Here is a 50,226-nt window from a genome sequence, read left to right as displayed (position 1 = left end):
GAGCGCAGCGAAGCAATCCAGGGCGTCCTGGTCCGGCTCTGGATTGCTTCGCTGCGCTCGCAATGACGAAAGGGGCGGCATCCAAGCCCCCTTCCCCGCCGCGTGCATCGCGGTATAGCGACCCCATGCCCGTCCTGACCAAAATCTGCGGCCTGACGACCCCCGACACGATGGGCGCAGCCATCGTCAGCGGCGCGAGCCATGTCGGCTTCGTCTTCTTCGCGCCCTCGCCCCGGAACCTCGCCTTCGACCGTGCCGCTGGCCTCGCCGCGCAGGTCCCCTCCGCCGTGTCCCGCGTCGGCGTGTTCGTCGACCCCGATGACGCGCTACTCGACGCCGCGATCAACGCCGGCCGGCTCGACGCCCTGCAACTCCACAAGACCACCCCCGCCCGCGTCGCCGCGATCCGCGCGTGCTTCGGTCGCGAAACCTGGGCAGCGGTCGCGGTAAAGACCCGCGCGGACCTCGACGCCGCGCGCGACTTCGCCGGCGCCGCCGACCGCATCCTCTACGACGCCAAGACCCCGGACGGCGCTGCGCTACCCGGCGGCATGGGGCTGCGCTTCGACTGGAGCCTGCTCGACGGCGTCCGCCATCCCTTGCCCTGGGCGCTCTCCGGCGGCCTCGATCCGGCCAATGTGGCCGAGGCAATTCGCCGCACCGGCGCGCCGCTGGTCGACGTATCCTCGGGCGTCGAAAGCGCACCCGGGGTCAAGGATGTGGACAAGATCGCTGCCTTCCTTAAAGCGGCGCAGCTATGAACGCCCCCAACTCCTTCCGCGCGCAGCCTGACGATCGTGGTCACTTCGGGCAGTTCGGCGGCCGCTACGTCGCCGAAACGCTGATGCCGCTGATCCTCGACCTGGAGCGCGAATATCGCGCCGCCAAGGCGGATCCGGCCTTCGCTGCGCAGTTCGACGATCTGATGACGCATTACGTCGGTCGTCCCAGCCCGATGTATCACGCCGAACGACTGAGCGAAGCGCTGCGCGACGGCGCCGAGCCCGGCATGGGCGCGCAGGTCTGGTTCAAGCGCGACGAGCTCAACCACACCGGGGCGCACAAGATCAACAATTGCATTGGCCAGATCCTGCTCGCGATCCGCATGGGCAAGACGCGGATCATCGCCGAGACCGGCGCCGGCCAGCATGGCGTCGCCACCGCTGCGGTATGCGCGCGCTTCGGCCTGCCCTGCGTCATCTACATGGGCGCCAAGGACGTCGAGCGGCAGCAGCCCAACGTCTTCCGCATGAAACTGCTGGGCGCGGAAGTCCGCCCCGTCACCAGCGGCGCCCAGACGCTGTCCGACGCGATGAACGAGGGCCTGCGCGACTGGGTCGCCAACGTCCACGACACCTTCTACATCATCGGCACCGCCGCCGGCCCGCACCCCTACCCGGAGCTGGTCCGCGACTTCCAGAGCATCATCGGTCGCGAAGCGCGCGCGCAGCTGCTCGAGCGCACGGGCAAGCTTCCCGACCTGCTCGTCGCGGCGATCGGCGGCGGGTCGAACGCGATCGGCCTGTTCCACCCGTTCCTCGACGACAAGGACGTTGCGATGCTCGGCGTCGAAGCGGCAGGCCATGGCCTTGAGGGCAGCGAGCATGCCGCCAGCCTGGCGGGCGGCTTCCCCGGCGTACTCCACGGCAACAAGACCTATCTGTTGCAGGACGAGGACGGCCAGATCGCCGAGGGCCATTCGATTTCGGCAGGCCTCGACTATCCGGGCATCGGCCCCGAACACGCATGGCTGCGCGACATCGGCCGCGTCGAATATACCAATGCTACCGACGTGGATGCGCTCGACGCCTTCCAGCTGCTGTGCCGGACCGAGGGCATCATCCCCGCGCTCGAACCCGCCCACGCCATCGCCGCCGTCGCGAAGCGCGCGAAGACGATGCGCAGCGACCAGATCATCCTCGCCAATTTGTGCGGCCGCGGCGACAAGGACATCTTCACCGTCGCCAGCGCGCTGGGGGTGGCGATATGACCGCCGCCCGTCGTCGCCCCAGCGCGGGCTGGGGCCTTGCTGTTGTCGGACGCGACGCCCGCCCAACGGGTATCCCCGCCTGCACCGGGATGACGTTTGGGGGACGCGCGGCATGACCCGTCTTTCCGCTGCCTTTGCCAAAGACCATCCGGCGCTCGTAACCTTCGTCACCGCCGGCGATCCCACGCCGGACGCCACCGGCGCGATCCTCGACGCGCTCGTCGCAGGCGGCGCCGACGTGATCGAGCTCGGCATGCCCTTCACCGATCCGATGGCCGACGGCCCCGCGATCCAGGCGGCGAACATCCGCAGCCTCGCCGCTGGCACGCGCACGGCGGATATCCTGTCGATCGCCGCCGCCTTCCGCGCGCGCCACCCCGACGTGCCGCTGGTGCTGATGGGCTATGCCAACCCAATGCTCCGTCGCGGCGCCGACTGGTTCGCTGACGCCGCGGCAAACGCCGGTGTCGACGGCATCATCTGCGTCGATATTCCACCCGAAGAAGACGATGCACTCGGGCCGGCACTCCGCGCCAAGGGCATCGACCCGATCCGCCTCGCCACACCCACCACCGACGCCGCGCGACTGCCGCAGGTACTCGATGGCGCGAGCGGCTTCCTCTATTACGTCTCGGTCGCCGGCATCACCGGCCTGCAACAGGCAGCGCAAGGCTCGATCGACCAGGCCGTCGCGCGCCTGAAGGCCGCGACCGACCTGCCGATCGCAGTCGGCTTCGGCGTCCGCACGCCTGCGCAGGCCGCGGCGATCGGCGCCGTCGCCGATGGCGTCGTCGTCGGCTCCGCGATCGTGGAGATCGTCGCGCAGCACGGCGCCGGTGCGCCCGACGCCGTCCGCACCTATGTTCAATCGCTGAGCGAGGCACTGGCCTCTGCGCGAAAGGTAAATCGATGAGCTGGATCACCAGCGTCCGCAACGCCCTCCCCTTCGGCACCAAGCGCGAAACGTCGGAGGAAAACCTCTGGCACAAGTGCAAGGGCTGCGGGCAGATGATCTTCACCCGCGAGCTGGAGGAAAACCTCTACGTCTGCCCGAAGTGTGATCACCATGAGCGCATCGGGCCGAAGGAGCGGTTCAAGCAAATCCTCGACGAAGGCAGCTGCAGCGAACTGCCGGCACCGCGCGTGCCGGAAGACCCGCTCAAGTTCCGCGATTCCAAGCGCTATACCGATCGCCTGAAGGCGGCCCGCACGTCCGCGCAGGAGCAGGACGCGCTTATCAACGCCCGCGGCTCGATCCTCGGCAACCGCGTCGTCATGGGCGTTCAGGACTTCGGCTTCATGGGCGGATCGATGGGCCTCGCGGTCGGCGAAGCCTTCGTCCGCGGCGTCGAGGCCGCGATCGCCGACAAGGCACCGTACGTCATCTTCACCGCCGCCGGCGGCGCGCGCATGCAGGAAGGCATCCTCAGCCTGATGCAGATGCCGCGCAGCACTGTGGCGATCCAGATGCTGCACGATGCCGGTCTGCCCTATATCGTCGTGCTGACCGATCCCACGACCGGCGGCGTCACCGCCAGCTATGCGATGCTGGGCGACGTGCAGATTTCGGAGCCCAACGCGCTCATCGGTTTCGCCGGCCAGCGCGTGATCGAGAATACGATCCGCGAAAAACTGCCTGAAGGATTCCAGCGCGCCGAATATCTGCTGGATCACGGCATGCTCGACATGGTCGTTCACCGGAAGGATCTGCGCGACCAGCTCGCAACGGTGATCGGCTATCTGACGGCCGCCCGCGCCGCCTGACGCCAACCAGCCGTAGCGGGGCGCCACCGTGCCGGATCACGCCATCTCGACCGATCCCGCCGTGCAGGCACAGCTCGACCGGCTCTGGGCATTGTCGCCCGGGGCCGACGTGCTGGGTCTGGAACGGATCACGCGATTGCTCGACCGGCTGGGCAACCCGCAGGACGCGCTACCGCCGGTGTTTCACGTTGCTGGCACCAACGGCAAAGGCTCCACCTGCGCCTTCCTGCGCGCCGCCATCGAGGCGGCGGGGCATGACGTCCACGTCTTCTCCAGTCCACATCTGGTGCGGTTCAACGAACGCATCCGGATCGCGGGTGAGCTGATCGACGACGCATCGCTCGCCGCGTTGCTGGCCGAAGTGCTCGATCATGCGGACGGCATCGGCGCCAGCTTCTTCGAGATCACGACCGCCGCCGCCTTCCTCGCCTTCGCGCGCACCCCCGCGGCCGCGACGATCGTCGAGGTCGGCCTGGGTGGTCGGCTCGATGCCACGAACGTCATCCGCCGCCCCGCCGTCACCGGCATCGCAGCGCTGGGCATGGATCACGAGGCCTTCCTCGGTAACCGCTTGGTCGACATCGCTGGCGAGAAGGCCGGTATCGCCAAGGCCGGCGTGCCGCTTGTCACGATGAACTATTCCGCCGCCTGCACCGCCCGCATCGCCGCGGTCGCCGACGCGGCGGGAGTACCCGTCCTCGCCCGCAACGCGGCGTGGTGGAGCGACACCAGTCGCAATGCCGTCCGCTATCGCGACACCGGATTCACTCTGGTCAGTACGCGCCCGCGCCTCGTCGGCCCACACCAGACGCGCAACCTCGCGCTCGCCTTCGCCATGCTGCGCCATCAGGGTGCGATCCATGTTCCAGAAGCCGCGATGCGCGCGGCAGCGGAATGGGCGCGCTGGCCGGCACGTATGCAGCGGCTTGGCCAGGGCCCGCTCCACGCGCGCCTTCCCGACGGCAGCGAATTGTGGCTCGACGGCGCGCATAATCCCTCCGCAGCGCGCCCGGTCGCCCAGAGCCTGGGCCGCATCGCCGATGGCCGCTCCGTCACGCTCGTCCTCGGCATGCTGTCGAACAAGGATGCAGAGGGCGTGCTGCGCTTACTCGCACCGATGGTGTCGCGCGTCGTGGCGGTCCCCGTCGCGAATCACGCCTGCCATGCGCCCTCGGAGCTTGCCGCGGTGGCCCAGCGGCTCGGCCTTACCGCCACGTCCGCCGACAGCCTGGAAACGGCGCTGGATGGCCTTGAGCCGGAGCCGCCGCACGTCGTGTTGATCGCGGGTTCGCTCTACCTCGCCGGTGAAGCGCTCACCCGCAACGACGAGGCACCGGACTGACCAATTAATTGCGATTGACTTGCAATAGCTGATTTAAGACTGTCGGTGGCGAACGAAGGAGTCGCCGCATGTCAGAAATCACCACGACCATCGCAGCACTGCCGCATGCGCTACCGGCCTGCCCCAATGCGCGAATCGCGCTGTTCACGCTGCGCCGCATGGGCGCGCACGGGTTGCATGACGCGCGCGCCACGCATGCGCTGTTCACGATGTTCGGCGAGGGCTTTCGCCGCCCGCTGGTGCTGATGCGCGCGCTGATGACGGATCTGGCCACGACCGCCGCGGATACGATCGCGATCGCGCCATGCTGCTGCGCGCGTATGACCGCCGCCGAACGCGCCTTGCTGACCGTGATCGCGCGCATCGAAACCGCGCCCGACACCGCCCGGCTGTTGATGAGCGACTTGCTCGGCGTGCGCCGCGTCGATCCGGTACTGGCAAGCCTTGCCGCGGTCAGCGCGGCATGGGCCGACGACGGTCGCCCGATCTGCGTCTAGCGCCAGTTCGCCCGTCGCGCCGAGTCCTCCTGCGCACGGTCGAGCGGCTCACCGGCGATCATGCCCATGATCGCCGTCGCCCGGGCGCCGTCGGTCCCGGCCATGCGATAGTCGGTCGCCGGCGCCGATCCGGGCGCGGTGTAGCGCATCTGCCAGTCCGTGCCCGCTCGGCAGGCGATCCCGGACAGCGTGTCCCCCGTGAAGCTGCGGCAATATTGCCCCTTCCGATCGCGGAACGACAAGGCGACGCGCACCGGACCGGCGTCGCCGGACAATTGATCGTTCAGCGCGACCGCTACCGGCGCCGGCACGCCGCCACCAGGCGAGCCGCCCCGATCCTGCAGGACGAACAGACCGACCACCAGACTCGCCGCAATCGCGCCGCCCGCCGCCCAGCGCCGCCAGCCGTAGCTGGGCGCCGGCACCGCGTTCGCCGCCCGCCGCGCCCGCACGTCGGCCAGCGAAATCACCTCAGCCGGCGGCCGCGCCAGAGGGGCGAAGGCTGCAGCAAAGCGCGCCTTCATCCGACGGTGGCGGTCGGCCAGCGCGCGCCAGTCGGCATCGTTGGCCACCGCGGCCTCGACCCGCGCGGCCTCCGCCCCGGTCAGTTCGCCATCGACCCAGGCGATGATCGCCGCTTCGTCCACCGGATCAGCACCCATCGCTCAACCCTCCACCGCCGCCATCAATGCCTGCCGCCCGCGCACCAGCCGGCTGGTCAGCGTGCCCATTGGCACCTCGAGCACCTCCGCCGCTTCGGCGTAGCTCTTGCCCTCGATCATCACCAGGACCACCGCCTCGCGCTGCTCGTCGGGCAGGCGATCCAAGGCCCGCATCAGATAGGACAGCTCGACCCGCGCCTCGGCATCGCCAGCCACGCCGACCAGCATCCCCTGTTCCTCGGGCGCATGCACCGCCTCGCGGCGCTGGCGGGATCGCGCCGTATCGATCCACAAATTGCGGACCACGCGATAGGCCCAGGCCTCGAAATGCGTGCCCGGCTGCCACTGGTCGCGGGCCTTCAGCATGCGCTCCGCAGCCGCCTGCACGAGATCGTCGGCATCGGGGCCGCTGCGCGCCAGGCCATGGGCAAAACGCCTCAGCCGCGGCAACAGACTTGCCAAACGTCGCTCGACTTCGTCCAAAGTGGCCCTGTCCTTCGTCCATGCGGATGAAACGTCACCCGGCGGTCGTTTCATCCATGGAGCGAGCCAAAAAAGGAAGACAAAGATGAAGCGATGGGCGCTGATGCTGACGATCGGTCTGACCAGTCCGGCTGCGGCGCAGCTATTGGGCGGTGGCCTGCCGGCAGGCGGATTGGGGGCACCGCTGGGCGGCGTGACCGACACCGTGCAGCGTGCCGCGGGTAGCATGCTCGGATCACGGCAGCGCGCGTCCGACGCACTATCGCAGGGCGTGGCGTCCGGTCTCGGGGGGCCGCTGCTGATGGCCGACGGCGCGTTACGCGCGCTCAGCCCCCGCGACTTGCTGGCGCTCCGCAAGGAACGGCTAAGCGCGCTGGTCCGGGATAACCGCGCGACGCTGGACGTGGATGACGACGGCAATCCGGTGCGGCGTGACGTGATCTTGGCGCTGGCCCTCGCCCCCGAAACGCTCGAAAAGGCGAAGGCCGCAGGCTTTACGCTGACCAGCACCGAAACGATCGACGGCCTCGATCTCACCACCTCCATACTCGCGCCGCCGCGCGGCAAGCCGGTGCGCAAGGCGATCGAGACGCTGCGCGCGCTCGATCCGGGTGGCATCTTCACGCTCGACGCGATCTACGAACCCGCCCACGCACCGCTGGCGGCTATAGCCGGCGCGCTGGCGGGTGGCGGCGCGGCGACCGGCAGCGCCCCGTTGCGCATGGGCCTGATCGATGGTGGCGTCGGCCGCCATCCCGCCTTCGCCGGCGTCGCCATCGAGCAGCGCGGCTTCGCGGGCGAGGCCAAGCCGAGCGGCCACGGCACCGCCGTCGCGTCGTTGATGGTGGGCCGCAGCGGTGCCTTCCATGGCGCGATGCCCGGTGCCGGATTGCTCGTTGCCGACGTCTATGGCGGATCGGCCAGCAACGGATCGGCCGTCGCCATCGTCCGCGCCATGGCCTGGCTTGCCCAGAATGGCGCGAAGGTCGTCAACATCAGCCTGGTCGGCCCGCCCAACCCGCTGCTCGCTGCCGGCATTCGCGCATTGACCGCGAAGGGCATCCGCGTCGTCGCCGCAGTCGGCAACGACGGCCCTGCCGCCCCGCCGCAATATCCCGCGTCTTACCCCGATGTGATCGCGGTCACCGGCGTCGACGCCAAGGGCAAAGCGTTGATGGAGGCCGGCAAGCCGCTCCATCTCGATTACGCGGCACCCGGCGCGGACATGGTTGGCGCGGTGCCCGGCGGCGGGTGGGAGGTGCTGCGCGGCACCAGCTTCGCCGCCCCCCTCGTCGCCGCGACGCTCGCCCGCGTAGGAACGCCCGCCGCCCTTGCCGCAGAGGCCAAGCCCGGCGGCGGCCGCATCGGTCGCGGCATCGTCTGCAACACGTGCCGCACGCCCCCGAAAGCGGTCGGCCTAAAATAATTTTCGCGCTGCCGGGATTAAACCGAAAAGGTCCATCGTTGTCCTTTTCGGAAGCCGGGCAGTCCCCCACCCCGGCTCGGACGAAAGGAGATTTCTCATGACCCCCACGATCCGTTTCGCCCTGATCGCGACGACCATGCTGATGACGGCCCCCGCCTCGGCGCAGCTGCTCGGCGGCGGCGGCGTCGGTGGCGCGCTGGGCGGTGCCGGCAACCTCGGCGGCGCCGTGTCGGGCACGCTGAACGGCGCAGGCCAGCTCGGCTCGACCGTCGGGCAGACCAGCGGCCGCGTGTCGAACACCGTCAACGGTGCGGCACGGGCGCATGGCAGCCGCTCGATCGACACCCGCTCGGGCCGCGCCAGCGCCGATGGCGGCCTGGCCGGTAGCGTCAGCCGCAGCACCGACGGTGCCCTTGGCGCGACCGGCCCGCGGGGCGGCGCGCTCAACGGGGCGCTGAGCCAGAGCGGCTCGGCCAGCGGCAGCGCGAACGGCGGCGTCGACGCGCAGCTGGTCGGCACCGATCAGGTCGCCAACACCGTGCGCGGCGCCCGCGACGGCGCGGCGGCAACGGCCGGTGCCGCGCGTGATCGCGCCACGACCACCGCGACGGCAGCGCGCAACCGGGCGACCTCGACCGCCGGCGCGGTGCGCGATCGCGCCGCTACCACCGCGGCGACCGCCCGCGACCGCACCACGACGGCCGCCAATGCCACCCGCAATCGGGTGAACGAAGGGGCGCTCGCAGCCGGAGGCGCCGCGACCGGCGCGGCCAACGGCACGCGTGGGTCGCTTGCCGGTTCGGGCTCCGCAAATGGCAGTGGCTCCGCGAGCGCGGGCAACCGCTCGGCCTCGGCCAGCGGCAGCGCCTCGGGCAGCGGTAGCCTGAGCGTCAACTGACCCGCGATCCGTCGCATCGACACCAAGGGGGCATCGCCGGCAACGGCGGTGCCCCTTTTTGCATGCCGACGTTTTCGCCGTGTGTTTCGAGGCGGATGAGGTTAGGTGCTCCGCAGACGGTCGTTCCATGAACGACCCGGCACGGCTCTCTTCGAGCACAAATGCCGGACGGAACACCGCCATCGAACCGGGTGAGGATCACGATCGAAGCGGGTCGGCGCATGCCCCCGCGCCGGGCGAAGGAGCATGAACGAACGACATGCGGTGGAGACGACGTAACCTCGCTTCGATGAGCGCCGATGTCGGCGACGGACTGGCGCCCGCGGTCGAAGCCGTCACCAGCGGCGCGGCGCGACCGCCCGCCACCACCCGCAGCTATCGCGTCATCGCGCTGGTCGTCGCCTCCGCGCTGTTCATGCAGCAGCTCGACGGTACCGTCCTGACCGTCGCCTTGCCCACCATGGCCCGCGATCTCGGCACGCCCGCCACCAGCCTCAGCCTCGCGCTCACCAGCTACCTGCTGGCGCTCGCCCTGTTCATCCCGGCGAGCGGCACGCTGGCCGACCGCTTCGGCTCCCGCAGCATCTTCTGCTGGGCGATCGTCGTCTTCCTGCTTGGCTCGATCGCCTGCGCGCAGGCCGGGTCGCTACCGATGCTGGTCGCCGCCCGCTTCGTCCAGGGGATCGGTGGTGCGATGATGGTGCCGGTCGGCCGCCTCGTCCTACTGCGCAGCGTTGCCAAGGAAGACATGGTCCAGGCCTTGTCCTGGCTGGTCATGCCCGCGCTCGCCGGGCCGATCCTGGGGCCACCGATCGGCGGTTTCATCGTCACCTGGCTCGACTGGCGCTGGATCTTCTACCTCAACATCCCCTTCGGCGTGATGGGGATCATCGGCGCGCTGCTGCTGGTGCCGGAGGTGCGCGGCGATGCCCGCGCCCGCTTCGATCTGGTCGGCTTCATCCTGTCAGGCGTGTCGCTCGGCTGCCTCTTGTTCGGCTTCGAACTCGCGAGCCGCCCCGGCACCGGGTTGGTCGCCCTGATCCTGCTGGTCGCGGGGCTCGGCATGGGTATCGCCTATTTCCGGCATGCCCGCCACGTCGCCGATCCGATCCTCGACCCCGCGCTGATGCGTGTGCCCACCTTCCGCCTGTCGGTAATCGCCGGATCGCTAACGCGGATCACGCAAGGCGCGCAGCCGTTCCTGCTGCCCCTCATGCTGCAACTCGGCTTCGGCCTCACCGCGGCGAAGACCGGCACGATCACCATGGCCGGCGCGATCGGCGCGCTGGCGATGAAGGCGCTCGCGCCGCGGGTGCTGCGCCGCTGGGGCTTCCGCCGCAGCCTGATCGTGTCCGGCATCGCGAGCAGCCTCGGCTATGCGACCTGCGCGCTGTTTCGCCCCGACTGGCCGACCGCCGCGATCGTGCTGGTCCTGGGCATTTCGGGCTTCTTCACCTCGTTCCAGTTCACCGGCTATAACGCCATCGCCTATGCCGACACCGAGAAGGCGCAGATGAGCGCGGCGACCAGCTTCTACGCGACCTTCCAGCAGTTGACGCTCTCGCTCGGCATCTGCACCGCCGCGACGGTCCTGGAGATCGGGACGGTCATCGAGGGCACCCGTCAGCCGACACTCTTCACCTTCTCGCTCGCCTTCATCGTCGTCGCCACCATCTCCGCTTCGGCGGTCATCTGGAACCGCCGGTTCGCGGCCGACGCCGGTGCCGAGATGAGCGGCCACGCTACCCGCTAGGCGCGCCCGATCGCCGCAGCAGCAAGCCCGCGCACGTCCACCCGCGCCTTCAGCCGCGCGGCGAGCAAGGCCGTGCCGCTGACCTTGCGCTGCACGAACAGCGTTTCGACATGCGGGACGTGCCAGGTGTCGCGATCGGCGATCATCGCCTTTGCCTCCTCGCGCACCACGGGCACGAACGCGCGGTCGCCGAAGTCGAACGCACCGGGCCGGTTGAGCGCCGCGTCGATCGCCGCGATAATCCGGTCGACCGCCCCGCGGTGCGCGCGCGCAGCATCGACCCCGATGAAGCCGGTTTCCACCGCTACCTCGCGGATCATGTCGCGGTCGCGCGCCAGCCCCGCCTCGATCAACCGGCGATAGGCATCCGCCGTTTCCGCCGGCACCGCGCGCGTCGCCCCGAAATCGAGCAGAACCAGTGCGCCCGTATCCGGCTGCCAGCGGTAATTGGCGAAATTGGGGTCCGTCTGCATCACGCCGAATTCGAACAATTCGCGTAGCACCAACGTCACCAGCGCGGTCATCGCAGCATCGCGCGCCTCCTGCGACGCGCCCTCCAGCGTCTCGATCGCCTGCCCCTCGACGAAGCTCATCGCCAGCACGTTGCGCGTCGTCAGCTCCGGCTCCAGCGTCGGCACGACATAGCGCACGTCCCCGTCCAGCCGCGCGGCATAGGCGCGCATCTCCTCGCCCTCGCGCGTATAATCGGCCTCCTCGGCCAGCTGTCGCTTCGCCTCGTCGAGCAGCGGCGCGATATTCAGCCCGCGCGGTAGCAGCCCCGATACGCGCAGCAACGTCGCGACATTGTCGACGTCCGAATCGATGCTCTCCGCAACACCGGGATATTGCACCTTGATCGCCAGCCGTCGCCCATCGGGCAGCGTCGCGCGATGCACCTGCCCGATCGAGGCTGCCGCGACCGGCGCCGCTTCGAAATGCCGGAACCGCCGCCGCCAGTCCCGCCCCCATTCGCGCGCCAGCACCTGATCCAGCTGCTGCGGCGGCATGCGATAGCCCTGGTTGCGCAGCCGGGCGAGGATCGCCGACAGTTCAGGCGGTAGTACGTCGCCCGCATCCATCGAGATCATCTGGCCCAGCTTCATCGCCGCGCCGCGCAGGTGCGACAGCCGGTCGGCGACCCGTGCCGCATTCGCCGGGGTCAGCACCAGATCACCCATCCGGGGCCGTTCGCCCTGCGCCAGCCGCCGCGCGCCCTCGGCCAGCATGCCCCCCGCCACACCGCCGGCAAGCCGCCCAAATCCGCCCAGTCGCGCAAGCCTGCCGGTCGGCACCGCGCGATGCCGTGCCTCGAATCGATCGTCATCCATGCCCGCTCAACGTCGCGGACGGCCACGAAGGTCCGCCCTATCGTTCGGTCAGGCGCGGCATCAGCTCGACGAAGTTGCAGGGCCGGTGTCGGCTGTCGAGCTGGTCGGCGAGGATGCCGTCCCACCCATCCTTCACCGCGCCGGTCGATCCCGGCAGCGCGAAGATATAGGTCCCCCGCGCAACGCAGGCACAGGCACGCGACTGGACGGTCGACGTACCGATCTTGGCGAAACTCAGATACCGGAACAGCTCGCCGAAGCCGGGGATCATCTTGGTCGCGACTTGCTCGACCGCCTCCGGCGTCACGTCCCGGCCCGTCACGCCGGTCCCGCCCGTCGTGATGACGCAATCGATCGCCGGATCGTCGATCCACCGCTCCAACTGCGCGACGATGGCCTCGACATCATCCCGCAGGATGATGCGATCGGCCAAGCGATGCCCCGCCCCCTCCAGTCGCGCGACGAGCGTGTCGCCCGATCGATCCTCGGCAAGCCCCCGCGTGTCAGAGACGGTCAGCACCGCGATATTGATCGCGCGGAACGGCAGATCGGGATCGATCGGCATCAGCCCACCGCCCGCAGCTGCGAGGCGACCCGGTCGAGCGCCACGTTGCTGATCCCCGGAATCGCCTGGATCGCCTCGACCAGTTCGAGGTCGAGCAGGAAATCGCGACCCAGCAGCACAACCGCCTCGCCGTCGCCTGCCGGAATGCGCGCACGCACTTCGCCACGCGCACCCCGGGTTTCGCCCAGCAGGGCCGCCAGCGCCGCAAATGCCTCCGCCGTCGCCACCCGCGCCTCGATCGTGAAGCGTGCCATCGACGCAAGCCCCTCAAACGGCTGAATGCGCTTGACCGACACCCGCGGCGTCTCCTCGCCCGGCCGCCGATCGAGTTCGACGGTGATCAGACCGCAGCCGCCGCAGCGGGCCGCCTCTTCCAGCTCCGCCGCCACGCCATCGTCGAAACAGGTCGCGACGAACTGGCCGCTCGCATCCGACAGCGTCGCCATCATATAGCGCTTGCCGCGTGCCGAGGTCCGCCAGCGTGCATCCTCGACCAGCACCGCCATCGTCGCCCCCGCGCGCGTCCCGTCCTCCGGGATGCGCAACTCGGTCAGCGCAACATATTGCCGCGCGCCATGCATCTTGGCGAGGTGCGCATGCCGGTCGACGGGATGCGCGGAGAAATAGAAGCCGAAGGCGTCCTTTTCCTGCTCCATCGCCTGCGCCATCGTCCAGCGCAGCCCCTGCGGCAGCCGGATCGTATCGCCGGCAACTTCGTCGCCGCCGAACAGGCCGCCCTGCCCGCTCGTCCGCCCGGCATGCGTGGACGCAGCAAGGCCCAGGATCGTCTCGGCGACGGCATGGACCGCGGCACGGTTCGGCTCGATCGCGTCGAACGCCCCCGCCGCGGCCAGCGTTTCGAGCTGCCGCTTGTTGATCAGCCGCGGGTCGACGCGATTGGCGAGGTCGTCCAAGCTCTTGAACGGTCCCGTCGCGACGCGCTCGACGATCAACTTCTCCATCGCACCTTCGCCGACGGACTTCAGCGCGCCCAGCGCATAGCGGACGGCCAAGCGACGCTCATCCCCCTCGCCGATCTCCTGCACGTCGAACTCGGCGTCGCTCTGGTTGATGTCAGGCCCGACGATATCGACGCCCAGCCGCCGCATGTCGTCGACGAAGATGCAGAGCTTGTCCGTCTGCGCCATGTCGTAACACATGGAGGCGGCGAAGAATTCGTGCGGGTGGTGCGCCTTCAGCCACGCGGTCTGATAGGCGAGCAGCGCATAGGCCGCCGCGTGGCTCTTGTTGAAACCATAGCCTGCGAACTTGTCGATCAAGTCGAACAGCTGGTTCGCGTAATCCGCCTTGATGCCGTTATGCTCGGCACAGCCAGCGACAAAGGTCGCGCGCTGCGCATCCATCTCCGCCTTGATCTTCTTGCCCATCGCGCGGCGCAGCAGGTCTGCACCGCCCAGGCTGTAGCCTGCCAGGATCTGCGCCGCCTGCATCACCTGTTCTTGGTAGACGAAGATCCCGTAGGTCTCCTTCAGGATCGGTTCCAGCAGCGGGTGGGGGTATAGGATGTCCTCCGTCCCCTGCTTACGCCGCCCGAAGCTCGGGATGTTGTCCATCGGGCCGGGCCGATAGAGCGAAACGAGCGCGATGATGTCGCCGAAATTGGTGGGGCGAACGGCCGACAGCGTGCGACGCATGCCCTCCGATTCCAGCTGGAAGACGCCAACTGTGTCGCCCTTCTGGAGCAGTTTGTACGTCGCCTCGTCGTCCCAGGGCAGTGCATCCAGGTCTATCGAAATGCCCCGCTTGTTCAGCAGTTGCACGGCCTTCTTCAGAACCGACAGCGTCTTAAGCCCGAGGAAGTCGAACTTCACCAAGCCGGCGCCCTCGACATATTTCATGTCGAACTGCGTCACCGGCATGTCGGACCGCGGATCGCGGTACAGCGGCACCAGCTGGCTCAGAGGCCGGTCGCCGATAACCACGCCCGCGGCGTGCGTCGACGAGTGGCGCGGCAGGCCTTCCAGCTTGGTCGCAAGGTCGAGCAGGCGGCGGACCTGATTGTCGTTGGCATATTCCTTCGCCAACTCGGGCACACCGTTCAGCGCGCGCTTCAGGTCCCAGGGATCGGTCGGGTGGTTGGGCACCAGCTTGGCGAGGCGGTCGACCTGGCCATAGCTCATCTGGAGCACGCGGCCGGTATCCTTCAGCACCGCGCGCGCCTTCAGCTTACCAAAGGTGATGATCTGCGCCACCTGATCGCGGCCGTACTTCTCCTGCACGTAGCGAATGACCTCGCCACGCCGGGTTTCGCAAAAGTCGATGTCGAAGTCGGGCATCGACACGCGTTCCGGGTTCAGGAAGCGTTCGAACAGCAGACCAAGCTTCATCGGATCGAGATCGGTGATCGTCAGCGCCCAGGCCACCACCGAGCCAGCACCCGAACCACGCCCCGGTCCCACCGGAATGTCGTGATCCTTCGCCCATTTGATGAAGTCGCCGACGATCAGGAAGTATCCGGGGAAACCCATTTGAACGATGACGTTCACCTCGAACGCCAGCCGCTCGCGATACACGTCGCGCCAATTGGGATCGTCGGGCTGCGCGCCCAGTTCCTCGATCCGGTCGAGCCGTGCTTCCAGGCCCGCCGCCGCCTGATCGCGCAGCATCGCCGCCTCGCCGTCGCGATCGCCCGCCAGGCTGGGCAGGATCGGCTTGCGATAGGGCGCCATCACCGCACAGCGTTGCGCGACCACCAGCGTATTGTCGATCGCCTCGGGCAGATCGGCGAACAGCTGCTTCATCACCTCGGCAGGCTTCAACCACGCATCGGGGCACGAGCGGACGCGATCCTCGCTTTCGACATAGGTCGAATGGGCGATGCACAGCATGGCGTCGTGCGCGTCGAGGAAGCCGCTGTCGGAAAAGCAGCACGGATTGGTCGCGACCAGCGGCAGGTCGCGATCATAGGCAAGGTCGATCAGCGCCTGTTCGGCCGCTTCCTCCACCGCATCGCCGCGGCGGACGAGTTCGATGTACAGCCGGTCGGGGAACAGCGCCTGCAACCGGTCGCAATAGGCGAGTGCGCGGGTTGGCTGGTCCTCGTGGAACAGGCGCGCCAAGCCGCCTTCGGCCCCCGCGGTCAGCGCGATCAGGCCATCGGTCCGCCCCTCCAGCGCGGCGAAATCGACATGCGCCGGCAATTCAATCGGCCGGTCGAGATGCGCCATGCTGACCAGCGCGCACAAATTGTCGTAGCCGGTCGTATCCTGCGCATAGAGCGCGATCCAGTCGAGCGGCGCGGCGACGCCGTCGGGCATATCCGGCCGCGCGACGGACAGCATCGTGCCGATCACCGGCTGCACGCCGTCCTTCTTCGCCGCATCCGAAAATGCCATCGCCGCGTACAGCCCGTTGCGATCGGTCAGGCCGGCAGCGGGAAACTTCTGCGCCTTGGCCTGCTTGGCGATTGCCTTCGGATCGATCGCCCCGTCGAGCATCGTGTAGGACGAAAAAATGCGGAGCGGCACGAAACCCGAATGAGCCATGCGAGCCACTTAGCGACTCCGACCTGATTCGAACAGGCGACCAGCCCAGAATGGACGGAACCAGCGGTGGATAACCTCGTTTCGCGCCCATAACGAGGAGACATCGCCATGACCGAGACGCGTACCTTCACCGATCCACTTGCCCCCGCCGCCGCCGGTGCCGGCTGGGCCTGGATCCTCGCCTATGGCGTGCTGTCGCTGGCGCTCGGCGTCCTCGCCTTCCTCAATCCCTTCGCCGCCACCTATGCCGCGACCTTGGTGATCGGCGCCTTCTTTATCGCCGCCGGCATCGTCTCGCTTGCGGCGGGTTTCATGGGCAAGCACGAAGGGCGCGGCTATGCGATCGGCTTCGGCCTGCTGTCGCTGATCATCGGCGTGCTGATGGCCTTCGATCCGGTGTCGGGCGCGCTGTCGCTGACGCTGCTGGTCGGCGTCTGGCTCGGCATCCGCGGCGCACTGGAAATCGGCCTCGGCGCGCGCTTTTCGCGCGGACGCGGGCTGATGATCGCGCTCGGGGTCGTCAACATCCTGCTCGCGATCTACGTGCTCGCGACGCTGCCCTGGTCGGCCCTGACGCTGCCCGGCTTTATCCTCGGCATCAGCTTCGTGTTCGGCGGCGTGACCTCGATCCTGTCGGCGCTGCACCATAAGAAGGGTGCCAAGCCCTTCGCCGCCCCGGCTCTGTAACGGCGCGAGCCTCACTCACCCCGTCACCCCGGACTGGTTCCGGGGTCCACTCTGAGGCGAGGGGGACGGCCGGAGCCTCTTGCCGTTCCCTCGCGGCTCGGTGGGCTCCGGAACAAGCCCGGGGTGACGGCAGCAGGGTAAACGGGCCCCGCCCTACAGCAACGCCTCGATATCCGCGGCGAGATCCTCAGGCTTCGTCGTCGGCGCATAGCGCCGCACGACCCGCCCCGACCGATCCACCAGGAACTTGGTGAAGTTCCACTTGATCGCCTTCGACCCCAGCACGCCGGGCGCCGCCGTCTTCAGCCGCTCGAACAGTGGATCGGCCGCTGCACCGTTGACGTCGATCTTGGCGAACACCGGAAACGTCACGTCATAGGTCAGCGAACAGAAATTCGCGATCTCCGCCGCATCGCCCGGCTCCTGCGCCCCGAACTGGTTGCAGGGAAAGGCCAGCACCTCGAACCCCTGGTCGGCGAACCGCCGATGCAGCCCCTCCAGCCCTTCGTACTGCGGCGTGAACCCGCACTTCGACGCGGTGTTGACGATCAGCAGCACCTGCCCCGCCCAGCGGTCCAGCGACAGTGGGTTTCCGTCCGCGCCCCGCACGGTCAGATCGGTGATGCTGCTCATTCGTACCTCGCAAGCAGATAGTCGAGATTCTGGCGCACGCCCGGCCATTCGCGGTCCAGGATCGAATAGACGACGCTGTCGCGCAACCGCCCGCCGACGATCTGATGCCCGCGCAGCATGCCGTCCCGCTTCGCACCCAACCGTTCGATCGCGCGCTGGCTGCGGATGTTGAGCGCATCGGTGCGGATCTGCACGCACTGTACGCCCATCACGTCGAAGGCATGCGTCAACAGCAGCCGCTTCGCCTCGGTATTCACGCCGGTGCGCTGGACCCGCGTCGCATAGAAGGTGCCGCCGACCTCCAGACGCCGATGGCCTTCGTTCATCCGCATGTATCGCGTGGTGCCGACCACAACGCCCGCCGGATCGCAGACTGCGAACACCAGCCCCCGCCCCTGCTCGACCTGCGCGAATGTTGCGGCGAACCAGCGATCCGCGTCCTTCAGCTGGGATACGCTCGCGTAGAACACATCCCACAGGTCATCCGTCGCAGCGACGGCGACCAACGCCTCCTTGTCCTCGGGCACAAGCGGCCGCAGCGTGACGTGACGGCCGACCAGTATCGGGGTGGTCCGCCACGCATCGCTCACGATAGCACGCCCTCGTGCAGGCGGACGACGCGGTCCATCTTTTGCGCCAGCCGCTCGTTATGCGTCGCGATCAGCGCCGCCGATCCTTCTCCGCGCACCAGCCGCAGGAACTCGGCAAGAACGATGTCCGCGGTATGTTCGTCGAGATTGCCGGTCGGCTCGTCCGCCAGCACCAGCGCTGGCCGATTGGCGAGCGCGCGCGCTACGGCGACGCGTTGCTGCTCGCCCCCCGACAGCTGGCTCGGCCGGTGCGTCAGGCGATGCCCCAGACCCAGCGCGGTGAGCAACGCGACCGCACGATCGTCCGCCGCCTTGCGCGCGGCACCATGCACCAGCTGCGGCAGCACGACATTTTCCGTCGCGTTAAAGTCGGGCAGCAGATGGTGGAACTGGTACACGAAGCCCAGATGATCGCGGCGCATGACGGTGCGGCCATGCGCGTCGAGCTTCGCCGCCTCGGTGCCGGCGATACGGATCGAACCCTCGAACCCGCCCTCCAGCAAGCCCACCGCCTGCAGCAGTGTCGACTTGCCCGATCCCGACGGCCCGACCAGCGCGACGATCTCGCCCGGCGCCACGGTCAGGTCGACCCCGCGCAGGACGTGGATCGTCTCGCCGCCCTGCGTGAAGCTGCGCGTCAGCCGCCCGGTTTCGAGGACGTTATTCATAGCGAAGGACCTGTACCGGATCGGTGCTTGCCGCCTTCCACGCCGGATACAGCGTCGCGAGGAAGCTGAACACCAGCGCCATGATCGCGATCACGACGATTTCGATCGGATCGGGCTTCGACGGCAGTTCTGTGAGATAGCGGATCGAGGGGTCCCACAGGTTCTGCCCCGTTACCATCTGGACCAGGTTCACCACCGCTTGGCGATAGAACAGGAAGACAAAGCCCAAGAGCAGCCCCGCGACGGTGCCGAGCGCACCGATCGTCGTGCCGACCACCATGAAGATGCGCATCAACCCGCCCCGCGTCGCGCCCATCGTCCGCAGGATCGCGATGTCACGCGTCTTCGCGCGCACCAGCATGATCAGGCTCGACAGGATGTTGAACACCGCCACCAGGATGATGATCGACAGCACGGTGAACATCGCCACCCGCTCGACCTCCAGCGCCTGGAACAGCTGTGCGTTCATGCTCCGCCAGTCGCTGATCACCGCGCCGGGGGGCAATTTGTCGCCCAGCGGCGCCAGGATCTGCCCCACCTTGTCGGCATTCGTCGTCTCGATCTCGACCATGCCGACATTGTCGCCAAGCAGCAGCAGCGTCTGCGCGTCCTCGATCGGCATGAAGACATATTGCTTGTCGTAATCGTACAGCCCGATCTCGAAGATCGCGGCGACCTTGTAGCTGACGATGCGCGGCACGGTGCCGAACGGCGTCGTCTGCCCCTGCGGGCTGAACAGCGATATGTCGCTACCGACGGTCGCGCCCAGCGCTTCGGCAAGCCGGCTGCCGATCGCGATCCGGCCGCTGCCCGGCGTCACGCCGGCAAGCGATCCCATCACCACCTTGTTGCCGATCACCGGCGCGATGTCCTGCATCCGCACGCCGCGGACCAGCACCGCCTCGGCCCGGCCGTTATAGGTCGCCGCCAGCGGCTGTTCGATCATCGGCACTGCGGACGTGATGTTGGGCGTCCGCTTCGCCTCCGCCACCACCTGCCGCCAGTCGACGGGCCGCGTGGGGTCGAACTGGATCACCGCATGGCCGTTCAGGCCGACGATCTTGTCGAACAGCTCGGCGCGAAAGCCGTTCATCACGCTCATCACGATGACGAGCGCCGCGACGCCGAGCATCACCGCAACGAGGCTGATCGAGGCGACGAGGAAGATGAACGCCTCCCCCTTGCCCGGCAGCAGATATCGCCGCGCGATCATCCGTTCATAGGTAGAGAGGATCATGGCGGCGGCTCTAGGCGGTGAGACGGCGACAAGCAACAAATGTTGCGGATTCGACACAGGGGAGCCGCAATCGAAATGGCGGGTGACAATATCCGGTGACAAAGCCCCTGCCCCTGCCTAGCACAGACTCATCTGAGACACAGGCAACGGCCGTGGTTCGGGGAAACAGTGTTCCGGCGACGCAGCGAAAACGCGCGATCGTCCACGACACGACCTAAGGGGGCTGACGGGTTTCTCGTCACGCAGGCGCCCGGATCGGAAACGGTCCGGGCGTTTGCTTGTCCGGACCGCCTCGACGGCGCCGGGCGAAGGGCGGGAGCTTCCAATTCACGCCCCCCGTCCGGCACCCTCCCTTATCGCAGATCAAAGCTGAACGCTTTCCGAACGCGGGGCCGCTCGCACGACGGACGCCAGGTTTAGGCGATACTCCCAAGCACACCCCACTCACCGCTACCCTCACCGTCATTCCCGCGAAGGCGGGAATCCGGATTGGCGAACGTCCGCGAATGAAGCCGCAAGCCTCGCGCGTCTTGATTCCCGCCTCCGCGGGAATGACGAAGAGCGTATACCGCCCCCCACCCTCGTCCTGCCGGCGCACGCCGGGATCCATGGACAGCGCGCCATCGGCGGTCTTACGCTCAGCTAATTGCACCGCCTCCATGGATCCCGGCGCACTCCGGCAGGACGAAGGGTCGCTCAAAACCGCGTCGACAGCGTCACACCATAGGTCCGCGGATCACCCGGCTGCCCCACGATCAACCCCGTGCTGCCCGACTGCGTCGAAAGCAGCTCGAAGTACTGCTTGTCGAATACGTTGCGCACCCAGCCAAAGACGTTGATGCCGCCCTCGCGATAGCCGACGCGGACGTTCGACAGCGAATAGCCCTCGATCCAGGTATAGGCCGACGGCGACGGGTTCGACGAGAAGCGCGAACGGTAATTGCCGTCATAGCCGACATAGGCCTCGCCGCCCTTGCTCCCCACCGGCACGTTATACTCGCCCCCGAACGAGAACGACCATTTCGAGATACCCGGCAGCCGCTGACCGGAGATATCGCATTGTGCCGGGCTGTACGACGGCTGAGCGGAGCTGCCGGCCTGTCCTGCCGGACTTGCCGGATTCGTGGCACTGGCCGCCGAGCCACCCGACAATTCCGGCGGGCAGGGCGCGTTGGCGAAGCGGACGTATTTCGCGTCGGTGAAGGCGCCGTTGACGTACAGGTTCAGCCGGCTGCTCGGCCGAAAGCTCGTATCGAACTCGAACCCGCGCGACCGCACCTGACCCGCATTGGCAAGATACCCGCGGATCACGTTGATCGCATTGTTGTTCACCGTCGCCTGATAGTCGAAGACGTCGGTCCAATAGCCGGCGAGGTTCAGCGTCACCCGTCGGTTCAGGAACTGCGTCTTCAATCCGATCTCGTAATTGTTGACCTTCTCGGGCTTCACCGTTTGCGTCGACAGATCGACGCCCGTGCTGGTCGAATTGAGCGGCAGCCCCGACAGATTGATGCCGCCCGATTTGAAGCTGCGGGCATAGGTCGCATAGGCGTGAATGTCGGGACTGACGTCATACGACACGGTGATGTCGCCCGACGTATTCCACGCGCTGAACCGAGGGCTGTAGCGTTGCGGCGCCAGCGTATTGATCTGGTTCTGAAAGGTCGTGCGCGCCGCGGCGGTTGGCTGCGAAGCCAGCAAAGCGGCAACGTTGTCCGCCGTCGCGGTGAAGGCATATTGCGCATTGCGAATGCTGACGATCGATTCGTAAAAACCCGACTTCCGGTCATAATTGACCCGCAGGCCCGGCTGGATGTGCAGCGCATCGGTCAGCGCCCAATTCAGCTTGCCGAACACCGCGAAGCTGGTGTTGTCGAAGTTGATCGTGTTCGTCGACGTCAGGCCGTTGAGCACATTGGGATTGTTCGCGTCGTTGCCCGACAGCAGGAACCGGCTCGCTGCGGATCCCTGCACCTGCGACCCCTGCGTATTGATCGTCTGGTGAAAGAAGAACGCGCCGACCGTATAGTCCAGCCGGTTGGTGCCATTGGACGCCAGACGCAGCTCCTGCGACACCTGTTTCTGCTGCGACGGGTTCTGCGACACCGTCGTGATCGGCAGTCCGATGAAATCGCGATCGTTCTGCGGCTGCCAATCCCAATAACGCCACGCGCTGACCGAGGTCAGCGTCGCCGGCCCCAGATCCCAATTGCCGACCAGCGAGACGCCGCCAATTTCCTGCCGCGAATTGATCGGCGCATCCAGGTCGGTCACGCGATCGAACGGATTGGTGCTGGGCGGCCGATAATTGAACGCCGCGGCGAGCGCCGCATATTGCCGTGCGATCGGCCGCTGCGTGGTGCCGACGCGGGCGTAATATTGCACGCAGCAGAGCGGATTCTGCACATTGTAATCGCCCGACAGCGTGAAGTTCAGGCTGTCGCTTGCATTCCACAGCAACTGCCCGCGCACGCCATTGTTGTCGAGCCGGTGCAGGTTGCGCCCCGATGTGACGTCATAGATGGTGCCCTGGCGCTGCGTCGACGATGCGGACAGGCGCAGCGCGACCGTATCCGACAGCGGGCCCGATACCGACGCCTTGGCCTGGACGAATTGGTAACTGCCGGCGGTCAGCTCGATCCGCGCTTCGGGCGTGAAGCTCGGCGGCCGGGTCGTGATATTCAGCGCGCCCGACGTGGTATTCTTGCCGTACAGCGTACCCTGCGGCCCGCGCAGCACCTCGACGCGCTCGACATCGACGAAGTCGAAGGTCGAAGCGCCGATCCGCCCGATATACACGCCATCGACGTAAAAGCCGACGCCCTGCTCGATCCCGTCGTTCGTCAGGCCGAACGGCGCGCCCAGCCCGCGGATGTTGATCGCCGAGTTGCGCGGGTTGCTGGAATAGAATTGTAGCGAGGGTTGCTGTTGCTGCAGGCGGTTAACGTTGAACGCCCCCGTCTTGTCCAGCTCGGCGCCGCCAATCACCGAAATCGCGATCGGCACCCGCTGCACCGATTCGGCGCGACGGCGCGCGGTGACGACGATGTCGCCGGCACCCGCCGGGGCGGGGGCACCCTGCGCTGCGCTGGCGTCGTCTTGTATGGGCGCGCTTTCCGGCGTCGGCACGGGCTCGGGCGTTGGCTGCGGCACGGTCTGGCCAGCTAGCAGCATGGCAAGCGTCAGCGACATCGAAAGCTCCCTTTTATCGTTGTCGCCAAACTCCCCTGATTCGCTGGGATTACAAAGATGGAGAAGCTTGGGGTCGCGATAGCCGGGCTTCGTGCACTGAAATCACCCGCGATTTTTTAGGCCCACCCCCTCTTGAAGCCGGTACGGACCTTCCCAAATGTGGGGACGCATGGCGCCACGATGGGCCATGCACCGGCATCGCACCGCTGTGGATGCCGTCGTTCAACTCGCTTCGTTCGGAGGATTTGACATGCGACTCGACCTGACCCCCTATCGCCGCTCGACCATCGGTTTCGACCGTCTGTTCGACATGCTGGAAAGCAACGCGCGCGCCGCGACCGCGGAAAACTACCCGCCCTTCAACCTCGAACGGATCGCCGACGACCGGTATCGGATCACGCTCGCCGTCGCCGGCTTCAGCCGTGATGAGATCGAGATTACGGCGCAGCAGAACCTGCTGCTCGTCGCCGGCAAGAAGGATGACAAAGCGGCCAACGCCAATTTCCTGCACATCGGCATCGCCAACCGCAGCTTTGAGCGTCGCTTCGAACTCGCCGACTTCGTGTTCGTCGAGGATGCACGGCTCAACGACGGCCTGCTCGTGATCGATCTGGTCCGCGAGGTGCCGGAAGCGATGAAGCCGAAGAGCATCGCGATCAAGACCGGTGCCCCCCTCGCCGCCGTCGACAATGCGGCGAACGAGGCAAAGGCCGCCTGATCCGCGGTAAGGCGTGACGTCACACGCCGAGGGCGTCCGGGCCGAAAGGTCCGGGCGCTTTTTCGGCGAGCCGTACGTGACGGCATCCACTACGCCCGGGCCGGTGTCCTCGTCGGAGCATTGCCTATTCGAGGCGGGATCGAGCAGCCGACGCGCTCGGCTACCGCTTTGGAAACGTCAAGCCACCAGATGCGCGACATGCTACCGAAAACCATTTCGTCATGCCGGACGTGTTTCGGCATCCACTGTCCCGCAATCACCGAAGCCGTCGATGGTGCGGCGCGTTGCCTAACGGACAGGTCCGGTCCGACGGACGAATGAGGTGCGCGGCGTAGGTCCTGCAAAGTCTGGGATTTCTCCCGCCCTTCGGCCCGTCGTCAAACCTAAAGCCCAAGAGCCTCTCAGGGTAACGGCAAGCCCATAGCGAACGGCTCAATCCAAACGCGGCGCAGGCTCATCAACACCGCCGGATCCAACTTCACCAACCCTAGAATCAACAAGGGGAGCCGAAGCCCCCCTTGCCTTTAGAATCATGTCGATCGGCGAGCGTCTTGGGAACTCCGCCGGATCGTCAGAAACTCTTAGTTGCTGTCGCCGCTGTCAGCGACGATCACGATGCCGGCAACGACGGCAGCCGCCGCGACCAGGGCAACGATCAGACCGCCACCGGCCAGTTCGTTCTTCTTCGCCGACGCCGAACCGGTGCGGACCGACTTGGCAACCGACAGGCTCGCGGCGGGGTTCGACGGAGCGGCCGCAGCGGGGGCCACGGCGAGAGCGGCTGCAGCGACAGCCATCAGATACTTGGCAACCATGATGGTCCCCTCTTTGGTAGGTTGAGATGCTCCAATGACACATAATTCATCGAATTCAAGGTAAAATTGCCGCATCGCCGAAAAGGCCGGGTTCGGTGTTGCAAATGTACCAAGCAATTCGGCAGCGCCTACTCTAGTGTTACTGTCTGGTGACGGCCTGCGTTATCCCACCGGGCGATGAAGTCGCATCGTCCTATTTGAATGCGCACGCGTCTTGCCAAATAAGCCGCACCGGACGTTTATCAGCGCAAATGTTGGGCATACCCAATGTTCGGATTCGCCCTTTCCGCCGCAAATCCGTCTGCACGATTCTCCCTGAGGCTAATCATACCTGGCCGTCGGCAGCCGCCAACATCTCGTTCAGCGTGGTCGGCCTCACGCCAAGCGCACCCAGTTCGGCGAACATCCGGTCCCACCAGTGCCAGAACCGGTCGAGATCGCGCGCATCGCCCACATAGGGCGTGTGTCCGGGCTCCAGCGAAGGCGAATGGAAGGAGAAGGTGAGCAGCCGCTGGCCCTCGTCTCGCACCGCGATCCGCACCGCAGCCAACGCCTGCTCGATCGGCATGTCCTCCGGCGTCAACGCGATTCGCTGCAACAACCCGCTTCGTGCCGCGATACCGCGACCGTGCGGTACCCGCCCCAGCATCGGATAGAGACCGGGGCCGCGGCCACGCAACGCGCCGGTAAACACGCTGGTCAACGGTACCTCGACCAATGATCCCAGCCGATAGGCATCGCTGCCGATCCGGCTGAAATCCGGCCCGCCATCTGCCGAATAGTCATAACGCGCACGGATCGAGGTTTCGACGCGATAGCCCCGCTCGACCAATAGCTCGGCCGTATCCGGGCCGATACCATACCGTCCGGCACGATAGGCGAGCGGTGCCGCGCCAAACGCTGTGCCCAGCATATCGGTCAGCACATCCAGCTTCGCCGCCTGCGCAGCCCGCGGCAGGTTGCCCGGATAGCTGTCGCCCGGCGATGGCGCATCGTAAGGCGGCGTGACCCAGGAATGCAGCTGCGCCCCGATCGTCGATCGCCCGTCGGCCACGACATCCCGCAGGATCGCCACCGCTTCGGCATCGCTCGCCACCGGATGGTCGACGAGGCAGACCAGCCCCACGCCCCGATCCGCAAAGCGCGCATGCGCCGCCGGCAGCGCACGCATCGCGGTCACCGACCGATGCCGCTCCTCCAGCGGGGCGGACCAGTCGAACTCCTCCTCGACATCGACGAACACGAGGAACCGGGTGCCAAAGCTCTCCGGCCAGCGAATCAGCGTCTCCGATGTGGGCGCGGGCGGCCGGTACGGCGGGATGGTGCCTCGTCGCACGGGTCAGTTGGCCGCCTGCTCCATCCCCTCTTGTACGGCGGCAGGCAGGCGCAGTGTCAACAGATGGTCGCCGAAGATCAACGCGCCGCCCATCTCGCTTGCCAGATTCCGCGCCAGCCGCAGCGCGAAGCCCGCACCCAGCAGCGGCGTGCCCTCTTCGCCGGCATCGGCGTCGATACTGAGCAAGGCGTCTTCACCGCCGGTGCCCAGCGCCTGCGGGCGCGCGAAGCAAAGCGCCACCTGCCCCGCCGGGGCGGGCGCTTCGGCGATATCGATCCGTTCACCGGCGACGGCAGCGGACGTCAAGGTGGCGAGCAGGCGCGACAGCAGTCGCTCCATCGCCCGATCGTCGGCCAGCGCGGCATGATCCCCCATCGGATGAATGTCGAGCGCGGTCCCGCGCAGGTTCGCCAGCGGCGCCAGATCGGCTGCGATACGTTCCAGCAGCGGCTCGATCGCGACCGCACGCGGGCGCAGCTCGAGCGCGCGGCCTTCGATCCGGGCCGCGGTATCCAGATCCTCGATCGCTGCGATCAGCCCGTCGGCGTGGCGGCGGATCGTCGCGGCATGGTCGCGATACACGGGCGATACCGGCCCCAGCAGCTGCGCCTCGATCAGCTCGGCAAAACCCGAAATCGCGTTGGTCGGCGTCCGCAGCTCATGCACCAGCTGGCGCAGCGAATCGGACGCGCCGCTGCCCTGCGCAGGCCGGCCCGCATCCTCGTCGCTGCGTGGTCGGCGGGCGATGGCGGCATAGCCGGTGAAGCGGCCGGTCGCGGCATCGAACTGCGGTTCGCCCGTCACCCGCCATGCGCCGCCCGCATCCGATGATCCGCCGACATCGAGCCGCACATCTGCGAAGCGCTGGCGCTGGCGGAACGCGCCGTTGATACCGGCATCGACGCGGACCACGCCCTGCGGTGCCCCCACCGCCAGCGACACGCCGATCAACGGCCCGCGCGTCACGCCGTCCACTGCGCAGATCACGCCGGCACTGTCGGTATCGAACCGGAAGCAAGTGGCGGGCGCCTGCTCCACCGCCTCGGCGGGCGCCGTCAGCGGTTCGCGCTGGCGCTGGAAGGCGTCGATGCGCGCGACGACATCGGCAATCTGAAACCCGCCCGCTGCGATCGGCCGCGGCTCCGGCGGCGCGACGGCGGTCGTCGGCATCGCGACCACGCGGGGAGCGGCGACGATCGGCTCCGCTTCGACAGGCGCAGGAGCCGGCACGGCCACGACCGGCTCAGGCGTCGGCGCGTCCACCACCGGCGCTGCCTCGGGCTCAGGCTCCGGCTCTACTTCAGCGGGCGCCACATCCGACGCGACCGGCACCGACGCGCCATCAGCCCCCGCCGCATCGGGCAAAACGAAATCGACCGATCCGAAGCTCTCGAGCGCCCGCTCCACCGCAGTGGGCAGGTCGCGCCGGTGACGCAGCAACGCCCGCCCCTGCGGCGACAGGCGGGGCAGCAACGCGATCCACGTATCGGCGTCCAGCGTCACCGTACGCAGCAACGGCGCCGCGACCGCAAAGGCATCCTCCGCGAACAGCCCGACGAGCGCTGCCGGCGGCGTCGCAAAGGCGAGCGCCCGCGCGCTGGCAGACCGCACCGCCAGCGGCACTGCCTGCCGCAGCATGCGCAGCCGCGCCAAGCCCGGCTCGTCCGCCGCGATCCGTCCGCGCCCCATCAGGTCGACGAGCTGCCGCCACGCCGACTGCGCGCCGAAGCCGCTGTCCATATCGGCGGAAAGCACCGTCTTGAGGCTGTCGTCGAAGCGCACGCTCACTCCCGGAAGGCGTTACGCCAGCGGGGCGCAACAACGATTCCTTAACGAGCCAGAGTCGCAGGGGAAACAGGTGATTTTCCGACGGTCTGCAGGCCGTCGCAAAGTGGGACAATTGCGTTGCGCCGCAATTTTCTTATGCTTAGAGGAAATTGCCGATATCGTTCGGCGCGTCTTAGGAGTGGCTCACGCAATGTCGTTCGATCGGATCGATCGTCAAATCCTCGCTCATCTGCAACAGGATGGGCGCATGACCAACGTCGAGCTCGCCGAACGCGTCGGCCTCACCGCGCCGCCCTGCCTGCGCCGCGTCCGCGCGCTGGAGGAAGCGGGTGTGATCCGCGGCTATCACGCCGATCTCGATCCCGCCAGCCTCGGCTTCCCGATTACCGTCTTCGCGATGGTGTCGCTGCGCAGCCAGGCAGAGCACGATCTCGCCGCCTTCGAAACGCATGTCGCCGACATTCCCGAAGTGCGCGAATGCCATATGCTCAACGGCGAAATCGACTTCATCTTGAAGATCGTCGCCAGCGATCTCAAAAGCTTCCAGGAAATCCTCACCACCCATCTGACGCCCGCGCCCAATGTCGCCAGCGTCAAGACCTCGCTAACGATCCGCACCGCCAAGTCGACCTCGGGCATCCCCGTCTCGGTGGATTGAGGCGGCCCGGCAAACCACCGAATAGGTCGCGCATCTACAATCGACGCCCGATCGTCGAATGACGTCACCCCAGCAAAGGCTGGGGTCTTTTGCGGCCAAATCGTCGTCCTGTTACCACAAGATCCCAGCCTCCGCTGGGATGACGTCGGGCGACGTTCACCGCCGCCGCCCGCAACGAAAAGGGCGGCCCGTCGCCGGACCGCCCCTTCCCATCAGCTGGTCGTCGCGATCACGCCGCCGGAGCGGGCGCCGAACCGACCTGCGTCCAGGTGTTCCACAGCGCCGCGATGCCCGCGCGGGGCTGGCCCGTCACCGCACCGAACGCCGCCTGCGCGCCGGCCTTGTCACCCGACTTGGCGAGCGCGATGCCGAGGCGCGTGTTGACCTCGTTCGCATCGACGCCGCCCTTCGACAGCGCCGCACGGTACAGTTCGGCGGCCTTGGCGTAGTTGTTCTGGCCCAGATAGGCGTCGGCCGTCGCCGAGGCGATCTTACCGTCCTTCGACGCCAGCGCGGTCTTCTCGCTCGACGCCAGCGAACCGTCGCGCTGGATCGCGGTGTTCGCCGCCGCCAGCTGGCTCTTGGCATAGGTGCTGCTCGCCGGGATCTTGCCCGACGCCAGGCCTTCCTTCAGCACCGCAGCGGCTTCGTACGGATTGCCGCGGTCGCTGACCATGCGGGCATAATCCTCATAGCTCGACTGGTCCGGCATCGCGCCGGCCGACCGCAGCAGGCGATACAGATCCAGCGTCTGCGCCTTGTCGGGCGTCGCGATGCTGTTCTGCGCGAAGGCATATTGCAGGATCACGTCGCGCCACGTCTTCGCGTTCGGGAAGGCGGTGGCATACTTCTGCATCCAAGCCAGCGTTTCCGGCGCCATCTTCTTGTTGTTCGCGGTCGCGATCGCGAAGCGATAATAGGATTCCGGCACGGCCTGACCGGCGGCCTTCTGCGCGGTGATATAGCGGTCGAGGTCGGCCAGGCCGCCCGCGACGTCACCCGCCTGCACCTTCACCTTGGCAAGCTGCAGGTCGAAATCGGGGCTGTTGAAGCCCGCTTCCTTCGCCTTGGTGAAATATTGCGTTGCGACGGCATATTGGCCGCCGTTGAACGCGAGCTGGCCGCGGCGGAACAGATACTTGCCGCGATCGGCCGCCGGCGTGTTGGCCGCGGCGATCAGCGCGTCGAGCGGCTTGGCCAGCGCGGTCTCGTTCAGCGGCGCGTTGGGGTTCGCCTGCTGCGCCAGCACCAGCTTGGTGTTTTCCAGGTCGTAGCGCAGCGCCGCCGCCACATATTTGTCGTCGTCGGTCGTGGCAGCCGCCTCGATCTGCGCGACCAGCGGCTCGGCCGTCGCGACATCCTTCGCCTTCACGGCCTGCTGCGCATTGTAGGCGATCGCCTGCACCGGCTTGCTGAGCTTGAAGCCCGGGGCCTGCTGCTCTTCCTTCTTGGCCATCGCCGGGGCGACGAACGCAAAGCCACTCACACCGGTAGCGAGCACCGCGGCCAGCGCGAGCTTCGAAAGGGTCTTCATGCTAACTCTCTCTCCGACAATTGGGGCATCGCTGCCGCTAACGTACGCGCGGCCTGTAACGGGCCGCCGCAGCGGGTACAAGCGACGCTGGGGACTGATCCCGCAGTGGCTTGAAGCCCGTGAACGGGAATTGAACGGTGGCCGAAGGCGCAGTACCGGACCGGCATGATCGCCGTTCTTTCCCCCGCCAAGACCCTCGATTACGAGACGCCGCTGCCCGAATTGGGTTCCACGCGCCCCCGCTTTGATTCCGAAGCGGCCACGCTCGCTGCCGCCGCCTCGCACCTGACGCAGAAACGCCTGTCGGAACTGATGAAGATCTCGCCCGCGTTGGCGAAGCTCAACGCCGATCGCTTCCGCGATTTTGCCGAGGCGCCCGAGCGGCTGGCGATGTTCGCTTTTGCCGGCGACGTCTACACCGGCCTCGACGCCCAGACGCTGGAGCCGGAGGCGGTGACGTTCGCGCAAGACCATCTGCGACTGCTATCCGGACTGTACGGCCTGCTCCGTCCGCTCGACGCGATGCGCCCGTACCGGCTGGAAATGGGCACCCGCTGGGCACCGCGTAAGCCCAAGCTGACCGACTGGTGGGGGGACCGCATCGCCCAGGCGCTGGCCGAGGACGTGACCGCGGAAGAGACCGGCGTCGTTCTCAACCTCGCCAGCCAGGAATATTGGGCAGCGGTGTCCGGGCGCTTGCCTGCCGGCATCCGCGTCGTCGCGGTCGATTTCCGCGAGGGCGACCGCTTCGTCAGCTTCCACGCCAAGAAGGCGCGCGGGCTGATGGCGCGCTGGATGATCGAACACCGCGTCACCGATATCGACGCGATGCGCGGCTTCGACAGCGACGGCTATGCCTTCGATGCCGCGGCCAGCACCGACGACCAGTGGCGCTTCGTTCGATGAGCGCGAAGGGCACCAGCGCCGTCGTCATCGGCGCCAGCGGCGGCATCGGCGCCGCGCTGGTCGAGGCATTGCGCGATGAGGGGGCGTATGACGTCGTCCACGCGCTCTCGCGCTCCGGCAGCGATCCGATCGATATCGAGGACGAAGCCAGCATCGCCGCCGTCGCCGCGCGCATCGCCGCGGGCCCCGCGCCGGTGCTGGTGATCGTCGCCACCGGCCTGCTGCATCGGGGCGATCGCCTGCCCGAGAAGAGCTATCGCGAGCTCGATCCCGATTGGCTCGCCGCCAATCTGCGCGTCAACGCCATCGGCCCCGCGCTGATCGCCAAGCATATTCTGCCGATCATGCCCAAACAGGGCCGCAGCGTCTTCGCGATCCTCTCGGCGCGGATCGGCAGTATCTCCGACAACCGTCTCGGCGGCTGGTACGGCTATCGCATGGCGAAGGCGGCGGCGAACCAACTCGTCCGCACGCTGAGCATCGAGGACAAGCGCCGCAACGATCGCAGCATCATCGTCGGCCTCCACCCCGGCACGGTCGACACCGCCTTGTCCAAGCCCTTCCAGGCCAACGTCCGCCCCGGCACGCTCTTCACGCCCGACCGCGCCGCCTCCCAGTTGCTCGACGTCATCGACGGCCTGAAGGCGCCCGACACCGGCCGCCTGTTCGACTTCGAAGGCAAAGAAATCGCGCCCTAGCGGGGGAGTCCCCCCACCACCCCACCGTCACCCCGGACTTGATCCGGGGTCCCGCTTCTTCTCCTACCGTAACGCCCAGCAAAAGCGGGACCCCGGATCAAGCCCGGGGGTGACGAGCTAGGCGCGTGTCACGTCTACCCTGACATGACGAAAACGTCATGATCCGGCCATCCCGTTGTTATTCCACGGGGTGCATCCCCTGCATCACGACGCCATCCCGTTGCGTCTGTGTAAGGTGGAGAGGAACCCCATGAAGACGTCCCTGCCCTTCGTCCTGCTTGCGACCGCCTCGCTCTGCTGCGGATCCGCGGCGATGGCCACCGGCGCGCAAATGCAGGCCAAGACCCAGGCCAAGACGGTCGCCACCAACAAGACGACCACGACCACCAAGCCCGCGGTCGGCAAGCCCACCGTCGCCACCCGGACGACGACCAAGACCGCCGTCGCGGCCAACGGCCGCATGGTCACCACCAAGACCAGCACCGGCAAGACGATCACCTACAATTGCAGCAAGGCCGGCAACGCCAACAAGGCCGCCTGCAAGAAGTAACACTCCATATGCCCGCGCGCGTACGCGTGTGCGTACGCGCGCGTGACTTTCGGTACGGATGCCCCTAAACCGGGGCCATACATCTGTAACAATCCGAAAGCGTCACACCTTGGCCGACGAGACCACCCTCGCCGAACCCCCCGCCCATCCCGAGGGCATTTCGACGATCTCGATCGTCGACGAAATGAAGTCGAGCTACCTCGACTATGCGATGAGCGTCATCGTCGCGCGCGCGCTGCCCGATGTGCGCGACGGCCTGAAGCCGGTCCACCGCCGCATCCTCTTTTCCGCGCAGGAAAGCGGCTTCTTCTTCAACCGGCCCTACCGCAAGTCCGCCCGCATCGTCGGTGACGTGATCGGTAAGTATCACCCGCACGGCGACACCGCGATCTATGACGCCTTGGCGCGCATGACGCAGGACTGGTCGATGCGGCTGCCGCTGATCGACGGCCAGGGCAACTTCGGCTCGATGGATCCCGATCCGCCCGCAGCGATGCGCTACACCGAAGCGCGCCTCGCCCGCGCCGCCAACTACCTGATGGAGGATCTCGACAAGGATACCGTCGATTTCCAGCCGAACTACGACGCCAGCGAGCGCGAGCCGCAGGTGCTGCCGGCGCGCTTCCCCAATCTGCTCGTCAACGGCGCCGGCGGCATCGCGGTCGGCATGGCGACCAACATCCCGCCGCACAACCTCGGCGAAGTCGTCGATGCCTGCCTCGCCTATATCGACAAGACGATGGCCGGCGAATCGATCAGCATCGACGAGCTGATCGAGATCGTCCCCGGCCCGGACTTCCCGACCGGTGCGATCATCCTCGGCAAGGCGGGCGCACGCTCGGCCTATCACACTGGCCGCGGCTCGATCATCGTCCGCTCGCGCCACGTCATCGAAGAAGGCCGCGGCGACCGCCGCTCGATCGTCCTCACCGCCATCCCCTTCCAGCAGGGCAAGAACGCGCTCGTCGAAAAGATCGCCGAGGCTGCGAAGGACAAGCGGATCGAAGGCGTCAGCGACATCCGCGACGAATCGAACCGCGAAGGCGTGCGCATCGTCATCGATCTGAAGCGCGACGCGACCCCCGAAGTCGTCCTCAACCAGCTGTGGCGCCACACGCCCGCGCAGGGCAGCTTCCCCGCCAACATGCTCGCGATCCGCGGCGGCCGGCCGGAAACGCTGAACCTCAAGGACATCATCCAGGCGTTCGTCCAGTTCCGCGAACAGGTCATCACCCGCCGCTCGAAGTTCGAGCTGAACAAGGCGCGCGACCGCGCCCATATCCTGCTCGGCCTCGTCATCGCGGTGACCAACCTCGATGAAGTCGTCCGCATCATCCGCGGCTCGTCCAGCCCCGCAGAGGCGCGCGCCGCGCTGCTCGCACGCGAATGGCCGATCGCCGAGATCGCCCCCTACCTCAGCCTCGTCGAGGCGGTCGAAGGCGAGCAGGTCGGCGACGGCTACAAGCTCAGCGACACGCAGGTCCGCGCGATCCTCGACCTGCGTCTCCACCGCCTGACCGCGCTCGGCCGCGACGAGATCGGCGATGAGCTGAAGGGCCTCGCCGAATCGATCGCCGCGCTGCTCGAAATCCTCGGTAACCGCGCCCGCCTGTACGAGGTGATGCGCGAGGAGCTGGTCGACGTCCGCTCGATCTTCGCGACCCCGCGCCGCACCGAGATCGCCGCCGCCGCCGACGGCATCGACGACGAAGACCTGATCGAGCGCGAGGAGATGGTCGTCACCGTCACCGTGCAGGGCTATATCAAGCGCACCCCCCTCGACGCCTTCCGCGCGCAGAAGCGCGGCGGCAAGGGCCGCGCCGGCATGGCGACCAAGGACGAGGATGCGATCACCAACCTGTTCGTGACGAGCACGCACACACCGGTGCTGTTCTTCTCGACCGCCGGCAAGGTGTATCGCATGAAGGTCTGGCGCCTGCCCGAAGGCGGGCCGGCGACGCGCGGCCGCCCGATGATCAACCTGCTGCCGCTGGCACCGGGCGAGACGATCTCCACCGTCCTGCCGCTGCCCGAGGACGAGGGCCGCTGGGGCGACCTGCACGTCATGTTCGCGACCGCCAACGGCACCGTACGCCGCAACGCGATGGACGCCTTCGCCAACATCCCCTCGAACGGCAAGCTCGCCATGCGCTTCGACGAGGGCAGCGAGGACCGGCTGATCGGCGTCGCCGTGCTGACCGAAAGCGACGACGTGCTGCTCGCGACCAAGGCGGGCAAGGCGATCCGCTTCGCCGCCACCGACGTACGTGAATTCCAGAGCCGCACCTCCACCGGCGTCCGCGGCGTCAGCCTGGCCGAGGGCGACGAGGTCATCAGCCTGTCGATCCTGCGCGGCTTCGCGGCGACGACCGAGGAACGCGAGGCGTATCTGAAGGCCGCACCGTGGAAGGAAGGCGAACGCGAGATGTCGCTGAGCCCAGAACGCATGGCCGAATTCGAGGCGGCGGAGGAATTCATCCTCACCGTCACGCAAAAGGGCTATGGCAAGCGCACCTCGGCGTTCGAATATCGCCGCACCAACCGTGGTGGCCAGGGCATCACCAACATCGTGTCTGCCGGCCGCAACGGCCCCGTCGTCGCCAGCTTCCCCGCGCATTCGGGCGAGCAGCTGATGCTGGTCACCGATCAGGCGAAGCTCATCCGCATGTCGGTCGGCGACGTCCGCGTCACGGGCCGCAACACACAGGGCGTGACGCTGTTCAGCGTGGCGAAGGACGAACATGTCGTCTCCGCCGCGCGGATCGACGAGGAGGAAGAGCCCGAGAACGAAGCCGAGGCAATCGTCGCCGACGAAATCGGTGAGGCGCCCGCAGCCTCGAGCGACGACACGCTGATCGTCGACGACGGCACCGGCCCGGCGACGATGGACGAACGCGTCGACGAGAGCGACGATGGCGAGGACGAGGCATGAGCACCCTCCCCCTCGTCGCCTATAAGGTGCTAACCGCGGAACAGTTGGCCGCGCTGGAACGCGACGGCAGCTTCGCCGGCGCCCCGGTCGACTTGGCGGATGGCTACATCCACATGTCGACCGCCGAGCAGCTGACCGAAACCGTCGACAAGCATTTCGCCGGGCAGAGCGATCTGCACGTCGCCGCAGTCGATCTCGGCAGCTTCGGCGCATCGCTGAAATGGGAGGAATCGCGCGGCGGCCAGCTGTTCCCGCACCTCTACGGTCCGCTGCCGCTGGAAGCCGTTCTTGGCTATGGTCCGCTGAAGCGTGCCGAAGACGGGACGGTTCGCCTGCCCATAACCAGTTGATCTGAAAGGACTCTCAGCTCACCGCCAAAAACGGGCGGAACCGCATCCGAAATCCCATCGTTACTTTGTCACAACGAGCAACAATGGAGACACTCGATGCGTACCTTGGCCCTGACGATCGGCACCCTGATGCTGATGCCCGCCGCGGCTGTGGCACAACAGGCTCCGGCCGCTGGCGCGAGCGCGCAGGCCGGTGCCAGCGCGACCGCGACCACCCCGACGGTCGGCGCCACGATCTATGACAGCGCGGGCGTCTCGCTCGGCACCGTCGCCAGCGTCACGCCGCAGGCGATCGTCCTCAACACCGGCACCGCGCAGGTGCCCGTGCCGCCGGCGTCGATCGGCAAGACCGACAAGGGCTTCGCCATGGCGATGACCAAGGCGCAGCTCGATGCGGCGATCGCCAGCTCGCAGGCGCAGGCCCAGGCTGCGGTGAAGGCGAAGCTGGTCCCCGGCACCGCCGTCACCGGTCTCGGCGGCGCGGCACTCGGGACGATCAAGTCGGCCGACGCGGAATTCGTGACGCTCACCACCGCCAAGGGTGAGGTGAAGTTGCCGATCAACGGCTTCAGCGCCGACGCCAGCGGCAAGGTGATCGTGGGCATCACCGCCGCCCAGCTCGCCGCCGCAACCGCCGCCTCGGCGACCGGCGCCGTCACCAGCAGCGCAGCGCCGAAGTAAGCATGTGGGGGCGGGCAACCGCCCCCATCTGTCCGGCGACAGCGTCCGGCGTCCTTTCCCACAAATCGTCATCCCAGCGAAGGCTGGGATCTTTGGGTTAGAGGACGCCACAAGAGCCGCAGAAGATCCCAGCCTCTGCTGGAATGACGAAGCGGCTTCAACGGACCGACAACGAAAAAGGGGCGGCACCTCGCGGTGTCGCCCCTCGTCGCATCCGCAGCACCCGATACCGGGCGCCGTCCGGATCAGTAGCGATAATGATCCGGCTTGAACGGGCCTTCGACCGGCACGCCGATGTACGCCGCCTGCTTCTCCGACAGCTTCGACAGCTGGACGCCCAGCTTTTCGAGGTGGAGCGCGGCGACCTTCTCGTCGAGGTGCTTCGGCAGAACGTAGACTTCGTTCTTGTAGTTCTCGCCCTTGGTCCACAGCTCGATCTGGGCGAGCGTCTGGTTGGTGAACGAGGCCGACATGACGAACGACGGGTGGCCGGTCGCGCAGCCCAGGTTCACCAGGCGGCCCTTGGCCAGCACGATGATCTGCTTGCCGTCCGGGAACTCGACCAGGTCGGTGCCGGGCTTCACTTCGGTCCACTTGTAGTTCGACAGCGCCGCGATCTGGATCTCGGAGTCGAAGTGGCCGATGTTGCAGACGATCGACATGGGCTTCATCGCCTTCATGTGATCGGCAGTGATGACGTCGGCGTTGCCGGTCGCGGTGACGAAGATGTCGGCACGCTTCACGGCCTCATCCATGGTCACGACCTCGAAGCCTTCCATCGCCGCCTGCAGCGCGCAGATCGGGTCGATTTCGGTCACGAGCACGCGCGCGCCGCCGTTGCGGAGCGACTGGGCCGAGCCCTTGCCCACGTCGCCGAAACCGGCGACCGCAGCAACCTTGCCCGCCAGCATGACGTCGGTGGCGCGACGGATGGCGTCGACCAGCGATTCCTTGCAGCCGTACAGGTTGTCGAACTTCGACTTCGTCACCGAGTCGTTGACGTTGATCGCCGGGAACGGCAGTTCGCCCTTCTTCGCGATCTCGTACAGGCGGTGAACGCCGGTGGTCGTCTCTTCGCTGACGCCCTTCAGGTTCTTGACGGTCTCGGTCAGATAGCCCGGCTTCTTGGCGATGAACGCCTTCACCGAACGCTGGAACTCGACTTCCTCTTCATTCTCGGGCTCGGCGAAGGTCGCGCCGGCTTCCAGCTTCGCGCCCCACAGCGCGAACATGGTGGCGTCACCGCCGTCGTCCAGGATGATGTTGGCGGTCTGGCCCTCAACGTCGCCGTCCCAGGTGAAGATGTCGCCGACATAGTCCCAATATTCGGCCAGGCTCTCGCCCTTCACCGCGAACACCGGCACGCCCGTCGCGGCGATCGCGGCGGCGGCATGGTCCTGGGTCGAATAGATGTTGCAGGTCGCCCAGCGCACATCGGCGCCGAGCGCGGTCAGCGTCTCGATCAGCACGGCGGTCTGGATCGTCATGTGCAGCGAGCCGGTGATGCGCGCGCCCTTCAGCGGCTGAGCAGCGCCGAATTCGTCGCGCAGCGCCATCAGGCCGGGCATCTCGGTCTCGGCGATCTTGATCTCGGCGCGGCCGAAATCAGCGAGGCTGATGTCCTTGATGACATAATCGGTGTTCGTGCCGTTGGGCGCGAGCGCAGTAGCCACGTGGCATGCTCCTGAAGAGGTTTGGATGGGTTGCCCCTAACCGCTCCGCCTCTACAGATCAAATATAAAGATATCTTTATATCTCGTCAGGCCGTTCCCGTGCCCACCACCAGCAGCCGCGGGTCGATCCCCGCCTTGGCGAAGGCGCTGCTCCACCGCTGCGGCGCGGGCGTGTCGAACAGCAGCGCATCGTCGCCCGCGACATGGAACCACCCCGGCTGCGACAGTTCCGCGTCGAGCTGCCCGGCCGACCAGCCCGCATAGCCTAGCGCCGCGATATAGCGTGACGGCCCCGTCCCGTCGGCGATCGCGCGCAGCACGTCGATCGTGCCCGACAGCGCCCAGCGCCCGGCGACCTCCACCGTATCCTGTCCCGCCCAATCGAGCGAATGCAGCACGAAGCCGCGGCGCGGCTCCACCGGCCCACCGAAATGCACCGGCGCGGGCGGTGCGGCGCCGTGCGCGATCTCGAACTGGTCGAGCAGGTCGTGCAGCGTCAGCCCGTCGATCGTCGCGCCGAGCCCCACGCCCAGCGCACCGTCCGCGTCATGCGCGCACATCGCAATCACCGCATGGTCGAAACTGGGATCGGCCATGCCCGGCATCGCGAGCAGGAACTGGCCGGACAGATAAACGGGACCTTCCATAACCTTGCCACCATAACCGTCCCGCTGGCCGGCGCCATGCTTGAAATCGGCGGCGATGTGGCCGACGGTCCCGGGCGCAACCTTTCTACCCGGAGACCCATGATGACGATCACCGTCGGCGACACCATCCCCAGCGCCACCCTGACCAAGGTCACGCCCGATGGCCCCGATCAGGTCTCCACCGAGGATTTCTTCCGCGGCCGTACCGTCGCGCTCTTCGCGGTGCCCGGCGCCTTCACGCCCACCTGCTCCGCCCGCCACCTGCCCGGCTTCGTCGACAAGCGCGACGCGCTCGCCGCCAAGGGCGTGGACGAAATCGCCTGCACCTCGGTCAACGACGCCTTCGTCATGGGCGCCTGGGCCAAGTCGCAGGACGCCGAGGGCATCACCATGCTCGCGGACGGCAACGGCGATTTCGCCAAGGCGGTTGGCCTGACGATGGACGGCAGCAAGTTCGGCATGGGCCTGCGCAGCCAGCGCTACACGCTGCTGGTCGACGACGGCGTCGTGAAGCAACTCCACGTCGAAGCCCCCGGCGAATTCAAAGTCAGCAGCGCCGAACACCTGCTCGACGCGCTCTGATGCGGAGGGGTGAGGCGAACCCTCACCCCAAACACACCGTCACCCCGGACTCGTCCCGGGGTCCACTCCGCGGCGAGGGGGACGGCCAAAACCTCCCGCCTCACCTCCGCGGCTTGGTCGACCCCGGACCAAGCCCGGGGTGACGAGGCATTCGGAGCAACCGCCCCGAACACCTCACTGTATCACCAACCCTGCGGCTTGCCCTTGTTCTGCTGGTCCAGCCACGTCTTCAGCGGCGCGAAATACTCCACCAGCGCCTTGCCCGACATCTGCCGCGTGCCGGTCATCACCTGCAGCGCGTCCGGCCACGGCTTCGACTGGCCCATGCTCAGCATCGCATTCAGCTTCTCGCCGACCGCCTTGTTGCCGTAGAACGAGCAGCGGTGCAGCGGCCCCTTCCAGCCCGCCTGCTCGCACGCCGCCTTGTAGAATTGGAACTGCAGCACCCGCGCCAGGAAATAGCGCGCATAGGGTACCGTACCCGGAATGTGGTATTTCGCACCCGCGTCAAACTTGGTTTCGTCGCGCGCCACCGGCGGCACGATCCCCTGATATTTCAGGCGCAGCGCGTCCCAGCCCTGCTGATACTGGCCGGGCGCGATCTTGCCCGAAAAGACGTCCCAGCGCCATTTGTCGACCAGCAGGCCGAACGGCAGGAACGCCACCTTGTCCATCGCCTGCCGCAGCAACAGCCCGATATCCTTGTCCGCGGCGGGCACCTGCGCCGGCTGCAACAGCCCGATCTTCACCAGATAATCCGGCGTGATCGACAGCGCGACCGTATCGCCGATCGCTTCGTGGAAGCCGTCATTGGCGCCGTTCTTGTATAGATACGGCTGGTTCTTGTACGCGCGCTGATAGTAATTGTGGCCCAGCTCATGGTGGATCGTGACGAAATCGTCGCCGTTCACCTTGGTGCACATCTTGATACGGATATCGTCCATATTGTCGATATCCCATGCCGACGCATGGCAGATGACCTCGCGATCGGCCGGCTTCACGATCTGCGAACGCTGCCAGAACGTCTCGGGCAGCGGCGCGAAGCCCAGCGACGAATAGAATGCCTCGCCCTGCTTCACCATGCGAACGGGATCATAGCCCTTCGCCTTCAGCAGATCGCCGGTGTCATAACCCAGATCGCCCGCCCCCTTGGGCGCGACGAGATCATAGATATTGCCCCATTCCTGCGCCCACATATTGCCGAGCAGGTCACTGCGGATCGGCCCGGTCTTCGCCTGCACCGCATCGCCGTACTTCTCGTTCAGCTTCCAGCGGACATAGGTATGAAGCGAGAGGTAGAGTGGCTCCACCTCTTTCCAGATCTGGTCGGTCAGCGCCTCGAACTGCTGCGGCGTCATGTCATAGCCGGATCGCCACATCGCCCCGACGTCGGCGAAGCCCAGCTCCTTCGCGCCCGCATTCGAGATCGCGGTCATCCGCGTATAATCGGCCCGCATCGGCGCGCCGACATTGTCGTTCCAGCTGACCCACATCTCCTTCAGCTTGGCGGGATCGCGCGTCGTGCCCATCGCCGCCTCGATGTCCGATCCGTTGATCGGCTTGCCGTCCAGCGTACCCTTGCCCTTGCCGTAGCGCGACGACATGCGCGTCGTCAGCGTCGCGAGCTCGGTCGCGGCGCCCGGCGTCGTCGGCGCAGGCAGGCCGACGCCGTTCTTCAGCAGATCGAGCTTGCGCTTGGTGTCGTAGGACAGACCGGTCACGCCGTTGAAGCGCGCCGCGCCCTTCGCCCATTGCACCGCTTTCTCGGTCAGCTCCGCGCCCGATTTCGCCGCCAGCGCGTCGGTATCGTCGGTGATATAGGTCGCATTGACCCAGGCGACCTGCTGCGCGGGCACCGACAGATCGGCGGCCTCCTTCTCGACCGCGACGACATAAGCGTCAGCCTCGGCCGCGGTCGGCTTCGCCGTCGAAGCGGCCTGCCCAGCCGGTGCGGTCTGCGCCGCGACGGGCGCGGCAAACAGCGCCGCGGCCAGCGCGGCGGTGGAAACGAGACGCATGAAAACAATCCCCTACTGACTTCTTGTCGTTGCCGACACGATGCGCGGGGGCGGCCCTTTCGGTCAAGCGCTCAGGAAGTCGGCGATCGCCTGGCCCAGCTCCGGTTTGGTGACCGCGCTCATGTGATTACCGGGAATCTCGCGGAAGATCGCCTGGGGCAGCGCGTCGGCCAGCGCGGCGCCCGATCCATTGTCATCGTCGTCGATGCCCGCGACGATCAATGTCGGCACATCGATCGCCTCGACCGCCTCGATCGGCGTATCGACGAACGTCTCGAGCACGTTGAGCAGCGCCACGGGATCGCCCCCGGTCGTCTTCAGGAACGCCTCGGTCATCCACTCGCCCGAACCGCGCTCGAAACTGCCGAGGTTGGTCAGCACGTGGCGGAAATAACCGCCGCGTCCCGCCGTGCTGACGATCCCCGTCAGCCCCATGCCCGCAATGACCGCACGGCGCGGCGTCGCCCCGTTGGCGAGCATCCGCATCGTCGTCCGCCCCCCCAGCGAATAACCGCCCAGATCGTAATCGGTCAGCCCCAGATGGTCGATCAGCGCCATCCCGTCGCGCATCAGCGCATCCGCCGGATAGGCGGCACGATCATGCGGCTTGTCCGACGACCCATGGCCACGCAGGTCCGGCATGATGACCCTGAAGCCCTTGGCCGCAATCGCGGCGGCATGGCCGTATTTGATCCAATTGACCTCCGCCGTGGAGAAATAGCCGTGGATCAGGACGACAGGCCGCCCCTCTCCCAGCTCGCGATAGGCGATGCGGGTGCCGTCGAAGCTGGCGAAATACTGCGGATCGATCGGGGAAGCAGCCAAGAGTCGTGATCCATGATTGTGGGCGTGATCCCACGTGGGTCGTGATCGTCCGCCTGTCCAGCACCGATCGCCAAACTGCGGCATTGCAGCGAACCCCACCCCAACCGTCACCCCGGACTTGATCCGGGGTCCCGCTTCAGGGCGCACGGACATTAGCGGGAGCCCGGTTCAAGTCCGGGGTGACGAACTGAGACTAGCCCGCCTCGCAGCTTGAGGGCGCCCCTCCACACCCAACGCAAAGCCCATTCCCGAACCTCCGTTACCCGCTTCCCAACCCAATGAAAAAGGCATACTCTCCCTTCAAAACAAGCAAGGAGAGCGATGATGGACCTGCATCGGACCGGCACGGGCGACGAAAGCCTCGTGATCCTGCAAAGCCTGTTGTGCCTGTTGCGCGAAAAGAACGTGCTCAGCCGCGCCGATATCGAGGAACTGACCGAACGCGTCGCGATGCGCGCCGCCCAGGCCGAGCGGGATCCCCTGCCCTGCTGCGCCGAGGCCACCCGCGCCGCCGCGACCGAAATGGCACGTATCGGCCAGTATGTCGGCCAGCATTACGGCGGTAAGCACCGGCGAGCGTGAGGGGTGCCGCTAGGGGCGCCCGGTCTCGGCGATGCCAGCCCGGTCCCCCGTCATGGCGCATCACCCAGCCACTCGACCCTGTCGGAAAGCCCCGCAACACGACACGCCGTCACGAACTTGGCGTCGGCCGTTACCAGAACACAGCCTTCGCGAATGGCCAAGGCAAGATAAAGACAATCGTACAGGGCATGACGGCATCGCATCGACAATGCCATGCCGGCATCGATCAGCCCGTCTGTGTCGATCAGTTGATACACGACCACAGGCAAATTGCCGAGCACCTCGGTCGCCGCGGCAATTGGAAGTCCGTCATAACGGACCTTCTTTGACAACGCGTTGGCAACCTCCGCTACGCAGATACTGGGTGCCAAACGCACGGGTTCATACTCAACCCGATCAAGCGCCAGCGCGGACGAGGGCTCCTGCACCAGCAGCTTGACCACAACACTGGCGTCGAGAACGATCAATCCTCGTCTCGCGCCTGTCGGATCACCGGCGTGCTGTCTACGCCGGCCGCGCCCTCAGGTGTCATGGCCCACATCGATTCCACGAGTGCGCGTAACGAAGCGCCCGTCAACGATTCACGTGGTCGAGCTTGTGCGAGAGCTTCGCGCAACTCGGCTTCCAAAGATCGACCATTGGCCTTGGCGACGCGCCGGAAGTCGGCGATCAGCGCGTCGTCGAGATTGCGGATCAGCACCTGTCCCATGGGACAGATGCTATCACTCCGCTATCAGCCGCTCAACCACCCTTCTGCAGGTGCCGCCGGCCCAGCAGCTCCGCGATCTGTACCGCGTTTAGCGCCGCACCCTTGCGAAGGTTATCGCTGACGCACCACAGCGCCAGCCCGTTCTCCACGGTCGGATCCTCGCGCACGCGGCTGACATAGGTCGCATCGTCGCCCGCCGCCTCGATCGGGGTGGCGTATCCGCCGTCCTCGTGCTTGTCGATCAGCATGATCCCCGGTGCCTCGCGCAGGATGCGCTTTGCATCCTCGGCCGAAATCTCGTTCTCGAACTCGATGTTCAGCGCTTCGGAATGGCCGACGAACACGGGCACGCGCACGCAGGTCGCGGTCACCTTGATCTTGGGGTCGAGGATCTTCTTCGTCTCGACCACCATCTTCCACTCTTCCTTGGTCGATCCGTCGTCCAAGAAGCTGTCGATGTGCGGGATCACGTTGAACGCGATCTGCTTGGTGAACTTCTTGGGCTCGGCGGGATCGCCGACGAAGATGTTGCGGCTCTGTTCAAACAGCTCATCCATGCCGACCTTGCCCGCGCCGGACACCGACTGATAGGTCGCAACGACAACGCGCGTGATCTTCGCGGCGTCATGCAGCGGCTTCAGCGCGACGACCATCTGCGCGGTCGAGCAATTGGGGTTGGCGATGATGTTCTTGGCGCGATAGCCGTCGATAGCGTCGGCATTCACCTCCGGCACGATCAGCGGCACGTCCGGGTCCATCCGGTACAGCGACGAATTGTCGATCACCGTGCAGCCGGCGGCGGCGAACTTGGGCGCATAGACCTTGGTCGCTTCGCTGCCGATCGCGAACAGCGCCATGTCCCAGCCGGTCGGATCGAAATATTCGATGTTCTGGACCTTGAGCATGCGACCGGTGTCACCATACTCGATCTCGTCGCCCTGGCTGCGGCTCGACGCCAGTACCGCGATCTCGTCCGCCGGGAAGTCGCGTTCGGCAAGGATGTTGACCATCTCGCGCCCGACATTGCCCGTCGCGCCCGCGACCACCACCCGATAACCCATCACGTCCTCCAACTCACTGCGCGCCGCCTAATACGGTTGCGCGGAAACGTCCACCGACTTTCCTAATCGTGCGTGCTCAGCTGCCAAGTTGCGTGGTCGATCCCATGTACGCGGCCGAGATGCTCGACCAATGCGTCTAGCTCCGCATCCACGACGCCGCTGCCCACCAGCGTCGCGACCAGCGCGACATGCTCGTCGTCGCGCACCTGCGTGTCGAGGTCGGCAACGGGCAGTCCCGCCTCTTCGAGATGCCCGACCAGCACGTCGCCCATCGGTCCCGCCGCAGCGACCGGCACGGTGATCGTCACGCTGTAGGTCGCCTCCACCGTGCCCCCGGCGATCGGGATGCGGTTGATCGCATCGACGAGCGGTCGCAGCGCCGTATTCGCGAACAGCACCACCCCGGTCAGCAGCGCAGCCTCGGCGATCATGTCCGACCCGGCGATCGATCCCACCGCCGCCGAACACCACAAGGTCGCCGCGGTGTTGAGCCCGCGGACGTTCATCCCCTCCTTCATGATGACGCCCGCGCCGAGGAAGCCGATCCCCGACACGACATAGGCGATCACCCGGATCGACTCGACGTCCCCACCCAACCGCTGGCCCAGATCGACGAACGCCGCCGCCCCGATTGCGACGAGCGCGTTGGTACGCAAACCGGCGGTCCGCTGCCGGTACTGCCGCTCCGCCCCGATCGCGGTGCCCAGCACGAAGGCGGCGAGATAGCTGACGACCGTGTCGAGGAACGGCCAGAGGTGAAAGGCGGCGACGAAGTGCATGGGTGGCGCTTTAATCGTGGATGGTGACGAACGCACGTCACCACCGGTCCGTCATTGCGAGCGTAGCGAAGCAATCCAGAGCCGGATCAGGACGCCCGGAACTGCCACGCTGCGCTCGCAATGACGAGCGAGCTTACTTCGCCGGCTTATTCTTCACATTCCGATCGAGGAATTCCAGGATCGTCCCCCACAGATGCTGGCTGACCATCGGTCCACCCACCCGGTGCGTATAGCCGGGGTAGAACATCATCTCGAACGGCGTCGCCGTCGCCTGCATCTTCGCGGCGACCTTGGTCGAATTGTCGAGGAAGACGTTGTCGTCCGCCATGCCGTGGATCAGCAGCAGCGGATCCTTGATCTTCGGCGAATCCTCGACCGCCTGCGACGTCGCATAGCTCTTGGGGTCCTTGGCCGGATCGCCCAGATAGCGTTCGGTATAATGCGTATCGTACAGCTGCCAGTCGGTCACCGGTGCGCCCGATACCGCCGCCGCATAGACGCCCGGAGTCTTCTCCAGCATCTTCAGCGACATATAGCCACCGTACGACCATCCATAGGTCGCGATCTTGTTGCCATCCACGAACGGCAGCGACTTCAGGTAGTTGGCACCGGCCAGCTGGTCCTCGACCTCCACCGTGCCCATCGCATGATAGATCTGGTCCTCGAACGCCTTGCCGCGGTTGTACGACCCGCGATTGTCGATCTTGAAATAGACCCAACCCTGGCTGACCAGATACTGCGGCAGAGCGCCCTGCCAGCCGCGCGTCACCTGCTGGCCGGTGCCTGGGCCGCCGTAATGTTCGAAGAACACCGGATATGTTTTACCCGGCACCAGCGGCGGCGTGATCATCTCCCAATAGAGCGTACTGCCGTCCTTGGCCTTGATCGTCCCGAACTTGGTCGGCTGATGGCTGGCGAGATACGGGTAATAGGGATGCCCCGGCCGGATCGCATTCTCGTTGATCCATTCCAGCCGCTTGCCGGTCGCATCGGCTAGATAGACCTGCGTCGGCTGCCCCGCATTGGAGCGCGAGATGATGAAGCGGCTCGCCGCGCCGTCCATCGATGCGCCGTTGGTCCACCCCCGCTCGGTCAGTCGCGTCAGCACGTCCGGCCGCGCGATATCGACCGCATAGAGATGCTGCTCGAGCACATCGTCCTTCGTGCCGGTGAGATAGATGCGGCCCTTTGCCTCATCTACACCGACCAGGCCCGTCACGACCCACGGCCCCTTCGTCAGCTGCGTCCACTTGCCGTCCGTGCTGCGGCGATACAGGTGCCCGTAGCCATCGCGCTCCGACCGCCAGATCAGGCTGCCATCCTTCAGCACGCGATAATCGTCGCTGAGGTTGATCCAGCTGCGCGCGCCCGACTTCTCGGTGAACAGCACCTTCGCCTTGCCCGTCGCCGGATCGACGCTGAGCATGTCGAGCGTCTTCTGGTCGCGGCTCTCGCGCTGCACCAGCAGGGTCTTGCCATCCGGCGTCCAGTCGACGCGCGCCAGATAGATGTCCGGGTCGCTGCCCAGATCGACCTTCACCTGCCCCGACCCGTCCGGCCGCATCACATACAGGTCGACGAGCACGTTCGGCGTCCCCGCCGCGGGATAGCGCTGTTCGTAGGTCTTGGTCCCCGCCGCGCCGATCGACGCACGGGTGAAGACGCGCACCGGCGCCTCGTCGAACCGCTCGACCGCGACGTAGCGCTCATCCGGCGACCACCAATAGCCCGTGCGCCTATCCATTTCCTCCTGCGCGACGAACTCCGCCTCGCCGAAATGCACCGTGCCACCGCCACCGGTGGTCAGCGCGCGCGCCTCACCCCCGCTCAGCGGCTGGGCGAACAGATTCTGGTCGCGCACGAAGCTGACGTAATTGCCCTGCGGCGAGATGATCGGGTTGAGCTCACCACCCGGCGTCGCGGTCAGCCGGCGCACCTTTCCGTCCAGCGTCGCGAGATACAAATCGCCATCCAGAGGCACCAGGATCGAGCGGCCATCGGGCGCGAAGTCATAGGCGACGATGCCCTTCGACCCGCCGATGCGCGCGCGTTCGCGCTGCATCTTTTCCGCCTCGGTCAATTCGGCGCCGGTGCCCACCTTCTTGCTGTCGACCAGCATCCGTTCCGCGCCGGTGCGCGTGTCGCGCGCCCACAGGTCGGTGCGCTCCTTTTCGTCGGCCCGCGGCCGCAGGAAGGTGAGCAGCGTGCCGTCCGGCGACAGGCGTACGCCGCGCGACTGCGATCCCGACAGATCGGGGCTGCCGAACACGCGCGCCAGCGTCAGCTTGTCCGCTTGCGGCGCCGCGGCCGTCTGCGCGCCTGCCTCAGCGCCTATCGCCATCGCGCCCACCGATGCCAGCGCCAGCCCCAACCACCATGTCCGCATCACCTACTCCAACTCCAACGTATCGCCGTTCTTAGGGCACGATCCGCCGACGTAAAGCGGGATTGCGGCAGGGTTACCGGCGCATCAACCGTGTCTTTACGCGGTTCGGTATAGGTACGGGGGGACAAGGGTGGCGTGTCGCACCGGATCGGCGGGCGGCATCAGTAAATGTCCCGGAGTGATATGTTGAACACCGTACAGACGGCCTGGTCGCCAAGCGCATGGGACATGGTTGCCCGAATGGGGGCCGTCGACGGCAGCGCGACGCATCCGCATTTCGCCCGCCTCGTCACGCCCCGCGCAGCGGCACGCGACGTGTCCGATGCGGTACATGCGCTCTGCGCGGTCCATGGCGTCCACCCCGGCCTCGCCGCCGCCGCGCGCAGCCAGTGCGCGCAGCCCGACGCCTGCGACTGGCTCGATCGGATCGCGGACGCCTTCGCCGTGGAGCGCGCCTATATCGCCCATCTCGCCGCCGCCGCCGGCCCGCTGCCCTCCACGCCCGGCCAGGCCGATAGCGAGACCGCGCTCACCACCAGCCGCCACACGCTCGAAACGCTTGGCGCCTCCGAACGCCGCGGCTGCGCGACCGGCGCGGTCGCCGCGCTGGTGCAGGACTGGGGCACGATCCGCCACCTGCTCGATGCCGCCGCGCTCCGCTTCGGCATCGAGCCCGCCCCGCTCACCTTCCCGCCGCATCTCGAGACGGGCGCCAGCATCGACGCACTCGGTGGCACCCCCGCGACCGAACGCGCCATCGGCTTCGGCGCGCAGCAACTCTTCGCCCAGCACCGCGCGATCTGGGACCTGCTGGAGGCTCGCGCCAGCGCGCGCGAGGGCTGAGGCGGTTATCGGAGTTCAGCTGCCTTCGCAGGCACGACCACAAAGTGGCCTCGGATAAACGACCTCAGCACCGGTTTGAGGGGGCCAGTGCCGCTACCCCCCTCGTACGTCCGGATCGCTGAACGGCCCTTATCGTCCGTCAGGAAGTCGGGCCTTCCGCGACTGGAAAGTTCGACCACCTTGCGAATGCCGCTGTCGCCCACCTTCCATACGCGAACCCGGTAGGTAGAGCCGCCGCCCCATAACGAGAACAGGAGTTCGTCCTGATCTCGGGTAAACAGGCCCATGGGGACGTCATCGATGCGTTCATGGAAGTCGACAGGATGGTCGCACGCTGCAACGCATTCGATCCGGATGTCATAGCCAACCGCCGCGCTGTCTTCAACAACCACCGAAAAGGTCGAGCGCTCACCGTGAACCCGCAGCGAGGCGATGGGCGGAGCGATGCTCGCTAACACAGCAGGACTAGCGATCAGCAGATAACGCATGGCCTAGTAATGACCGAGAACTCGCAAGTCTGCTACCGGGCATGAGCGGACGAACCGCTCATCACCTTCCTCTTTTGGCCTTCCCCTCCGAGCCCGTCGAACGGCATCCCACCACCCCCGCTTGCGCTCCGCCCCGTGATCCGGCAACGACGTACCCGATATTCAATATCCGGGATCCGGCCATGAAGCGCTTCGAAGGCACGCAGAATTACGTCGCGACCGACGACCTGAAGGTCGCGGTCAACGCCGCGGTCACGCTGCGCCGTCCGCTGCTGGTGAAGGGCGAACCCGGCACCGGCAAGACGGTGCTGGCGCATGAGATCGCCAAGGCGACCGGCGCCGAACTGATCGAATGGAACGTCAAATCGACCACCAAGGCGCAGCAGGGCCTGTACGAATATGACGCCGTCGCCCGCCTGCGCGACGGCCAGCTGGGCGACGAGCGCGTCCACGACATCGCCAATTACATCCGCCGCGGCAAATTGTGGGAAGCCTTCACACGGCCCACGCCCCCCGTCCTGCTGATCGACGAGATCGACAAGGCCGATATCGAGTTTCCGAACGATCTGCTCCAGGAACTCGATCGCATGGAATTCCACGTCTACGAGACGAAGGAAACCGTGCGCGCCAACGAACGCCCGATCGTCGTCATCACCAGCAACAACGAAAAGGAGCTGCCCGACGCTTTCCTGCGCCGCTGCTTCTTCCACTATATTAAATTCCCCGATCGCGACACGATGCAGGCGATCGTCGACGTCCACTTCCCCGGCATTCAGAAGATCCTGGTCAGCAAGGCGATGGACATCTTCTACGACGTCCGCGACGTCCCCGGCCTCAAGAAGAAGCCGTCGACCAGCGAACTGCTCGACTGGCTCAAGCTGCTGCTGCACGAAGACATGCCGCTCGACGTCCTCCAGAACCGCGATCCCACCAAAGCGATCCCCCCGCTCCACGGCGCGCTACTCAAGAACGAACAGGACATCATGCTGTTCGAACGGCTAGCCTTCATGGCGAAGCGCCAGGGGCGGTAAGCCGCTGATCTCGCCTCACTCCTATCGTCACCCCGGACTTGATCGGGGTCCCGATTTCCACCGTGGCATAAGAAGCGGGATCCCGGCTCAAGGCCGAGATGACGATCAGGTGGATCGTACCGGGTCGATCACTCCCCGTCGTCATCCGGCATGCGGGGGCGCTCGCCATGACGAAGCAGCACGCCTCCAAAGTCCTCCCCCGCCAGGGGAGGTGGCACCGCGCAGCGGTGACGGAGGGGGAGGTAAGCGACGCCCGCACGCCCAAAACAAACCGATCCCCCGGCACGAACAGCCGCACCCATAACCAACAGCGGCGATCCTCCACCACCCCTCGCCCCCACCACCGCCGTCACCCCGGACTTGATCCGGGGTCCCGCTTCTTCTTCTGCCGCCGTGAAAAGCGGGACCCCGGATC

Annotated in this window: 46 protein-coding genes; 22 read left to right on the top strand and 24 right to left on the bottom strand. The window is 66.6% G+C overall.

Annotation, left to right across the window (positions count from 1 at the left end; all coding sequences use genetic code 11):
- The first annotated feature begins 125 nt into the window (after positions 1–125).
- The 6 genes from ACGVWT_RS17155 (at position 126) to ACGVWT_RS17130 (ending at position 5,593) form a co-directional block, all read left to right on the top strand.
- The gene (locus tag ACGVWT_RS17155) at positions 126–761 is read left to right on the top strand and encodes a phosphoribosylanthranilate isomerase (protein ID WP_315461075.1); all 636 of its coding nucleotides are present in this window, start codon (positions 126–128) and stop codon (positions 759–761) included.
- Complete coding sequence (gene trpB / locus ACGVWT_RS17150; RefSeq protein ID WP_315461074.1) at positions 758–1,990, top strand: tryptophan synthase subunit beta; 1,233 nt, start codon at positions 758–760, stop codon at positions 1,988–1,990. Before ACGVWT_RS17155 ends, trpB begins: the two co-directional genes overlap by 4 nt.
- A gap of 112 nt (positions 1,991–2,102) precedes the next feature.
- The gene (trpA, locus tag ACGVWT_RS17145) at positions 2,103–2,903 is read left to right on the top strand and encodes a tryptophan synthase subunit alpha (RefSeq protein WP_116461022.1); all 801 of its coding nucleotides are present in this window, start codon (positions 2,103–2,105) and stop codon (positions 2,901–2,903) included.
- Entirely contained in the window at positions 2,900–3,754 is an 855-nt protein-coding gene (gene accD / locus ACGVWT_RS17140; protein WP_315461073.1) for an acetyl-CoA carboxylase, carboxyltransferase subunit beta, read from the top strand. The genes trpA and accD overlap by 4 nt, the downstream gene beginning before the upstream one ends.
- A gap of 28 nt (positions 3,755–3,782) precedes the next feature.
- The gene (locus ACGVWT_RS17135; RefSeq protein WP_315461072.1) at positions 3,783–5,096 is read left to right on the top strand and encodes a folylpolyglutamate synthase/dihydrofolate synthase family protein; all 1,314 of its coding nucleotides are present in this window, start codon (positions 3,783–3,785) and stop codon (positions 5,094–5,096) included.
- Between the two features lie 68 nt (positions 5,097–5,164).
- Positions 5,165–5,593, top strand: a complete 429-nt coding sequence (locus tag ACGVWT_RS17130; RefSeq protein ID WP_315461071.1) for a DUF6628 family protein — start codon at positions 5,165–5,167, stop codon at positions 5,591–5,593.
- On the opposite strand, the gene ACGVWT_RS17125 is transcribed toward ACGVWT_RS17130, so the two are convergent.
- The gene (locus tag ACGVWT_RS17125) at positions 5,590–6,255 is read right to left on the bottom strand and encodes a hypothetical protein (RefSeq protein WP_315461070.1); all 666 of its coding nucleotides are present in this window, start codon (positions 6,253–6,255) and stop codon (positions 5,590–5,592) included. The two genes, ACGVWT_RS17130 and ACGVWT_RS17125, sit on opposite strands and share 4 nt — an antisense overlap.
- A 3-nt stretch (positions 6,256–6,258) precedes the next feature.
- Positions 6,259–6,717 (bottom strand): RNA polymerase sigma factor, encoded by a 459-nt coding sequence (locus ACGVWT_RS17120; protein WP_315461069.1) that lies wholly within the window; start codon positions 6,715–6,717, stop codon positions 6,259–6,261.
- Between the two features lie 106 nt (positions 6,718–6,823).
- Here ACGVWT_RS17120 and ACGVWT_RS17115 point away from each other — a divergent pair, with 106 nt between their 5' ends.
- The 3 genes from ACGVWT_RS17115 (at position 6,824) to ACGVWT_RS17105 (ending at position 10,815) form a co-directional block, all read left to right on the top strand.
- Entirely contained in the window at positions 6,824–8,164 is a 1,341-nt protein-coding gene (locus ACGVWT_RS17115; RefSeq protein WP_315461068.1) for a S8 family serine peptidase, read from the top strand.
- Positions 8,165–8,261: 97 nt separating this feature from the next.
- On the top strand, positions 8,262–9,062 hold the full coding sequence (locus ACGVWT_RS17110; protein WP_315461067.1) for a hypothetical protein: 801 nt from the start codon (positions 8,262–8,264) through the stop codon (positions 9,060–9,062).
- Positions 9,063–9,351: 289 nt separating this feature from the next.
- Positions 9,352–10,815, top strand: coding sequence for an MFS transporter (locus tag ACGVWT_RS17105; RefSeq protein ID WP_315461066.1), 1,464 nt, complete (start codon positions 9,352–9,354; stop codon positions 10,813–10,815).
- Here the strand turns inward: ACGVWT_RS17105 and ACGVWT_RS17100 are convergent.
- The 3 genes from ACGVWT_RS17100 to dnaE are packed head-to-tail and all read right to left on the bottom strand — an operon-like array spanning position 10,812 to position 16,214.
- A complete protein-coding gene (locus tag ACGVWT_RS17100; RefSeq protein WP_315461065.1) occupies positions 10,812–12,143 on the bottom strand; it encodes an AarF/ABC1/UbiB kinase family protein in 1,332 nt (443 codons plus the stop codon). The two genes, ACGVWT_RS17105 and ACGVWT_RS17100, sit on opposite strands and share 4 nt — an antisense overlap.
- Before the next feature lie 37 nt (positions 12,144–12,180).
- On the bottom strand, positions 12,181–12,708 hold the full coding sequence (gene moaB / locus ACGVWT_RS17095) for a molybdenum cofactor biosynthesis protein B (protein ID WP_315461064.1): 528 nt from the start codon (positions 12,706–12,708) through the stop codon (positions 12,181–12,183).
- Positions 12,708–16,214 (bottom strand): DNA polymerase III subunit alpha, encoded by a 3,507-nt coding sequence (dnaE, locus tag ACGVWT_RS17090; RefSeq protein WP_315461063.1) that lies wholly within the window; start codon positions 16,212–16,214, stop codon positions 12,708–12,710. Before dnaE ends, moaB begins: the two co-directional genes overlap by 1 nt.
- A gap of 108 nt (positions 16,215–16,322) precedes the next feature.
- Here dnaE and ACGVWT_RS17085 point away from each other — a divergent pair, with 108 nt between their 5' ends.
- The gene (locus tag ACGVWT_RS17085; protein WP_315461062.1) at positions 16,323–16,901 is read left to right on the top strand and encodes an HdeD family acid-resistance protein; all 579 of its coding nucleotides are present in this window, start codon (positions 16,323–16,325) and stop codon (positions 16,899–16,901) included.
- A 153-nt stretch (positions 16,902–17,054) separates the two neighbouring features.
- Here ACGVWT_RS17085 and ACGVWT_RS17080 read toward each other — a convergent pair whose 3' ends face one another.
- The 5 genes from ACGVWT_RS17080 to ACGVWT_RS17060 all read right to left on the bottom strand — a co-directional run bounded on the left by ACGVWT_RS17080 (position 17,055) and on the right by ACGVWT_RS17060 (position 23,221).
- Positions 17,055–17,534, bottom strand: coding sequence for a glutathione peroxidase (locus tag ACGVWT_RS17080; protein WP_315461061.1), 480 nt, complete (start codon positions 17,532–17,534; stop codon positions 17,055–17,057).
- Positions 17,531–18,124, bottom strand: a complete 594-nt coding sequence (locus tag ACGVWT_RS17075; RefSeq protein ID WP_315461060.1) for a GNAT family N-acetyltransferase — start codon at positions 18,122–18,124, stop codon at positions 17,531–17,533. Before ACGVWT_RS17075 ends, ACGVWT_RS17080 begins: the two co-directional genes overlap by 4 nt.
- Positions 18,121–18,792: an ABC transporter ATP-binding protein gene (locus ACGVWT_RS17070; RefSeq protein ID WP_017978623.1), complete on the bottom strand. Its 672-nt coding sequence runs from the start codon at positions 18,790–18,792 to the stop codon at positions 18,121–18,123. Before ACGVWT_RS17070 ends, ACGVWT_RS17075 begins: the two co-directional genes overlap by 4 nt.
- A complete protein-coding gene (locus ACGVWT_RS17065; RefSeq protein WP_315461059.1) occupies positions 18,785–20,029 on the bottom strand; it encodes a lipoprotein-releasing ABC transporter permease subunit in 1,245 nt (414 codons plus the stop codon). The genes ACGVWT_RS17070 and ACGVWT_RS17065 overlap by 8 nt, the downstream gene beginning before the upstream one ends.
- Before the next feature lie 696 nt (positions 20,030–20,725).
- Complete coding sequence (locus tag ACGVWT_RS17060) at positions 20,726–23,221, bottom strand: TonB-dependent receptor (protein ID WP_315461058.1); 2,496 nt, start codon at positions 23,219–23,221, stop codon at positions 20,726–20,728.
- Positions 23,222–23,471: 250 nt separating this feature from the next.
- Between ACGVWT_RS17060 and ACGVWT_RS17055 the strand changes: the two genes are divergently transcribed.
- Positions 23,472–23,939, top strand: a complete 468-nt coding sequence (locus ACGVWT_RS17055) for an Hsp20 family protein (RefSeq protein WP_116461005.1) — start codon at positions 23,472–23,474, stop codon at positions 23,937–23,939.
- A 581-nt stretch (positions 23,940–24,520) separates the two neighbouring features.
- Here ACGVWT_RS17055 and ACGVWT_RS17050 read toward each other — a convergent pair.
- The 3 genes from ACGVWT_RS17050 to ACGVWT_RS17040 form a co-directional block, all read right to left on the bottom strand.
- Positions 24,521–24,754: a hypothetical protein gene (locus tag ACGVWT_RS17050; RefSeq protein ID WP_018250831.1), complete on the bottom strand. Its 234-nt coding sequence runs from the start codon at positions 24,752–24,754 to the stop codon at positions 24,521–24,523.
- A gap of 325 nt (positions 24,755–25,079) precedes the next feature.
- Positions 25,080–26,090, bottom strand: a complete 1,011-nt coding sequence (locus ACGVWT_RS17045) for a polysaccharide deacetylase family protein (RefSeq protein ID WP_315461057.1) — start codon at positions 26,088–26,090, stop codon at positions 25,080–25,082.
- Between the two features lie 3 nt (positions 26,091–26,093).
- Positions 26,094–27,872 carry a HAMP domain-containing sensor histidine kinase gene (locus ACGVWT_RS17040; RefSeq protein WP_315461056.1) on the bottom strand — a complete coding sequence of 593 codons (1,779 nt, stop codon included), beginning with the start codon at positions 27,870–27,872 and terminating at the stop codon, positions 26,094–26,096.
- A 196-nt stretch (positions 27,873–28,068) separates the two neighbouring features.
- Between ACGVWT_RS17040 and ACGVWT_RS17035 the strand changes: the two genes are divergently transcribed.
- Complete coding sequence (locus tag ACGVWT_RS17035) at positions 28,069–28,536, top strand: Lrp/AsnC family transcriptional regulator (protein ID WP_017978616.1); 468 nt, start codon at positions 28,069–28,071, stop codon at positions 28,534–28,536.
- A 229-nt stretch (positions 28,537–28,765) separates the two neighbouring features.
- Here ACGVWT_RS17035 and ACGVWT_RS17030 read toward each other — a convergent pair whose 3' ends face one another.
- Positions 28,766–30,070 (bottom strand): hypothetical protein, encoded by a 1,305-nt coding sequence (locus ACGVWT_RS17030; protein ID WP_315461055.1) that lies wholly within the window; start codon positions 30,068–30,070, stop codon positions 28,766–28,768.
- A gap of 165 nt (positions 30,071–30,235) precedes the next feature.
- Here ACGVWT_RS17030 and yaaA point away from each other — a divergent pair, with 165 nt between their 5' ends.
- From yaaA to ACGVWT_RS17000, 6 genes are all read left to right on the top strand, one after another.
- The gene (gene yaaA / locus ACGVWT_RS17025) at positions 30,236–30,976 is read left to right on the top strand and encodes a peroxide stress protein YaaA (protein WP_315461054.1); all 741 of its coding nucleotides are present in this window, start codon (positions 30,236–30,238) and stop codon (positions 30,974–30,976) included.
- Positions 30,973–31,674, top strand: a complete 702-nt coding sequence (locus ACGVWT_RS17020; protein WP_315461053.1) for an SDR family NAD(P)-dependent oxidoreductase — start codon at positions 30,973–30,975, stop codon at positions 31,672–31,674. The genes yaaA and ACGVWT_RS17020 overlap by 4 nt, the downstream gene beginning before the upstream one ends.
- Before the next feature lie 250 nt (positions 31,675–31,924).
- Positions 31,925–32,224 carry a hypothetical protein gene (locus tag ACGVWT_RS17015; protein ID WP_315461052.1) on the top strand — a complete coding sequence of 100 codons (300 nt, stop codon included), beginning with the start codon at positions 31,925–31,927 and terminating at the stop codon, positions 32,222–32,224.
- A 109-nt stretch (positions 32,225–32,333) separates the two neighbouring features.
- Positions 32,334–35,156, top strand: a complete 2,823-nt coding sequence (gene gyrA, locus ACGVWT_RS17010; RefSeq protein ID WP_315461051.1) for a DNA gyrase subunit A — start codon at positions 32,334–32,336, stop codon at positions 35,154–35,156.
- Positions 35,153–35,506: a DUF952 domain-containing protein gene (locus ACGVWT_RS17005; RefSeq protein WP_315461050.1), complete on the top strand. Its 354-nt coding sequence runs from the start codon at positions 35,153–35,155 to the stop codon at positions 35,504–35,506. Before gyrA ends, ACGVWT_RS17005 begins: the two co-directional genes overlap by 4 nt.
- A gap of 96 nt (positions 35,507–35,602) precedes the next feature.
- A complete protein-coding gene (locus tag ACGVWT_RS17000) occupies positions 35,603–36,187 on the top strand; it encodes a hypothetical protein (RefSeq protein ID WP_116460997.1) in 585 nt (194 codons plus the stop codon).
- Positions 36,188–36,432: 245 nt separating this feature from the next.
- Here ACGVWT_RS17000 and ahcY read toward each other — a convergent pair whose 3' ends face one another.
- A complete protein-coding gene (gene ahcY / locus ACGVWT_RS16995; RefSeq protein WP_315461049.1) occupies positions 36,433–37,860 on the bottom strand; it encodes an adenosylhomocysteinase in 1,428 nt (475 codons plus the stop codon).
- A gap of 86 nt (positions 37,861–37,946) precedes the next feature.
- Positions 37,947–38,507, bottom strand: a complete 561-nt coding sequence (locus ACGVWT_RS16990; RefSeq protein ID WP_315461048.1) for a YqgE/AlgH family protein — start codon at positions 38,505–38,507, stop codon at positions 37,947–37,949.
- Positions 38,508–38,609: 102 nt separating this feature from the next.
- Here ACGVWT_RS16990 and ACGVWT_RS16985 point away from each other — a divergent pair, with 102 nt between their 5' ends.
- Positions 38,610–39,089, top strand: coding sequence for a peroxiredoxin (locus ACGVWT_RS16985; protein WP_315461389.1), 480 nt, complete (start codon positions 38,610–38,612; stop codon positions 39,087–39,089).
- A gap of 182 nt (positions 39,090–39,271) precedes the next feature.
- On the opposite strand, the gene ACGVWT_RS16980 is transcribed toward ACGVWT_RS16985, so the two are convergent.
- Positions 39,272–41,107, bottom strand: a complete 1,836-nt coding sequence (locus ACGVWT_RS16980) for a M2 family metallopeptidase (RefSeq protein ID WP_315461047.1) — start codon at positions 41,105–41,107, stop codon at positions 39,272–39,274.
- A 63-nt stretch (positions 41,108–41,170) separates the two neighbouring features.
- Positions 41,171–41,932, bottom strand: a complete 762-nt coding sequence (locus ACGVWT_RS16975; protein ID WP_315461046.1) for an alpha/beta fold hydrolase — start codon at positions 41,930–41,932, stop codon at positions 41,171–41,173.
- 321 nt (positions 41,933–42,253) lie between these two features.
- Between ACGVWT_RS16975 and ACGVWT_RS16970 the strand changes: the two genes are divergently transcribed.
- Positions 42,254–42,514, top strand: coding sequence for a hypothetical protein (locus ACGVWT_RS16970; RefSeq protein WP_017978603.1), 261 nt, complete (start codon positions 42,254–42,256; stop codon positions 42,512–42,514).
- Between the two features lie 50 nt (positions 42,515–42,564).
- Here the strand turns inward: ACGVWT_RS16970 and ACGVWT_RS16965 are convergent, their stop codons facing one another.
- From ACGVWT_RS16965 to ACGVWT_RS16945, 5 genes are all read right to left on the bottom strand, one after another.
- The gene (locus ACGVWT_RS16965; RefSeq protein WP_315461045.1) at positions 42,565–42,981 is read right to left on the bottom strand and encodes a type II toxin-antitoxin system VapC family toxin; all 417 of its coding nucleotides are present in this window, start codon (positions 42,979–42,981) and stop codon (positions 42,565–42,567) included.
- On the bottom strand, positions 42,978–43,223 hold the full coding sequence (locus ACGVWT_RS16960; protein WP_315461044.1) for a hypothetical protein: 246 nt from the start codon (positions 43,221–43,223) through the stop codon (positions 42,978–42,980). The genes ACGVWT_RS16965 and ACGVWT_RS16960 overlap by 4 nt, the downstream gene beginning before the upstream one ends.
- Before the next feature lie 32 nt (positions 43,224–43,255).
- Positions 43,256–44,284, bottom strand: a complete 1,029-nt coding sequence (locus ACGVWT_RS16955) for an aspartate-semialdehyde dehydrogenase (protein ID WP_020486479.1) — start codon at positions 44,282–44,284, stop codon at positions 43,256–43,258.
- A 62-nt stretch (positions 44,285–44,346) separates the two neighbouring features.
- Complete coding sequence (locus ACGVWT_RS16950) at positions 44,347–45,063, bottom strand: MgtC/SapB family protein (protein ID WP_315461043.1); 717 nt, start codon at positions 45,061–45,063, stop codon at positions 44,347–44,349.
- Positions 45,064–45,196: 133 nt separating this feature from the next.
- Positions 45,197–47,449 (bottom strand): DPP IV N-terminal domain-containing protein, encoded by a 2,253-nt coding sequence (locus tag ACGVWT_RS16945; RefSeq protein ID WP_394427433.1) that lies wholly within the window; start codon positions 47,447–47,449, stop codon positions 45,197–45,199.
- 240 nt (positions 47,450–47,689) lie between these two features.
- Here ACGVWT_RS16945 and ACGVWT_RS16940 point away from each other — a divergent pair, with 240 nt between their 5' ends.
- Entirely contained in the window at positions 47,690–48,292 is a 603-nt protein-coding gene (locus ACGVWT_RS16940) for a DUF6975 family protein (RefSeq protein WP_315461042.1), read from the top strand.
- Between the two features lie 5 nt (positions 48,293–48,297).
- On the opposite strand, the gene ACGVWT_RS16935 is transcribed toward ACGVWT_RS16940, so the two are convergent.
- Entirely contained in the window at positions 48,298–48,780 is a 483-nt protein-coding gene (locus tag ACGVWT_RS16935; RefSeq protein ID WP_315461041.1) for a hypothetical protein, read from the bottom strand.
- Positions 48,781–48,962: 182 nt separating this feature from the next.
- Between ACGVWT_RS16935 and ACGVWT_RS16930 the strand changes: the two genes are divergently transcribed.
- Positions 48,963–49,811 carry a MoxR family ATPase gene (locus ACGVWT_RS16930; RefSeq protein ID WP_315461040.1) on the top strand — a complete coding sequence of 283 codons (849 nt, stop codon included), beginning with the start codon at positions 48,963–48,965 and terminating at the stop codon, positions 49,809–49,811.
- Positions 49,812–50,226: the final 415 nt, after the last annotated feature.

The sequence above is a fragment of the Sphingomonas sp. S6 genome (genome assembly GCF_043498045.1).
Classification (GTDB): domain Bacteria; phylum Pseudomonadota; class Alphaproteobacteria; order Sphingomonadales; family Sphingomonadaceae; genus Sphingomonas.
Note: the sequence above shows the minus strand (reverse complement) of the source record. Positions and strands in the feature narration are given on the sequence as shown.

Coding starts and splice junctions, on each gene's coding strand:
- ACGVWT_RS17155 (WP_315461075.1), top strand. CDS start 126: ATGCCCGTCCTGACCAAAATCTGCGGCCTGACGACCCCCGACACGATG.
- trpB (WP_315461074.1), top strand. CDS start 758: ATGAACGCCCCCAACTCCTTCCGCGCGCAGCCTGACGATCGTGGTCAC.
- trpA (WP_116461022.1), top strand. CDS start 2,103: ATGACCCGTCTTTCCGCTGCCTTTGCCAAAGACCATCCGGCGCTCGTA.
- accD (WP_315461073.1), top strand. CDS start 2,900: ATGAGCTGGATCACCAGCGTCCGCAACGCCCTCCCCTTCGGCACCAAG.
- ACGVWT_RS17130 (WP_315461071.1), top strand. CDS start 5,165: ATGTCAGAAATCACCACGACCATCGCAGCACTGCCGCATGCGCTACCG.
- ACGVWT_RS17125 (WP_315461070.1), bottom strand. CDS start 6,255: ATGGGTGCTGATCCGGTGGACGAAGCGGCGATCATCGCCTGGGTCGAT.
- ACGVWT_RS17115 (WP_315461068.1), top strand. CDS start 6,824: ATGAAGCGATGGGCGCTGATGCTGACGATCGGTCTGACCAGTCCGGCT.
- ACGVWT_RS17110 (WP_315461067.1), top strand. CDS start 8,262: ATGACCCCCACGATCCGTTTCGCCCTGATCGCGACGACCATGCTGATG.
- ACGVWT_RS17105 (WP_315461066.1), top strand. CDS start 9,352: ATGAGCGCCGATGTCGGCGACGGACTGGCGCCCGCGGTCGAAGCCGTC.
- ACGVWT_RS17100 (WP_315461065.1), bottom strand. CDS start 12,143: ATGGATGACGATCGATTCGAGGCACGGCATCGCGCGGTGCCGACCGGC.
- moaB (WP_315461064.1), bottom strand. CDS start 12,708: ATGCCGATCGATCCCGATCTGCCGTTCCGCGCGATCAATATCGCGGTG.
- dnaE (WP_315461063.1), bottom strand. CDS start 16,214: ATGGCTCATTCGGGTTTCGTGCCGCTCCGCATTTTTTCGTCCTACACG.
- ACGVWT_RS17085 (WP_315461062.1), top strand. CDS start 16,323: ATGACCGAGACGCGTACCTTCACCGATCCACTTGCCCCCGCCGCCGCC.
- ACGVWT_RS17080 (WP_315461061.1), bottom strand. CDS start 17,534: ATGAGCAGCATCACCGATCTGACCGTGCGGGGCGCGGACGGAAACCCA.
- ACGVWT_RS17070 (WP_017978623.1), bottom strand. CDS start 18,792: ATGAATAACGTCCTCGAAACCGGGCGGCTGACGCGCAGCTTCACGCAG.
- ACGVWT_RS17065 (WP_315461059.1), bottom strand. CDS start 20,029: ATGATCCTCTCTACCTATGAACGGATGATCGCGCGGCGATATCTGCTG.
- ACGVWT_RS17060 (WP_315461058.1), bottom strand. CDS start 23,221: ATGTCGCTGACGCTTGCCATGCTGCTAGCTGGCCAGACCGTGCCGCAG.
- ACGVWT_RS17055 (WP_116461005.1), top strand. CDS start 23,472: ATGCGACTCGACCTGACCCCCTATCGCCGCTCGACCATCGGTTTCGAC.
- ACGVWT_RS17050 (WP_018250831.1), bottom strand. CDS start 24,754: ATGGTTGCCAAGTATCTGATGGCTGTCGCTGCAGCCGCTCTCGCCGTG.
- ACGVWT_RS17035 (WP_017978616.1), top strand. CDS start 28,069: ATGTCGTTCGATCGGATCGATCGTCAAATCCTCGCTCATCTGCAACAG.
- ACGVWT_RS17030 (WP_315461055.1), bottom strand. CDS start 30,070: ATGAAGACCCTTTCGAAGCTCGCGCTGGCCGCGGTGCTCGCTACCGGT.
- yaaA (WP_315461054.1), top strand. CDS start 30,236: ATGATCGCCGTTCTTTCCCCCGCCAAGACCCTCGATTACGAGACGCCG.
- ACGVWT_RS17020 (WP_315461053.1), top strand. CDS start 30,973: ATGAGCGCGAAGGGCACCAGCGCCGTCGTCATCGGCGCCAGCGGCGGC.
- ACGVWT_RS17015 (WP_315461052.1), top strand. CDS start 31,925: ATGAAGACGTCCCTGCCCTTCGTCCTGCTTGCGACCGCCTCGCTCTGC.
- ACGVWT_RS17005 (WP_315461050.1), top strand. CDS start 35,153: ATGAGCACCCTCCCCCTCGTCGCCTATAAGGTGCTAACCGCGGAACAG.
- ACGVWT_RS17000 (WP_116460997.1), top strand. CDS start 35,603: ATGCGTACCTTGGCCCTGACGATCGGCACCCTGATGCTGATGCCCGCC.
- ACGVWT_RS16990 (WP_315461048.1), bottom strand. CDS start 38,507: ATGGAAGGTCCCGTTTATCTGTCCGGCCAGTTCCTGCTCGCGATGCCG.
- ACGVWT_RS16985 (WP_315461389.1), top strand. CDS start 38,610: ATGACGATCACCGTCGGCGACACCATCCCCAGCGCCACCCTGACCAAG.
- ACGVWT_RS16980 (WP_315461047.1), bottom strand. CDS start 41,107: ATGCGTCTCGTTTCCACCGCCGCGCTGGCCGCGGCGCTGTTTGCCGCG.
- ACGVWT_RS16970 (WP_017978603.1), top strand. CDS start 42,254: ATGATGGACCTGCATCGGACCGGCACGGGCGACGAAAGCCTCGTGATC.
- ACGVWT_RS16960 (WP_315461044.1), bottom strand. CDS start 43,223: ATGGGACAGGTGCTGATCCGCAATCTCGACGACGCGCTGATCGCCGAC.
- ACGVWT_RS16955 (WP_020486479.1), bottom strand. CDS start 44,284: ATGGGTTATCGGGTGGTGGTCGCGGGCGCGACGGGCAATGTCGGGCGC.
- ACGVWT_RS16950 (WP_315461043.1), bottom strand. CDS start 45,063: ATGCACTTCGTCGCCGCCTTTCACCTCTGGCCGTTCCTCGACACGGTC.
- ACGVWT_RS16945 (WP_394427433.1), bottom strand. CDS start 47,449: ATGCGGACATGGTGGTTGGGGCTGGCGCTGGCATCGGTGGGCGCGATG.
- ACGVWT_RS16940 (WP_315461042.1), top strand. CDS start 47,690: ATGGGGGCCGTCGACGGCAGCGCGACGCATCCGCATTTCGCCCGCCTC.
- ACGVWT_RS16935 (WP_315461041.1), bottom strand. CDS start 48,780: ATGCGTTATCTGCTGATCGCTAGTCCTGCTGTGTTAGCGAGCATCGCT.
- ACGVWT_RS16930 (WP_315461040.1), top strand. CDS start 48,963: ATGAAGCGCTTCGAAGGCACGCAGAATTACGTCGCGACCGACGACCTG.